The organism is Nitrosopumilaceae archaeon (genome assembly GCA_035631875.1).
GTDB lineage: Archaea > Thermoproteota > Nitrososphaeria > Nitrososphaerales > Nitrosopumilaceae > TA-20.
On record DASQHX010000011.1, the window covers coordinates 1 to 57,671 of the forward strand.

At 35.1% G+C, this 57,671-nt stretch carries 55 protein-coding genes and 1 tRNA gene; 39 read left to right on the top strand and 17 right to left on the bottom strand.

Features of this window, described 5'->3' with window-relative positions:
- Positions 1–2,622 (top strand): hypothetical protein (locus VEU72_06895; GenBank protein ID HYL66866.1); only part of this gene is annotated, 2,622 nt, incomplete at its 5' end.
- Between the two features lie 47 nt (positions 2,623–2,669).
- Here the strand turns inward: VEU72_06895 and VEU72_06900 are convergent.
- Both VEU72_06900 and VEU72_06905 read right to left on the bottom strand, forming a co-directional pair.
- On the bottom strand, positions 2,670–4,127 hold the full coding sequence (locus VEU72_06900; protein ID HYL66867.1) for a glycine--tRNA ligase: 1,458 nt from the start codon (positions 4,125–4,127) through the stop codon (positions 2,670–2,672).
- Positions 4,128–4,162: 35 nt separating this feature from the next.
- Positions 4,163–5,005: a deoxyribonuclease IV gene (locus tag VEU72_06905; protein HYL66868.1), complete on the bottom strand. Its 843-nt coding sequence runs from the start codon at positions 5,003–5,005 to the stop codon at positions 4,163–4,165.
- A gap of 121 nt (positions 5,006–5,126) precedes the next feature.
- Between VEU72_06905 and VEU72_06910 the strand changes: the two genes are divergently transcribed.
- The 10 genes from VEU72_06910 (at position 5,127) to VEU72_06955 (ending at position 15,241) form a co-directional block, all read left to right on the top strand.
- Positions 5,127–6,167, top strand: a complete 1,041-nt coding sequence (locus VEU72_06910) for a DNA primase (GenBank protein HYL66869.1) — start codon at positions 5,127–5,129, stop codon at positions 6,165–6,167.
- Complete coding sequence (locus VEU72_06915; GenBank protein HYL66870.1) at positions 6,160–7,284, top strand: DNA primase small subunit domain-containing protein; 1,125 nt, start codon at positions 6,160–6,162, stop codon at positions 7,282–7,284. Before VEU72_06910 ends, VEU72_06915 begins: the two co-directional genes overlap by 8 nt.
- Before the next feature lie 104 nt (positions 7,285–7,388).
- Positions 7,389–10,241, top strand: coding sequence for a UPF0182 family protein (locus tag VEU72_06920; protein ID HYL66871.1), 2,853 nt, complete (start codon positions 7,389–7,391; stop codon positions 10,239–10,241).
- Entirely contained in the window at positions 10,242–10,787 is a 546-nt protein-coding gene (locus VEU72_06925) for a gamma-glutamyl-gamma-aminobutyrate hydrolase family protein (protein HYL66872.1), read from the top strand. It begins immediately after the preceding gene.
- 31 nt (positions 10,788–10,818) lie between these two features.
- On the top strand, positions 10,819–11,760 hold the full coding sequence (locus VEU72_06930) for a tetratricopeptide repeat protein (GenBank protein HYL66873.1): 942 nt from the start codon (positions 10,819–10,821) through the stop codon (positions 11,758–11,760).
- Positions 11,761–11,801: 41 nt separating this feature from the next.
- On the top strand, positions 11,802–12,209 hold the full coding sequence (locus VEU72_06935) for an HIT family protein (protein ID HYL66874.1): 408 nt from the start codon (positions 11,802–11,804) through the stop codon (positions 12,207–12,209).
- Between the two features lie 167 nt (positions 12,210–12,376).
- Positions 12,377–12,940, top strand: coding sequence for a hypothetical protein (locus VEU72_06940; protein HYL66875.1), 564 nt, complete (start codon positions 12,377–12,379; stop codon positions 12,938–12,940).
- Between the two features lie 267 nt (positions 12,941–13,207).
- On the top strand, positions 13,208–13,561 hold the full coding sequence (locus VEU72_06945; protein ID HYL66876.1) for a hypothetical protein: 354 nt from the start codon (positions 13,208–13,210) through the stop codon (positions 13,559–13,561).
- Positions 13,562–13,577: 16 nt separating this feature from the next.
- On the top strand, positions 13,578–13,913 hold the full coding sequence (locus tag VEU72_06950; GenBank protein ID HYL66877.1) for a hypothetical protein: 336 nt from the start codon (positions 13,578–13,580) through the stop codon (positions 13,911–13,913).
- Positions 13,910–15,241, top strand: coding sequence for a UbiD family decarboxylase (locus tag VEU72_06955; GenBank protein HYL66878.1), 1,332 nt, complete (start codon positions 13,910–13,912; stop codon positions 15,239–15,241). The genes VEU72_06950 and VEU72_06955 overlap by 4 nt, the downstream gene beginning before the upstream one ends.
- 33 nt (positions 15,242–15,274) lie before the next feature.
- Here VEU72_06955 and VEU72_06960 read toward each other — a convergent pair whose 3' ends face one another.
- The 3 genes from VEU72_06960 to asd form a co-directional block, all read right to left on the bottom strand.
- Positions 15,275–16,201: a heme o synthase gene (locus VEU72_06960; GenBank protein HYL66879.1), complete on the bottom strand. Its 927-nt coding sequence runs from the start codon at positions 16,199–16,201 to the stop codon at positions 15,275–15,277.
- Between the two features lie 53 nt (positions 16,202–16,254).
- The gene (locus VEU72_06965; protein ID HYL66880.1) at positions 16,255–16,713 is read right to left on the bottom strand and encodes an Lrp/AsnC family transcriptional regulator; all 459 of its coding nucleotides are present in this window, start codon (positions 16,711–16,713) and stop codon (positions 16,255–16,257) included.
- Positions 16,714–16,790: 77 nt separating this feature from the next.
- A complete protein-coding gene (asd, locus tag VEU72_06970; GenBank protein ID HYL66881.1) occupies positions 16,791–17,867 on the bottom strand; it encodes an aspartate-semialdehyde dehydrogenase in 1,077 nt (358 codons plus the stop codon).
- 80 nt (positions 17,868–17,947) lie between these two features.
- On the opposite strand from asd, the gene cobD reads away from it, so the two are divergent.
- The 5 genes from cobD to VEU72_06995 are packed head-to-tail and all read left to right on the top strand — an operon-like array spanning position 17,948 to position 22,162.
- The gene (cobD, locus tag VEU72_06975; protein ID HYL66882.1) at positions 17,948–19,030 is read left to right on the top strand and encodes a threonine-phosphate decarboxylase CobD; all 1,083 of its coding nucleotides are present in this window, start codon (positions 17,948–17,950) and stop codon (positions 19,028–19,030) included.
- Position 19,031: 1 nt separating this feature from the next.
- The gene (locus VEU72_06980; GenBank protein ID HYL66883.1) at positions 19,032–19,874 is read left to right on the top strand and encodes a cobyric acid synthase; all 843 of its coding nucleotides are present in this window, start codon (positions 19,032–19,034) and stop codon (positions 19,872–19,874) included.
- Positions 19,871–20,863, top strand: a complete 993-nt coding sequence (locus tag VEU72_06985) for a cobalamin biosynthesis protein (GenBank protein ID HYL66884.1) — start codon at positions 19,871–19,873, stop codon at positions 20,861–20,863. The genes VEU72_06980 and VEU72_06985 overlap by 4 nt, the downstream gene beginning before the upstream one ends.
- Complete coding sequence (gene cobS / locus VEU72_06990) at positions 20,856–21,581, top strand: adenosylcobinamide-GDP ribazoletransferase (GenBank protein ID HYL66885.1); 726 nt, start codon at positions 20,856–20,858, stop codon at positions 21,579–21,581. Before VEU72_06985 ends, cobS begins: the two co-directional genes overlap by 8 nt.
- Entirely contained in the window at positions 21,578–22,162 is a 585-nt protein-coding gene (locus VEU72_06995; GenBank protein ID HYL66886.1) for an NTP transferase domain-containing protein, read from the top strand. The genes cobS and VEU72_06995 overlap by 4 nt, the downstream gene beginning before the upstream one ends.
- On the opposite strand, the gene VEU72_07000 is transcribed toward VEU72_06995, so the two are convergent.
- The gene (locus tag VEU72_07000) at positions 22,145–22,342 is read right to left on the bottom strand and encodes a 30S ribosomal protein S27e (GenBank protein ID HYL66887.1); all 198 of its coding nucleotides are present in this window, start codon (positions 22,340–22,342) and stop codon (positions 22,145–22,147) included. The two genes, VEU72_06995 and VEU72_07000, sit on opposite strands and share 18 nt — an antisense overlap.
- A complete protein-coding gene (locus VEU72_07005; GenBank protein HYL66888.1) occupies positions 22,342–22,620 on the bottom strand; it encodes a 50S ribosomal protein L44e in 279 nt (92 codons plus the stop codon). The genes VEU72_07000 and VEU72_07005 overlap by 1 nt, the downstream gene beginning before the upstream one ends.
- Positions 22,621–22,747: 127 nt before the next feature.
- On the opposite strand from VEU72_07005, the gene VEU72_07010 reads away from it, so the two are divergent.
- The 3 genes from VEU72_07010 (at position 22,748) to VEU72_07020 (ending at position 27,186) form a co-directional block, all read left to right on the top strand.
- Positions 22,748–24,478 carry an adenine deaminase C-terminal domain-containing protein gene (locus VEU72_07010; protein ID HYL66889.1) on the top strand — a complete coding sequence of 577 codons (1,731 nt, stop codon included), beginning with the start codon at positions 22,748–22,750 and terminating at the stop codon, positions 24,476–24,478.
- 62 nt (positions 24,479–24,540) lie between these two features.
- Complete coding sequence (gene thsB / locus VEU72_07015; protein HYL66890.1) at positions 24,541–26,166, top strand: thermosome subunit beta; 1,626 nt, start codon at positions 24,541–24,543, stop codon at positions 26,164–26,166.
- A gap of 9 nt (positions 26,167–26,175) precedes the next feature.
- Positions 26,176–27,186 carry a PfkB family carbohydrate kinase gene (locus VEU72_07020; protein HYL66891.1) on the top strand — a complete coding sequence of 337 codons (1,011 nt, stop codon included), beginning with the start codon at positions 26,176–26,178 and terminating at the stop codon, positions 27,184–27,186.
- Here VEU72_07020 and VEU72_07025 read toward each other — a convergent pair.
- The 5 genes from VEU72_07025 to VEU72_07045 all read right to left on the bottom strand — a co-directional run bounded on the left by VEU72_07025 (position 27,180) and on the right by VEU72_07045 (position 30,736).
- The gene (locus VEU72_07025) at positions 27,180–27,329 is read right to left on the bottom strand and encodes a hypothetical protein (GenBank protein HYL66892.1); all 150 of its coding nucleotides are present in this window, start codon (positions 27,327–27,329) and stop codon (positions 27,180–27,182) included. The genes VEU72_07020 and VEU72_07025 overlap by 7 nt on opposite strands.
- Before the next feature lie 100 nt (positions 27,330–27,429).
- Positions 27,430–27,750 (bottom strand): hypothetical protein, encoded by a 321-nt coding sequence (locus VEU72_07030; protein HYL66893.1) that lies wholly within the window; start codon positions 27,748–27,750, stop codon positions 27,430–27,432.
- 113 nt (positions 27,751–27,863) lie between these two features.
- Positions 27,864–29,387, bottom strand: a complete 1,524-nt coding sequence (guaA, locus tag VEU72_07035; protein HYL66894.1) for a glutamine-hydrolyzing GMP synthase — start codon at positions 29,385–29,387, stop codon at positions 27,864–27,866.
- A 4-nt stretch (positions 29,388–29,391) separates the two neighbouring features.
- Positions 29,392–29,952, bottom strand: a complete 561-nt coding sequence (locus VEU72_07040; GenBank protein HYL66895.1) for a hypothetical protein — start codon at positions 29,950–29,952, stop codon at positions 29,392–29,394.
- A 49-nt stretch (positions 29,953–30,001) separates the two neighbouring features.
- Positions 30,002–30,736 carry a 6-hydroxymethylpterin diphosphokinase MptE-like protein gene (locus VEU72_07045; protein HYL66896.1) on the bottom strand — a complete coding sequence of 245 codons (735 nt, stop codon included), beginning with the start codon at positions 30,734–30,736 and terminating at the stop codon, positions 30,002–30,004.
- A 37-nt stretch (positions 30,737–30,773) separates the two neighbouring features.
- On the opposite strand from VEU72_07045, the gene folP reads away from it, so the two are divergent.
- Genes folP through VEU72_07060 form a run of 3 tightly spaced genes read left to right on the top strand, consistent with a single transcriptional unit; the run spans position 30,774 to position 33,612 of the window.
- Complete coding sequence (gene folP, locus VEU72_07050; GenBank protein HYL66897.1) at positions 30,774–31,643, top strand: dihydropteroate synthase; 870 nt, start codon at positions 30,774–30,776, stop codon at positions 31,641–31,643.
- A gap of 30 nt (positions 31,644–31,673) precedes the next feature.
- The gene (gene guaB / locus VEU72_07055; protein ID HYL66898.1) at positions 31,674–33,113 is read left to right on the top strand and encodes an IMP dehydrogenase; all 1,440 of its coding nucleotides are present in this window, start codon (positions 31,674–31,676) and stop codon (positions 33,111–33,113) included.
- 34 nt (positions 33,114–33,147) lie between these two features.
- On the top strand, positions 33,148–33,612 hold the full coding sequence (locus tag VEU72_07060; protein ID HYL66899.1) for a hypothetical protein: 465 nt from the start codon (positions 33,148–33,150) through the stop codon (positions 33,610–33,612).
- Here VEU72_07060 and pheA read toward each other — a convergent pair.
- The gene (pheA, locus tag VEU72_07065) at positions 33,609–34,424 is read right to left on the bottom strand and encodes a prephenate dehydratase (protein HYL66900.1); all 816 of its coding nucleotides are present in this window, start codon (positions 34,422–34,424) and stop codon (positions 33,609–33,611) included. The genes VEU72_07060 and pheA overlap by 4 nt on opposite strands.
- A gap of 5 nt (positions 34,425–34,429) precedes the next feature.
- Entirely contained in the window at positions 34,430–34,984 is a 555-nt protein-coding gene (locus tag VEU72_07070; GenBank protein ID HYL66901.1) for an exosome complex RNA-binding protein Csl4, read from the bottom strand.
- Positions 34,985–35,173: 189 nt separating this feature from the next.
- On the opposite strand from VEU72_07070, the gene VEU72_07075 reads away from it, so the two are divergent.
- The gene (locus tag VEU72_07075; GenBank protein ID HYL66902.1) at positions 35,174–35,980 is read left to right on the top strand and encodes a hypothetical protein; all 807 of its coding nucleotides are present in this window, start codon (positions 35,174–35,176) and stop codon (positions 35,978–35,980) included.
- A 27-nt stretch (positions 35,981–36,007) separates the two neighbouring features.
- Here VEU72_07075 and dph2 read toward each other — a convergent pair whose 3' ends face one another.
- Positions 36,008–37,003 carry a diphthamide biosynthesis enzyme Dph2 gene (gene dph2, locus VEU72_07080; protein ID HYL66903.1) on the bottom strand — a complete coding sequence of 332 codons (996 nt, stop codon included), beginning with the start codon at positions 37,001–37,003 and terminating at the stop codon, positions 36,008–36,010.
- 81 nt (positions 37,004–37,084) lie between these two features.
- Between dph2 and VEU72_07085 the strand changes: the two genes are divergently transcribed.
- Together VEU72_07085 and VEU72_07090 are read left to right on the top strand one after the other, a co-directional pair.
- On the top strand, positions 37,085–37,321 hold the full coding sequence (locus VEU72_07085; GenBank protein ID HYL66904.1) for an Lrp/AsnC ligand binding domain-containing protein: 237 nt from the start codon (positions 37,085–37,087) through the stop codon (positions 37,319–37,321).
- Positions 37,311–38,693: a tRNA(Ile)(2)-agmatinylcytidine synthase gene (locus VEU72_07090; protein HYL66905.1), complete on the top strand. Its 1,383-nt coding sequence runs from the start codon at positions 37,311–37,313 to the stop codon at positions 38,691–38,693. Before VEU72_07085 ends, VEU72_07090 begins: the two co-directional genes overlap by 11 nt.
- Before the next feature lie 22 nt (positions 38,694–38,715).
- Here VEU72_07090 and VEU72_07095 read toward each other — a convergent pair.
- A tRNA-Met gene (locus VEU72_07095) sits at positions 38,716–38,821 on the bottom strand.
- A gap of 82 nt (positions 38,822–38,903) precedes the next feature.
- On the opposite strand from VEU72_07095, the gene VEU72_07100 reads away from it, so the two are divergent.
- Genes VEU72_07100 through hisI form a run of 11 tightly spaced genes read left to right on the top strand, consistent with a single transcriptional unit; the run spans position 38,904 to position 48,678 of the window.
- Positions 38,904–39,998 (top strand): PQQ-dependent sugar dehydrogenase, encoded by a 1,095-nt coding sequence (locus VEU72_07100; GenBank protein HYL66906.1) that lies wholly within the window; start codon positions 38,904–38,906, stop codon positions 39,996–39,998.
- A 1-nt stretch (position 39,999) separates the two neighbouring features.
- On the top strand, positions 40,000–41,253 hold the full coding sequence (locus VEU72_07105; protein ID HYL66907.1) for a hydroxymethylglutaryl-CoA reductase, degradative: 1,254 nt from the start codon (positions 40,000–40,002) through the stop codon (positions 41,251–41,253).
- A gap of 40 nt (positions 41,254–41,293) precedes the next feature.
- Positions 41,294–42,271 (top strand): ATP phosphoribosyltransferase, encoded by a 978-nt coding sequence (gene hisG / locus VEU72_07110; protein HYL66908.1) that lies wholly within the window; start codon positions 41,294–41,296, stop codon positions 42,269–42,271.
- A complete protein-coding gene (gene hisD, locus VEU72_07115; GenBank protein HYL66909.1) occupies positions 42,271–43,542 on the top strand; it encodes a histidinol dehydrogenase in 1,272 nt (423 codons plus the stop codon). Before hisG ends, hisD begins: the two co-directional genes overlap by 1 nt.
- Positions 43,539–44,609: a histidinol-phosphate transaminase gene (gene hisC / locus VEU72_07120; protein HYL66910.1), complete on the top strand. Its 1,071-nt coding sequence runs from the start codon at positions 43,539–43,541 to the stop codon at positions 44,607–44,609. The genes hisD and hisC overlap by 4 nt, the downstream gene beginning before the upstream one ends.
- Positions 44,606–45,592: a phosphatase gene (locus VEU72_07125; protein ID HYL66911.1), complete on the top strand. Its 987-nt coding sequence runs from the start codon at positions 44,606–44,608 to the stop codon at positions 45,590–45,592. Before hisC ends, VEU72_07125 begins: the two co-directional genes overlap by 4 nt.
- A gap of 23 nt (positions 45,593–45,615) precedes the next feature.
- Complete coding sequence (locus VEU72_07130) at positions 45,616–46,203, top strand: imidazoleglycerol-phosphate dehydratase (protein HYL66912.1); 588 nt, start codon at positions 45,616–45,618, stop codon at positions 46,201–46,203.
- Positions 46,203–46,808: an imidazole glycerol phosphate synthase subunit HisH gene (gene hisH, locus VEU72_07135; GenBank protein HYL66913.1), complete on the top strand. Its 606-nt coding sequence runs from the start codon at positions 46,203–46,205 to the stop codon at positions 46,806–46,808. The genes VEU72_07130 and hisH overlap by 1 nt, the downstream gene beginning before the upstream one ends.
- Positions 46,805–47,512 (top strand): 1-(5-phosphoribosyl)-5-[(5-phosphoribosylamino)methylideneamino] imidazole-4-carboxamide isomerase, encoded by a 708-nt coding sequence (locus tag VEU72_07140; GenBank protein HYL66914.1) that lies wholly within the window; start codon positions 46,805–46,807, stop codon positions 47,510–47,512. The genes hisH and VEU72_07140 overlap by 4 nt, the downstream gene beginning before the upstream one ends.
- Positions 47,509–48,312: an imidazole glycerol phosphate synthase subunit HisF gene (gene hisF, locus VEU72_07145; protein HYL66915.1), complete on the top strand. Its 804-nt coding sequence runs from the start codon at positions 47,509–47,511 to the stop codon at positions 48,310–48,312. Before VEU72_07140 ends, hisF begins: the two co-directional genes overlap by 4 nt.
- A gap of 36 nt (positions 48,313–48,348) precedes the next feature.
- The gene (gene hisI / locus VEU72_07150) at positions 48,349–48,678 is read left to right on the top strand and encodes a phosphoribosyl-AMP cyclohydrolase (GenBank protein ID HYL66916.1); all 330 of its coding nucleotides are present in this window, start codon (positions 48,349–48,351) and stop codon (positions 48,676–48,678) included.
- Between the two features lies 1 nt (position 48,679).
- Here the strand turns inward: hisI and VEU72_07155 are convergent, their stop codons facing one another.
- A complete protein-coding gene (locus VEU72_07155) occupies positions 48,680–49,177 on the bottom strand; it encodes a hypothetical protein (GenBank protein HYL66917.1) in 498 nt (165 codons plus the stop codon).
- Positions 49,178–49,406: 229 nt separating this feature from the next.
- Here VEU72_07155 and VEU72_07160 point away from each other — a divergent pair, with 229 nt between their 5' ends.
- The 3 genes from VEU72_07160 (at position 49,407) to VEU72_07170 (ending at position 57,479) form a co-directional block, all read left to right on the top strand.
- The gene (locus VEU72_07160) at positions 49,407–50,627 is read left to right on the top strand and encodes a threonine synthase (GenBank protein ID HYL66918.1); all 1,221 of its coding nucleotides are present in this window, start codon (positions 49,407–49,409) and stop codon (positions 50,625–50,627) included.
- Positions 50,628–51,944, top strand: a complete 1,317-nt coding sequence (locus VEU72_07165; protein ID HYL66919.1) for a ThiF family adenylyltransferase — start codon at positions 50,628–50,630, stop codon at positions 51,942–51,944.
- Positions 51,945–52,136: 192 nt separating this feature from the next.
- Positions 52,137–57,479, top strand: coding sequence for a hypothetical protein (locus tag VEU72_07170; protein ID HYL66920.1), 5,343 nt, complete (start codon positions 52,137–52,139; stop codon positions 57,477–57,479).
- The last annotated feature ends 192 nt before the right edge of the window (positions 57,480–57,671 follow it).

Consider the following 57,671-nt stretch of genomic DNA (forward strand, 5'->3'; position numbering starts at 1 on the left):
CACAACAAATCAGCATCAGTCTCCGAATCACCATCATTCACTGATTCAGTCTCTACTTCATCAAGAACTATGACTAAATCAATCTCAGAGTTACCGTCCTTCACTGACTCGGTCTCTACAAATAGAACAATAACTAAATCAATCTCAGAGTTACCATCTTTCACTGATTCAGTATCTCAAACCAAGACAAAGGTCGCATCCATCTCAGAATCACTATCCTTCACTGACTCAGCATCTACATCCGTAGTCCACAACAAATCAGCATCAGTCTCAGAATCACTATCCTTTACTGACTCAGTATCTACATCCGTAATACACAACAACTCAGTTTCAATCTCAGAGTCACTTTCCTTCACTGATTCAGCAACTTCCGCAAAGAATCTAGCATCTTCCACACAACTTGTTGAAAATACACAAAAAGAAATTACGGTTGATCCAAACAAACCAGATTTGTATGTAACAAGTAGCAATGCAGCCTTGTCAACAGTAAAAGTTGATTCTACAACAAGTGCAACATTAAACTATTCTAGTATAACTCAAACAAGTGGTGGAGCTAATACAGTACAAATTAACAATGCTCTTACAATCAATAAATACTCAAGTGGCGGTTCTCTAAATGTACAGGCTGTCATTCCTGCAAACATCACCTCTATATCAGGTCCTACTAACTGGCTAGGATCACTCACTTTACTAACTGTTAAACCTCTCAATTCAGTTACAGCACCAGTAGAACCACAGACAATTAATACTGTAAAACAAGTCGTAGAACTAGGCTTCGGTAGTACTTCACTAACTTTTGACAAGGCAGTACGCATCTTATTTGTTGGTCAAGCAGGATTGCATGTTGGTTATACACATACAGTTCCACTTACAGAGATTACTGCAACCTGTGCAGATGATACCCAAACTACAAACAATATCTTGCCAGCAGGAGGAAACTGCAAGATTAATGTAGGATCTGACTTGGTAATTTGGACAAAGCACCTTACAGGGTTTGGAACATGGAGTTCATCAAGCTCTGGCTCATCAGGATCATCTGGCTCATCTGCAGCTAGTACTGGAAGTGTAGGGGGTGGAGGAGGTTCAGTAGGGGCTGGCCCATCTGGCACATCAAGCTCATCTAGCAGCTCCACTGGATTTGGCGGTATCTTGACACCAAACTTGAAGATCTACCAAGTGTCATACGATGTTTGTAACCAAGATATAGTAAAGATAACAATAGGAACAGATCCTGGAGCAAACCCAACTGTTATTCTACGAACAATGTCAGGAATAGTTCAAGCACAACTATCCAATGATCAGCCATACACACAAGAAAACGTAAACGCAACAATTCAAAAGACAGTCTATGTGGCTCACATCAATCCAAAAGAGCAATCCTTTGAGGTTGTTCTACTAGAAGCAATAGGCAAGAATATCAATACTATAAGCAAGACAATTCAGATAAACGGATGCAGTGAAACAGTATCAATTGAAAATGAAACACCATTAACTCAACCAACACAAATTGATCTTTCTGCTCCGCAGATATTTGATGTCAAGTTCCAGATAGGAAATGGCACCAAGGTACTGTCCTCTGATGTGACAAACCAGTATATTGATTCACAACCAATGACGGTGTATTCTATAATAAGCAGCTCCACGCCACTTGACAGAGCAGAGCTCAGATTTGTAAAGCTAGGAGACGATATCACAAAGTATGCTGCAGTAAGCATGGATGTTGTACCATTGCAGATATCCAACACCACATACATCATATCTGGAGTAATTCCAAAAGAGATGGCACAAGCTCCAGCTATTACATACTGGATACATGTACAAAATCATGCAGGAAAATCATCAGACTCTGACCAATACTCAATTGGTGTCAAACCAAGCTATTCAACTCAAGGCAATCTAGAAATAGACATACTTCCAGCTAGAGCAGAAGGTACAACTGCAACACCAATTGCATATTTCACCAACACAGGCAAGCCAGTCTTTGGAACAATATCTCTTGTAGCCGATGGAAAGACCGTATACACATCACCATCACAACTATTTGGAGCTGGACAGACTGCAGTTGATCTAAAATGGAAGACATCCACACTTGAATATATAACAAGTCATCAAGTATTTGCAAAGTATAATGGTTATAATGATTCAATTAATACTAGTACAGTTACAGTAACCACATTCCCGTCTACAAAGACACTATCCATATCACAACCAGCTAACATTGGTATTATTGAACAGAATAACCGTACCATAGCAAATCCAATTGCATTACACTCTTCATTCAAGGACAATGATGGTAATCTAAGATATCGGGTAACGGCTCCAGATGGTACCTGTGTCATAGGACCATCTGACAACTGTCTTGTGACTCATTCCACAATAGGACAAGGCAACTTCAAGTCTGTAAAAATAGGTGACCAGATATACAGAGTAAGATATTCTGGCTCAGAAAGCACATTGGAACGATTTACAATCATGTCAGTAGACGCGATAGTCGGAGACTGGAAAGTAGAAATTGTTTCCCAGAATGAATTTGTACCGTCTGCACATGCCGCACAAGATGTGTTCATGCAGGTCAAGTATAGGGCAGTAGAAACATCATTTGTAACAGAATTTTCAAAATAAATTATTAAAATGATTCAAACATTATTTCAATTTAGTTTATGGTTTATCTATGGATAAGTAATAGCTTTTACAATATACGCATCAAGCTCTGAAATTTTTATTCTTTCTTGACTCATAGAATCACGTATTCTTACAGTAATAGTATCGTCTTGCAGAGTCTGATGATCTACTGTAACAGCAAGTGGTGCACCAACCTCATCTAATCTCCTATATCTTCTTCCTATGGCACCAGAGTGATCCAAAAATGTATCATATTTTGTTCTAATCTTGAAAAAAACTTCCTCAGCTTTTTCTGCAAGTCCATCTTTTTTAACAAGAGATAATATGCCAACATGAATCGGTGCAAGATATGGCTTTAAGGAAAGAACGACTCTATCATTTTCTTTATCATCACGAAAACTATGTTCTAGAATGGTATAGAGACTCCTGTCTATGCCCATGGATAACTCAAACACATGTGGAAGTACTTTGACCTCATCATCTAACACTTCAAATTTTTCCTTACTTTTATTTGCATGACTCATTAAATCATAATCAGATCTATAGTTACATGCAACAAGCTCTAACCACCCTGTAGCAGTTTCAACTTCAAAATCAAAAGCAACAGATGCATAAAATGCCTTTTCTTTATCTCCAAGTTTTCTAAACCTACTTTTTGTTACATCAATTCCTGTCTTTTGATAAAACTCTATCAATAATCCAAGATAATATGCTACAAGTTTGTTTGGTAAAATTCCAGCATCTAGAGCTTTTTTACAAGTCATAGTTTTGATCTCATTTTCAACCATAATTCTGATCTCAGTATTTTCAACCTCAGAAAATTTTTCAAGATTATCTAGTTTATTTGGATTGCAAAAGACTTCAATTTCTGCCTGATAAAATTCTCTTAGTCTTAGAAGACTTTGCCGTGGAGAAATTTCATTTCTAAAACTTTTACCTATCTGTGCTATTCCTATAGGCAATTTGCCACGCATTGTTTTAAAAAGCCTAGGAAAATCAACAAAAATAGATTGACATGTTTCTGGTCTAAGGTATGCTGATTCTGATTCAGGTCCTATACCAACCTTAAACATCATGTTGAATTTGTGAGCTTTCTCAAAACTACCTTTGCATTTTGGACAGACGATTTTTTTTTCTAAAATTACTTTATCAAACTCAGTAAGATCAGCGCTTTCAGGCACTACAATAGAAGTAATTTCGGTAATTAGTTTATCTGCTCTAAAAATTGATTTACATTTTTGGCATCCTATGATGGGATCTGCAAAACTAGAAAGATGACCAGATGCCACAAAAACAGCCTCTGACATTATTTGAGAGCCATCTATTTCCATCATTCTATCTCTCCTAACAAACTCTCGTCTCCACAATTCAATGAATTTATTTTTTAGACTAACACCAGATGGACCATATTCCCAAAAACCAGCTTGTGCATCTGCATAAATTTCACAACTTGGGAAATAAAATCCACGCTCTAATGCAAGCTGCATTATCTGATCATAATTCACAACAAATCAACTCCATCAATTGAATTCATATGTAATTATGCTAATTCCTTTACTTTTTCTATGTTTCCAAGATCGTCACGTCTTTCATCTATTGGTGTTTCTAAGATAATTGGAATATTTTTAGAGTTAGTAAATTTTATGACATGAGCAAGACCAACCTCACCAATTTGTCCTAGTCCAATATGTTCATGTCTATCAATATTGCAACCTATCTCGCCTTTTGAGTCGTTTAAATGAACTATTTTGAGTTGCTCAAAGCCTATTGCCTTTCCAAATTTTTCAAGAGTCAAGGTAGCAGCTTTTTTTGTCCTTAAATCATATCCTGCTGCAAAGGCATGACATGTGTCAAGACAAACTCCAAATCTTTTTTCTGGCTTGAGTTGAAATAGTATGGAAGCAAGCTGTTCAAAATCAGAACCAACACTATTTTTTTGTCCTGCAGTGTTTTCAAGAAGTATAGTAACATCATCTGTTGTTTCTTTAGCAGCTTTTGTAAATGCTTTAACTAGTTTTTCTATTCCTTTTTTATCTCCAGATCCTTTATGGCTGCCAAGATGTGCTACAAGGTATGGAATTCCAAGTTTACTACATCTTTTTATCTCATCTATTAACGAATTCAACGATTTTGCAAATGGGTCATCTTCTGGTGAAGAAAGATTTGGTAAATATGGCATATGAGCAACAGTTGCAAATCTATCAATCTTACTTGCTACAAGTTTTTCTTTAAAACTTGTGATATCGTTTTTGGCAAGTGGCTTTGCAGCCCAGCCTCTTGGATTTCTTGTAAAAATCTGAAATGCTGAACAACCCATTGCTTCTGCATTATCAACTGATTTGTCTATAGAACCAGCTATGGATACATGCAAGCCAACCTGCATGCTGGTAATCTAATTGAGGATAATTTAAACTCCTAGGAGTATTTGAGGCAAAATGATGGCAGACCAATTCTAATTTTGAAAACATAACCAAATTTTTAAGGTAAAAAGAAACAAAGAAAATATGTTACAACTTGGCATAAAGGAACTTGCAAAGTATCCCTTCCTAGCGGAAACGGGAGATTATCTAAAAGACAAAGGATTCAACCTAGAACAATTATCAGATCCAGATTGGAAACCAGTGGTTGAAAAGGCATATGGTAGAATTGTTGTTGCTACAACGGGGCAAATTTATGGTGGTGATATTGAAAACCCCGACTTGGAGATTCTCTCTTTTGTTATTAGTATAATATTATTAAAATCAGCAGGAATCTCTACTCTGAACAGAAGATTCTCTCTTGCAGAAGCAAGAAGAGCAGAAAGGTATCTAGAACAAGGTCTCAATGCTTTACAAAAGGACCGTACTATATTAGAAAATCTAAAACTAAAAGAGGAATCAATTAAATCTTCCCTGAAAATAATACAAGATCTTTTTTCAATACGGGTAGAAATGGAAGATGACAGATTAAAAATTCGTATTGCAGATTATCTTAAGCGTGCAATTCATTTTAATGAACGAGAGTGGAAGCTAGTAAATCGTCGAGTGGAAAGTGGTTATGTATATTTATCATCGCATGAGATAGTCAGACTTGTACGAAAAGAACTTGATGTATATATCAATTCAAAGATACAATCAGTTAGTGTATCATTTATTCCAGAAACATTTCGTGAACGTGTAGGAGATCTGGTATTGCTTGCAAAAAAATTTTCTACCACAGTAATTGTTTCCGGTGATTATCCACCATGTGTCAAACACGCAATCGAAGTACTTGATAGAGGAGAAAACTTGCCTCACTCGGGAAGGTTTATGCTTGCTACATATCTGCTAGCAAAAGGACAGACCGTTGAACAAATTGCTCCATTATTTAAAAATGCTCCAGATTACAATGAGCGTATTACAAAATATCAGCTTGAGCATATAGCAGGTTCATCTGGTAAAGCGACAAAATATTCTTGTCCATCATGTGAAAAACTAAAGAGTGAAAATCTTTGTTTTGCTATACCGGAATGTGACGGAATTATAAATCCAGTTCAGTTTGGTACAAGGAGAAAAACAAGTGCTTGAAAAAAATGTAAACTTTGTAGAAGCAGCTCTAAAAGAATATTATTTTAATAACTTTGAGCTGATCCACGTTCCATCTAGAACTTCAGAGCGAGAATTTGGCTATCAAAAATTTAACTCTGGTATGGCTAGACACCTTACAGTAAAAAATGATAAGGATTTGCATTTTTTACTTATGACGCAAGTGCCATCTGACATTTATTGCTCAAACGCTTGTTACTCCTTTCCAAATCTACCAATGTCAGAAAAGGACTGGAAAGAAGCAGATTTGATATTTGATATAGATGCAAAGGATCTGAAACTTGGTTGTAGAAAGGATCATACTTGTTTCAAGTGTAATACCTGTCAAAGCATTAATGAACAACCATCAAAATGTATTAAATGCAATTCTGACAAATTTGATGTAATATCAGTTACTTGTCAGAATTGTATATCTGAAACAAAGAAAGAAGTGAAAAAACTGGTTCGAATTTTGACAGAAGATCTTGTGATAAATGAAGAAAAAATTCAAGTTTATTTTTCTGGAAATGAGGGATTTCATGTACATGTAGAAAATTCAGAATATCAAACCTTGGATTCTAGAGAAAGAGCAGACTTGGCAGATTATATCATGTTTAATGGAGTGATACCAGAAACTTTTGGAATTAATAAACAAAATAGTTCAAAGACATCGCTTCCAGATATTGGAGAAAGAGGTTGGCGTGGGCGCACAGCAAGAGAAATTTTTGGTACAAAATCAAAACGACCCAAAATCATTCAAGAGATACTTTTAGGAGGATATTCAGCCTTTCAGTCAAGACTTGAGGAAATGAAGTATACAATAGGTGTAAGAATAGATCCAAAGGTAACAATGGATATTCATAGAATCTTCAGATTAGGCGGATCTATTAACAGCAAAAGCGGCCTTTCGAAAATTCTTTGTAAGGATTTGGAAAACTTTGATCCATTTTCTGATGCTTGTTTACTTGGTGATGAAAAAGTTGAAGTTTTAGCAAATTGTCCCATCTCGTTTAGACTAAAAAATAAGAAATATGGACCATATGCTGGTGAAACTATTTCTGTACCAAAACACGCTGCAGTTTACATGATTTGCAAAGGACTAGCTGATGTCACTCAATAATAGTGAAAATTAGGCTCAATTTGCAGAAATTTATGCATTTTACAAGATTCCATGTAACTATATCTTTCTAGGTAAGACATTAATTTGACACAAAGTAAGGAAGCGTGATTTTGTACAGCTCATCCACCCAAGACAATCCACCTCCGCGTGATGCGGGAAGATACATCAGAATAGGGATTGCCGCACTTATTGGTATAATAATTTTCGTGATGATAAGCAATCAAGCTGTAGTTTTATTTATGAATGTAAAAGAATTTGGTCATCTATTTACACAACCGCTTTACTATTCTCTTCTTTCCGCTGTAATACTTGCTTCTATAGTACTGATACGAGTAAATATAAAAAATCGTTCTTCTATTGCTTGGTATAGCATTCATACCGCAATAAATTTTTTAAAAAAAGGAAACAACTATTCTATAACTGAAAACATACCAAGCTTTAAAGATTACAAGCTTAGTATTCCTAATTTTATAATTTGGCAAATAACAAAAGTTCTACTCTTTGGTGCATTCTTTGCAAACCTCATGTTTGGTTTTGCAGTTTCATACATGATTCAAGGAAATGATCTTGGTGTGCAAAGCATATGGAATTTGTTTTCACTTCCATTTTCAACACCTCCAACAGATCCCTCGTATTCATTAGACAAAGTTACTCCAATGATTCCAACTCTTATAATTTTAGTTCCACCAATATTAGCTGCAATTGGTTTACGTCTTGTACTTTATGTTGGATTACATAACATCGTTAGGGTCATCATAAACTATGTCCAAGATACATCAAAAGGCAAGCCAAAATTCCTTGATTATATTGCAACTATAGAAGGCATAATTGGTATTGGAATAATTTGGGCCGGCATAAACATGTTTTTCACAGATCAAATAGACTACAACACAAAATATGCTATAGGTGGTACCCTTGCTGTAGGATTTGCTTTAATTGCGTTTTATTTTATTGATAAATTCAAATCAAAAGTAATCATACATCCTTCAAAACGAGATATCTATATCCGCATATTGACAATAATTACAATTGCAATAATTGCAAGTTCAATAATGGCTGTCAATAACAGCATTGCCGATGCAAAAAAAATAGAATATCTTGGTCCATACAAAGCTCAACAAATCGGTGTCAATAGATATCTGGGCCAGCTTGATCAAATCCAGATTACACCCCATGAAGTAAAGCAAAGTTCTTCCATTCAACCTACAGATATACCAAATTATGTGATGCAAAATAATGCTCTACTAAGCAAGATAAGAGTTTGGGACTCGGAAGGAGCAAATGCAAAAATTAAACCTGAAATTGGACTTATACCATATGTAGATTTTGAAAACAATGACATTTTGAGATTTAATGACACGCTATATTGGACAGCTTCGATGAAACCAATTCTTCCATCATCTGTAACTCCAGAAAATATATGGTATAACCAACATCTTGTTTATACCCACGTTGACAACGGATTTCTGGCATTAGATGCAAGCAATGGTACTATAGTAGATAGTAATAATCTCTTCAAACAAAGAGTGATCTATTATGGAGAAGGCGGACTTTTTACAGATACATGGGCTGCATATCCAGTTAATAGAGGTACAAACACTGCTGAACTAAATAATGCATCATATAATGGAAAAGGAGGCATAGACGTATATCCACCAATAAGCCAAATTTTTGAACCAAACTTCTTCCTTTCTTATCCGACAGAACCAATCCACATAATTCGATATAGGGATATTCATGATAGAATGCAATTGTTGTATCCGTATTTCCAATATACTCTATTTAATAATAATGTAGACGCTTTACCTGTTACTGATGGCCAAAAAACATACTGGCTTGTTCCACTAATAGTAGGTTTTGATACAAAGAATGTACCTTGGTCAGTAAGTAACCCATATCTTAGACTTGTTGGTTTTGCATTGTTGGATACCTATAACGGCAACATTACTTTGATTAAAACTGGAGATGATTTCTTTACAAAAATGTTTGTCAGTGAATATGGAAATAATTTTATCGATACACCCTCATGGCTTCAGAAACAACTTCGATATCCAGAGGCGTTATTTGATTGGAAGGTAGACATGTTTAACATGTATCATGTTACAGACACTTCTACATTCATACAAGCAAAAGATTTCTATGAAGTTCCAACTGGACTTCAAACTTATTATGTAGAGGCAAAACCTCCAGGATATGATAAAACATCATTTATAGGAATTCTTTCACTTGAATTACAAGGATCACAGGGAAGAAACCTTGCAGGTTTCATGACTGTTCAAAATGACATTCCTAACTTGGGTAAGATGCAATTTTATCAAGTTCCATTAGATTCTAAGACAAAGCTTCTTGGTCCATCAGCAGTAAGTGAAGCACTGTCTAGAGATCCTGATTTTGCTAAATTGCAAACATTACTTCGAAATCCAAGAATTGGAGATAATATTCTTTACAGAATAGGTAATGACGATGTTTACTTTATTCCAGTATATACTGCGGGTTCGGGTGGAGTTGTTACACAACTTGGAACAATTGCTGCAGTTGGTGCCGCATTTGATGGAGAATATCATGTGGGGCTTGGAGATACACCACAACAAGCCTTTACTGCATATCTTGCTAAACTCAGTGGTATTGCTCCGTCCAATATTACAAGTGCCTTACAGCTAGATCAAGCAAGTAGAATTGCTACTCTAAGAACTATACTAGAAGCAGATAACTTGAAAATTGTTAGTCCAACATCCATACAACTACCGCTTTCATTTGAAGAGGGCAAGACTTCCTTCTTACAGCAATCTGATCTAGATAACGTAAAGAAGCTAATCTCAGATTTCTTGAAGAATTTTGTACAGCCAAGAAGTGATAGGATAATTTTCTGGGAAGAAAATAGCACAGTAAAGCTAGGTACAATTGTGGTTGTAGATAACGTACCGGAATTACATTATATCTCAATTGGGGTAGGTTAGTTGCTTTTAGTCGTAGATAACGGCTCTGTCTACACTAAATCGCTTTTGGATTTTTTATTATACCAAAAAATAACCTTTAACACACTCTCTTTTGATAAAGTGATTCTTTCAGAACTTCACAAATATTCATCAGTAATTCTCTCTGGAAGAACAACAAACATTGCTATGATGAATGCCATTAACTCTAAAATAATAAGACATGCTGTTATAAAAAAAATTCCCCTACTTGGAATATGTTATGGTGCAGAAATCCTTGCACTTACACTTGGAGGTACAATTAAGAAAATGGGCAAATTAAACAATGGAATACAAGAAATTGAAGTCATAAAACCAAATCCCATATGCGAAAATAAAATTAGAGTTTTTGAGAGTCATTCTTACCTGGTTTCAAAACTTGATAGTTGTTTTGAGCACATTGCAAAATCTGACTATTGTAAATATGAAATATTCCAATATGCAAATCATAAAATCTTTGGAACCCAATTTCATCCAGAAATGAGTGATGATGGAAAACTTCTTCTAGAAAAATTCATCACTATTCAATAGTTTTAATATTGTAAATTTATTGTGATTTGTAATGGAATCTAACCACATTCTCTCACTACCAATTGTAAAAGAGGAAAACATTTGTTTACCTCTTGTAATTATTGCAGTATCCAAATATTGGGGAATAGATCTCCCTTTTTCTGAAGCTAAAGAGATTGCAAAAAAATATCCTAACATGAAAGGAAGCATAATGATGGAAGGAATTGAGCTTGCAGAACGACATGGACTTGCTAGTTTGATCTTAAATTCTACTATTAAAGAATTGAAAAAATTAATTGATATGGGAATTCCACCCATAGTTATCCTTCCAGGAATACGTGATACCGTACAGCACGCATCTCTTATTTTAGGATATGATGATATAGAGAAAACAATCTTACATTATTTTCCTGAACCTGATAAGGTTGGTGCAATACCAGAAAAAAAATTTGATGAACAATGGTCTGAGGATGATAAACTCTTACTTGTTTTAGTTCCAACAGATATACTTTCAGAAATAAATTTAGAAAATAAAAAAGAAAAATCAAATAGATTATGTTTTAATGCTGAAAAATTGCGCTTACAAGGAAAATTTACAGATGCTATAACTACATTACAAAAGGCATTTGAAATAAATCAATCCAACTCTACTGCATATTGTTTGCTTGGTGGAATACTAAATGATCAAAATTCTCCTGACGCTGTTCAATATTATCAAAAAAGTATTGCATTAAATCCTAGGTGTTATCTTGCATATCGAGGTCTTGGAAATTTTTATTTAAAATCAAAGGACTATTCAAATGCAGAAAAATACTATACAAAGGCAATTGAAATAAATCAAAATAGATTTGCTCCAATTTATAAAAATCGTGGTTTAGTAAGACTAGAACAGAATAAAAAAACTGAAGCTAAAGATGACTTTGAAAAATACTTGGAACAAATGCCAAATGCCTCTGACAGAACCGGGATCTTAGAGGTTTTAAAAGAATTATAGCATTTGGAAAGGTTTTACAATACTTTGAAGAGTAAAATAACATGGATTGCATTTTTTGTAAGATAGTGGAGGGGAAGATTCCATCAAGGAAAATAACTGAAACTGAGAAATCACTGGCATTTTTAGATGCATTTCCATTAACAATAGGACATACACTAGTTATTCCAAAGAAACACTATACCAAAATTGAGGAAATGACCAAAGAAGACAACTCGGATCTATTTGAGGTTGTAAGAATTTTAACAGGAAAAATAGAACGCTTAGCACCATCTTCTCTTATAGCCATTCATAATGGTAAAGAAAGTGGACAAGAGGTTCCTCATGTTCATGTGCATATTATTCCACGTAATACTGATGATTCTGTAGGACCAATTCATAGTATGTTTAGCAAAAAACCAAAACTTACAAATGACGAATTTGACAATATTACAGAAAAACTTGCTAAATAAAAATCTAATTTCTTAAATTTATTACCATTCCCATTATATATAAAAACTTTAAATTTCACTTTAAATATTATAAAAGCATAGCATATTCATCACAAAATAATATTGCTGTTGCAACAATTCAGGGACGTTACTATTTTAAATTTGTAAAGATGCTCAAATTTTTAAAAATGAATTATGATTCTATATTGCCTACTGAAATAGATCATACAGATAAAAGACTTATTCTTACTACCATGCAGGAAGCATCTAAAATTGCAAGTAATTTTGTTCTATGCGCAGAAGAATTTGATGCAGATCCAACTGTAATAAAAGGACTAATAACACAAAAACTTGAAGCTGGTTTTCATGAACGGACATTAGTTTTAGGAATAGATCCAGGTAATAGGATAGGATTTTCAGTTTTTTACTATCAAAATGAAATTGAAAGCTCAACCTATACATCACTTGATGAATTAATATCACATATCGTTAGAATCTTGGCAGGATTGAAAGCTGATAGAAAAATTGTTAAAATAGGAAATGGAAATATGAAAATAGCTCGTCACATAATTGATAGATTAAATCTTAGTTTTTGTTCACATTTTGAATTAGAATTTGTAGACGAGCGAAAGACATCACTAAAAATTAAAAATCATAACAAAAGAGGAGAACGTGATAAAATGTCTGCAAGGTATATTACCCAAAGGGATGGATATAGACACTTAATTTTACCACTTTCAAGAACTGGCTGAAACATTATGTAAAAATTAGTCATTGTATAAAAAATGCTTATATGATAGTTCCAAAAATATATGCAAAAAATTGAAATTTTTCATATTTTTAAAAACCATACATATTTATATCGCTTTTTCAGTTTTTTCCTGAAAAGTCTGGATAGCTCAAGAGAGACTTGTATAAATTTTACATAAAATTTCTTAATTTAATATAGAAAATTCTGATCCATGCTTAAATACTTAGTATTACTATAATAAATTACAAGGAATAGTGACTGAAGAAAAATGACATGTAAAGGAATATGCACAAGATACAAGGCTCAGAAGCCAGTAGGTACGGGTCGTTATGCGTCAGGACAGAAGAGATGCCAGATTTGTGAAATTTTCATAAAATGGGAAGGTCTTTGGTGTCCATGCTGCGGATACAGACTTAGAACAAAACCAAGAAATCTAAAATACAAAGCAAAATTGCGTGCTAGAGTTGAAGCGGACTCTCAACTAGAATCTGTTGCTGTAAAGGCTGCAGAAGTAGAAGAGATTGAGGTAGAGGCAATAGCAGTAAAAAAGGCCACAATAAAAGCTAAGACGGCAAAGGCTACGAAAAAGGTAGCAATAGTGCCGGTAGCAATAAAGGCATAGCTGACGTAGATTTTTGATGTCCCAAGTCGGTTATAAGAAAAAAACCGTAAAAGTGGACAATCGAGAATTTTTGGTTCAAGTAGTTCCCTTTGATAATGGTAATTTTATTTCAATAACTGAGGGAAAAGAAAAAATTGGTGCTATGATGGTGTCAGTTGGATCTGGAACTCGTATTAGTACAGCTACCGTGATTCCATCAAAATCCGATTCCTTTTTTTTGAAAATGGTTTCTGAGCGATTGGCATCTATTATAAACGGAATATGTGTTGCATCACTTAACATACAAAAAGAACTTGAGTTAGAACCCATGAAAGTACTTATGAATGAAATAATGGAGATTGTAAAACAATGACTGATTTACGGGCTTATCTTAACCAGATAAAAAAACTAAATGAACTGTCTGTTGTAAAAAAGAAAGTATCTACAAAATATGAGATCGCTGCTGTTACTTCGCAAATAGATGGTGGCAATGCAATTTTATTTGAAAATATAAAAGAAAGTAAATTTCGATTAGTAGCAAATCTAGTTGGTACTAGAGCAAGATTTGCCAAAGCAGTAAATGCAAAAGAATCTAACATTCATCAAAAGATAATCTTTGCAATTAAAGGTGCAAAAAAGCCAGAGATTGTTTCAGATGCAAAATTTATGGAAAATAGATCGAAAGACTTGTCTATCTTACCAATTGTACGACACTTTGAAAAAGAATCAGGATCTTTTATTACTTCATCTATAATTTATACACAAAATCAAGAAACTAGGACACAAAATTCATCATTTCATAGATTGATGCCTCTTGATAAAACTCACTTTTCTGTGAGAATGGTGGAAGGAAGACATCTACATCGTACATTTGTACGTTCCAAAGAGCATGGTGAAGATCTAAGAGTAGCAATAACTATTGGTGTACACCCTGCAATCTCCATAGCTGGTGCATATCAAGCAGACTGGGGAAAAGATGAATTAGAAATAGCAAATGCAATTTTGGGAAATAAATTAACCTTGACTAAGACACCATATTCTAATATCAAAGTACCATCTAGTGCTGAAATAGTTATGGAAGGAAAAATTCTACAAGATAAAACTCACAAGGAATGGATGGTTGAAATGCTCAGGACTTATGATTTTAAAAGAGAACAACCAGTTTTTGAACTAGAAAATCTATACTATCGAAACAATCCAATCTTTCATGATATTCTTTCTGGTTATTCAGAACATAGATTGTTAATGGGGATGCCAATTGAAGCTAAACTAAACCGTGATGTTAGACAAGAATTTCCTAGGACGAAAAAAGTTGTTATGAGTGATGGTGGTTGCAACTGGCTTCATGCAATCGTACAAATTTCAAAAAAGAAAGATTCTGATGCAAAAAAGGTGATTGAAAAAACTTTTGCAGCACATAGGTCGTTGAAAATGGTAACAGTAGTAGATGATGATATTGATCCAACTAATGCAATAAGTGTAGAATACGCAATGGCTACTAGATTCCAAGCAGACAAGGACTTGACAATTATAGAAAAAGTAAGAGGTTCTAGCTTGGATCCATCAAGTGATCAAAAAAAATTGCTTACTGCAAAACTTGGAATCGATGCAACAAGGCCACTTTTAAAAAGATCAGAAGGATTTGAAATAGCAAAAATTCCAGGAAAAGATAAAGTCTCATTGAAAGATTATCTAAACTAGATATCTCTCATAAAGCTGCCTAGTTTTGACTAGTTAATGGATAGAGCCAATCATTAATGCAATAAACAAGATTGCAAGATAGGGACTAGAAAATTTGAATAGTGTCCAAGATGTCTTTTCTGATGGTTTAGTTAAAACCCATATACTGAGAATTAACATTATTGCACCTGAAATTATTGCTGTATACAAATAAACATCATTTACTATTTTCTCTCCATTATTTGTAAGAAAGAATGGAATGATACTAAAGAGAACCATCATGAGTGTTGTTCCCGCTATTACTCTCACAGACGTCTTTTCTGATTGTACTGCAGTAAGCATTGGCACATTTACTTTGTTGTAATCCTCTTTGAAATGCAATGTAAGTGCCCATATGTGCATAGGAATCCAGACAAATACTAGTCCAGCCATTACTAATCCAAGATCCCACAAACCATGAGTAGTTACTGCCACATATCCAATCATTGCTGGTGCCCCTCCGGAAAATCCGCCTAAAACTATGTTAGTTCGACTTTTTCGTTTTAGTAAATGACTGTAAACTATAATGTTGTCTGCTAACCCAAACGCCATAAAAATTCCAGCCCATATGCCATTCCAAAAAGAGCTAGTGATAGAAATCGAAAATGAACATGCAAGAGAAATTACTGCAAGAATTAATCCAAAATTTCTTGCCTTTTCAGGAGGAAAAATCCTTCTACTTGGAATTGGTCTATTTTTTGTTCTTTCCATAATTGCATCAATATCTCTATCATGATAGTTGGTTAATGTATTAGCTGCAGCTGATCCTGCAGCAACACCGCCCAACATCAATGCCCATGTAGCAAGAGAAATTTCAATATGATAAATATTTGATGCAGTAACAGCTGCACCAAATGCAGTAAAAACTAAAAGATACCAAATTTTTGGTTTAGTTAATTCATAATATACCTTGATTCTTGAGCTTGCCTTTGTGGTTAACACTATTTCTCCTCTTTTTTTGATCTTTTTTAGTTATTTATAGGTTGAATAAATTCCTACTTTACTGGTTTATAGGGCATAGGCTTGGTTGTTCTTTTCATCTCGATAAAACTCTCAGAACGTTGTACACCTTGAATCCTACCTAATTTTTCTGAAATCAATCTATGCATCTCATCCAAATTCTTTGCATACATGGTAACCAAAATATCAAACCTACCAGTAACCTCGGAAATCTCTCTTACTTCAGGCACTTTGAATAATTCCTCAATCACGTGGTCGCGAAGCTTAGAATCCATGTTTATTCCAGTCAAAGCCTTTACCGTGTATCCAAGCTCTCTATCATTTACAACTATTGTGAATCTCTCGATAAGTTTTCTTTTTATTAATCTCTTAATTCTGCTATACACTACAGATGAGTTGACGTTGATCTTTTTTGATATGCGCGGTACTGAAATATTTGCATCCGCAGCAAGTTCAGATAGAATTGTCATATCTAAATCATCTACTTTTGCCATTTAAAATACCAATTATTCTGAATAAATGGATCTTAATAAAGGTATTATTACAATTTTTCTAAAAATTTTTCATCATTTTATATGAGACCCTTTTTGTAAAGCATCTCAGCTAAAAGCACTGCGCCTTTTGCAGAACCCATTTTTTCGTTATGGGAAAATAATACGTACTTTATACCATTTTCAAAAACTGTATCCTCACGTAATCTTCCTACAACAGTAGACATGCCTCCATCTACTTCTCTATCTAATCTTGGTTGAGGTCTAGTAGGATCATCATTTACTACAAGATAATTTTTTGGTGCAGATGGAAGTCCAGCTACGCTAACTTTACTTGAAAAGTCTTGCATTGCTTTTTTAACGGTGTCAGGATCTACATGTTTTGAAGTTTCAACAAAGACTGTTTCAGTATGACCATCTATTACAGGGACTCTAGTGCATGTACAACTAACTTTAAAGTTTGCAGGAGTTATTTTTCCATCTAAAAATTTACCGAGAATTTTTCCTGTTTCTATTCTTACCTTATCTTCTTCTTTTGGTATGTAAGGAATTATGTTATCTGTAATGTCTAAAGCAGAAACACCTGGTGATCTACCTGCCCCAGACATTGATTGCATGGAAGTCATGATTATTTTTTGGGCACCAAAACTATCGAATAACGGTCTCATAGTTATTGCAAGCCCAGTAGTAGTGCAATTTGGAAGGGGTGCGATAAAACCTTTCCAACCGCGATTCTTTTTTTGTACTTCCAATAATCCTACATGATCATCATTTATTCCAGGAATAAGAATGGGTACATCTGCTTCATATCTATAGGCAGCAGAGGTGCTGATCACGGGTATATCTTTTGCAAATCTACTTTCAATTTCACGTGCGGCTTCGCTTTCTATAGAGGTAAATATTAGGTCCAAATTCTCTGGTTTTATATCATCTACGGATTCAACAACCATATTCTTGACGTATTCCGGAATCTCTTCTTTGATATGCCATCTTAGGATGCCACTATTTGTATCCCTTATTGCATCCACAAACTTTTTGTTCGCAGAACGTTCAGAGGCAGCTATTTGTTTTACTTCGAACCAAGGATGTTTGTTTAATGCTATTACAAACTCTTGTCCTACTGCACCAGTAACGCCTATGATTGCTACACGTTTCATAACAAATCTTCCTTCATACAATTAATATTCCTTTAGCACTAAACCAAAACACACTAAATCCCTTTATGTTATTTCATGGTGTGAAATTTGCGCTAGAAAAAAATGTTTCTAACCACCATGTAATACAACATGGAGGATTTTACTCAAATGGACTGCAGTATGACTCTAGATTCATAGACTTTAGTTCAAATGTAAATCCGCTTGGCTTTCCATCTTCAATAACAAAAATTATCAACAAAAATAGATCACTTTTTTCTGTTTACCCCGATCCTAATTCATCAAAGCTACGAGATGATTTACAAAAATATACCGGTATTCAAAAAAACCAGATAATTGTTGGAAATGGTGCAACTGAAATAATTTATAATTTCTGTCAAGTTTTTCTTCATAAAAGTAATAATGTCTTAATACCTATTCCAACATTTGGTGAATACGAAGCAGCTTCTAGATTAAGTGGTTCTAGAATAACTTTTTTTAAAACAATGAATCTTAATAAAAATATTTCAGAATTTCAGGATTTGGTAACAAAAACAAATTGCATCTTTGCATGTAATCCAAATAACCCTACTGGCGTATTGATATCTAAAAATAATCTTTTGAAAATCATAGAGTCTGCTTACAATAAATCTGCATTTGTATTTTTAGACGAGTGTTTCATTGAACTTGTTCCAGATTCAAACGAATCACTTGTACACCATCTGAAAGAATTCGATAACCTTTTCATTCTTAGATCTTTGACCAAATCATTTGGCCTTGCAGGGTTAAGGATTGGTTATGGATTAGGAAATAAGAAGATTATCGATGTGCTTCAGAGAATAAAAATACCTTGGAACGTAAATGGTCTTGCACAGATGGCTGCAAGCGAAGCACTATCAAACATATCTCACCTTAAAAAAACAAGGAAATTGATAAAAAATGAACTCAAGTTTCTGAAACACTCTATTTCAAAGATTAATGGTTTTATTTGTTATGACTCATCAACCAATTTCATCCTAATCAAATCAAGAATGAATTCAAAGAAAATTCGAGAAAAACTAATAGAAGAAAAGATTCTGGTTAGGGATTGCAATAATTTTCGTGGTCTTGATAACAAATTCATACGAGTAGCCGTTCGTACTCATAAAGAAAATGTAAAACTAGTCAGAGCTTTGGGAAAAATTTGAAATGACCAAAACATTAATGATACAAGGAACTTCTTCTGGTGCTGGAAAGACTACATTGGTCACTGCATTGTGCAGAATATTTTCAAATTCAGGATACAAAGTAGCACCTTTCAAATCTCAAAACATGTCTTCTTATTCATACAAGGGAAATGAATTTGAGATTTCTAGGGCACAGGCCATACAAGCGATTGCAGCAAGAACAGAAATAAATCCAAATATGAATCCAATTCTTCTCAAGCCGCTTGGAAATTATAATAGTGAAGTTTTTGTAAAAGGCAAGTTTTACAAAAAGATGCACGCAAAAGAATATTACAAAAAATTTGTACTTCAAAAGGGATTAAAAACTGCTACAGAATCACTTGATTGGTTACAAAAAAACCATGATCTAATAATAATTGAAGGTGCAGGTTCACCAGCGGAATTCAACTTGGTAAAATACGATATAGCAAATATGAGAATGGCAGAACATTCCAAAGCTCCAGTGATTCTTATCTCTGATATTGATAAAGGCGGTAGTTTTGCTAGCATTGTAGGTACACTAGAATTATTAGAAAAAAAATATCAAAAATTCATCAAAGGTTTTGTTATTAACAAATTTAGAGGTGATATGGATATACTCAGCCCTAGCTTCTACAAATTGAGGCAAAAGACTGGCAAGCCAGTCCTAGGAACAATTCCTTTAATGGAATTTGATATTCCTGATGAAGATTCTCTTTCTGCAAATCCAAAACAGATAATCTGGAACAAAAAATTTGTGCAATGTTTAGATGAAGAAATAGAGAATTTAAGTCATATCGTAAAATCTAATCTAGACATGAAATCTATAGGTGCTTTGATTAAATGATCCTAATACCTGTTTTAGCTATACTATTTGCATTATCAATAGACTTTGCATTTGGTGACCCAAAAAATAAATTTCATCCTACTGTTTGGGTGGGAACACTGATTGGGAAACTCGTACCATTTGTTAAAAATAATAATCCAACTAGTGAGAAGATTGGAGGCTTGATTCTCACAATTTTAGTCACATCTCTAATTGCATCAATACTTTATTTTCTAAATGTTATACTATATTACCTAAACCAATCTAATTTTAATTTCATACTTGGAGTTGTTATTTTTATTTTTTCTATCATGGTTACTGGTTATTTACTTAAAACTACAATTGCCATTAAAGGAATGGAAAAACATGCAACACTAATCATGCAAGCGCTTTCACATAATGATATTGATGATGCAAGAGCAAAACTTTCCATGATAGTGAAGCGAGATACAAAGAATCTAGATAGACAACACATTATTTCTGGAACTTTAGAAAGCATTAGTGAAAACACTGTGGATGGAATTATTGGACCGCTTTTCTACTTTGCAATATTTGGTTTGCCAGGTGCATTTGTCTATAGAACCATAAACACCATTGACTCCATGATTGGTTACAAGACTAGCTTGTTTAGAGATCTAGGTTGGTTTGGTGCAAACTGTGATAAGATACTTAACTTTCTACCCTCCAGAATAACAAGTCTTGTAATGATATTTGCAGCCATGATTCTAAGAGAAAACTGGAGACATTCTCTTGAAATAATGAGGCGTGATGGTAAAAAAACCGAAAGCCCTAACGCAGGATATCCGATGGCAACTTTGGCAGGTGCGCTCTCTGTTAAGTTTGAAAAAATAGATCATTATGTCTTGGGAGATGGAAATTTAGAATTTACCGAGGATCATTTTAAATCTGCAATATCTATAATGAAATTAACTACAATTCTCTTCTGTGCTATATTTACAGTACCTATGATTATGGTATTATCATATCTTGGATGGTGGGTGCATGTTTAAGGGAATAAGTTCGGTCATTTCATTTTTGACAATTATTCCTTCTAAAAATATGGAACTTGAAGTTGTTGCAAAAAATATGTATCTTTTTCCAATAGTAGGTGCATTAATTGGATTAATCATTGGTGGAGCTGGTTATGGTCTATCTTTATTTTTACACCCCTTGATTGTAGGATTGTTACTTACAGCCTCATTAGTGATTATAACTGGAATACATCACACAGATGCACTTTGTGATTTTGCAGATGGAATGATGGCAAAGGGAACAAAAGAAAAAAAACTAAAAGCTATGCGCGATCCAGCAGTTGGATCTTCTGGAGTGATAACAGTTGTTCTATATGCAGGGGGCATGATAATGGCACTTTCTATGATGAAAGGATTTGCAATATTTCAAGCAATTTTGTTAAGTGAACTTCTTGCTAAATTTGTCATGGTATTGCAAGCAAATAGAGGATCGTCAGCATGGCAAGGTCTAAGTTCACCATTTACACAATCTATGAAAGATAAAAGGAAGCTTGGTGTGGCTGCCGCATTAACCATTATTCCTATTGTTCTAATTGGCGGAATGACTGGTGTGATTATAATAATTGTAGGTATAGGATTATCATTTTTACTTCTGGCTGTGGCAAACCGTAGTTTTGGAGGCATTTCTGGTGATGTATTTGGTGCAACAAATGAACTTGTAAGACTCTCATCACTTTTAATTTTTGTATCTTTATGATTGGACTAGTAATGTGTGGTGGTAAGGGCGCAAGAATGAATTTACCAGAAGAAAAACTTCTACTCAAATACAAAAATCCCATCATACAACATGTCACAAGTGCACTTCAAGAGTCTGGTTGTTTTTCAAAGATAATTGGAGCCACAAGCTATCATACTCCAAAAACCAGAGAATTTCTTGCAAGTCTAGGAATCTCCGTCATTCAAACGGATGGAAATGGTTATGTTAATGACCTCAATCAGATTTTACATACTTTTGACGAGCCTGTATTTGTAATTTCAGGAGACATGCCTCTTTTAGATGCAAAAATAATCAGAGAAATTGTACAACTTGTAGATATTAAAAATACATGGACTACAGTTCTTTTGAGCAAAAATTTTCTTGATTCACTACATATCAAAACAGAATATCATGTTCATTATAATAAAAAAGAATATTCCTATTCTGGTATTTCAATAGTGAATCCAAGTGGTTTATCTGGAATGAAACATGTTGAAGAGTCATATGTAATACTTGATGACAAAAGAATTGCATTAAATCTAAATACAAAACAAGATTACGATTTACTCGGCACTACCTAATATCTTGCCGTTTATCTTTGCAATGGAACCGGTTGATTCTGCAAGCAGGTTTCCACAAGATTTGCAAGTAACATTAGTTGCTACATGTGAATATACAACACTCTCTTCACTGCATTCCTTACATTGAACTCTCTGAAACTTGCTACTTGGTTTTGGAATTAAAATTTGTCCTTTTTTCATTATGCTACCAACTCGAACTTTCTTAATCTGATACCTGGCTTATTAAATTTCTTTTTACATTCTGGGCACGTGAGAATCGGTGTAAATTTTTTAGTTGTCTTTGCTGGTTTAGCAAGTTTTGGGAATTTTTGACCACCATAACCTTTCTTATCTTCTGCGTGCCTTCTTTCACCTATAGCTGAACCTCTTCTTTTTCCAGCCTTGTATATGGAGATTTTTTGTAAAGTATGTTTTTTACATTTTGGACAGTATCTTCTGATCTCCTTTGGTACGTTCATAAAATAAAACCGCTCTTGACCGTAATTTAAACATCGCTTTGAATCTATAATAGTAACAAAAGTACACATTTCATCTGTGCAATCTAGCTCACGTGCTGCCATGATTTCCTCATTAAATTCAGTGGCAATGGGAGAAAAAAAAGCAGATGTGGTTTTGAAGAATTGTAAACTTGTTAATGTTTATTCTAGAGAAATAATATCTGGTAGCAATATATCCATTCTAAAAGATAGGATTGCTTACGTTGGAGCTAATGCTTCTCATACAATTGGAGAAAATACAGCAGTAATTGATTTAGAGGAAAGATTTGTCACACCGGGATTTGCAGATCCGCACATACACATAGATCAGTTTGTTTTACCATCGGAATTCGCAAAAAAGGCTCTCTTGTGTGGTACCACATCATTATTTTCAGATCCAATAGATATGGTAAGTGTATGTGGCTACAAAGGATTCAAGGAGTTTATTAAAATTTGTGAAAACTTGCCGATCCGACTTTTTCATGTAATTCCAGGAGGTCTGCCAGTTGACAGAAAATTTAGCCATGCCAAGACTTTGAGTTTGAGTGAAGAAAAATCAGCATTAAATTTAAAAAATGTACTTGGCCTTGGAGAAGTTTTTTCCTGGACAAAAGTAACAATGAAAGATCCAAAAACCATGCAAACTCTGAAGACCATGATAGAAAATGACTATATCATAAATGGTCACACCGCTGGAGCAAGTGATAAAAAATTAAATGCGTATATTTCATCAGGGATTCTTTCTTGCCATGAACCCATTGATTATGATCAAGTTGTAGAGAGATTGAGACTTGGCATGTGGATAATGATGAGGGAAGGTTCCATAAGAAGAGATTTGGACAAAATCATCCCTAGTGTCTTGTCACATGAAACATATCTTGATAGACTGATGTTTTGTTCAGATGGAGTAAATCCAAAAGATCTGTTAGAATTTGGTCTCATTGATCACTGTGTAAGAAAATCAATTGCACTTGGAATGGATAAAATTGACGCAATTTCTATTGCATCCAAAAACTGTTTTGACTATTATAATATGGGACGAGACTACGGTGGTATTGCGCCAGGTAAAATGGCAGATATTCTGGTTTTTGATGACCTTGATAAACTTAAACCAAAAAAGGTCTTTGTTGGTGGCAAACTTGTGGTATCTCACGGAGAGATTGTTATAAAGTTTAATGCAACTAAAATCCCAAAATGGATTACAAGAACTGTAAAGACTAGACGAAAGTTCATAGAAAAAGACTTTGTCATAAAAAGTTTAGCAAAATCCGTGAGGTCCATGGTAATAAAACTAGACACAGAAATAATAACAAAAATGGATTATGAGGAACTCCAAACAAGGGATGGAAATATCACATCATCTTTTGACAGGGATGTATGGAAAGTTGCAGCAATTGATAGAACACATGGAACTGGTAAATTCACTGTAGGTTTCTTGAAAAACTTTGGTGCAGATATTGGGGCTTTTGCTTCCACACAAAGCTTTCATGAAAATGACATGATTGTAATTGGTTCTAATGAAAAAGACATGGCTTTTGCGGCAAACAAATTATCTGACATACAGGGGGGGATAATAGCAGTAAAAAATCAAAAAATATTGGCAATTTTCTCTCTTCCTGTTGCTGGTCTGATATCTAAACTACCATTTGAAAATGCACTTTTAGAATTTTCAAATCTTAATGCAAAAATTATTGATGCTGGATGCAAGTTCAAAAATCCTCATCTGATCCCACTTTTTTTGCCATTTCTTGCCTTACCAGAAGTAAGAATTCTGTACAGCGGAATTGTAGATATTAAAAATAGAACATACATTGACATTTTGAATCACCCTAAGACGTAACAGAACCTAATTCAATAAGGTATTAAAAGGGGCAATTAATTATCGACAATAAGGGAATAATTTTGGCTTCAATTCAACAAACTCCACAAGGTCCTGTTTTAGTGTTAAAAGAAAGTGCACTTCAACAAAAAGGCAGGGATGCACAAAAAAATAACATAGCTGCAGCAAAATTGGTAGCAGAACTTGTACGTACAAGCCTTGGTCCACGAGGAATGGATAAGATGCTTGTAGATTCCCTAGGTGATGTCACAATAACAAATGATGGTGCTACAATTCTCAAAGAAATCGATGTTCAACACCCAGCTGCAAAAATGATGGTAGAAATTGCAAAAGCAGTAGATAATGAAGTTGGAGATGGAACAACCTCCTCAGTTGTATTTGGCGGTGCTCTCTTATCAAAGGCCGAGGAACTTTTGGATAAAGATGTTCATGCCACTGTAATAATAGAAGGCTATCAAGCTGCAGCAGAAAAAGCACTTTTACTTCTTTCAGAACTTGCAAAGGCTGTAGATCCACGTGAAAAGGAAACTCTTCTCAAAATAGCAAAAACAAGCATGAATTCAAAATTAATCTCAGATGATAGTGATATGCTCTCAAAACTTGTGGTAGATTCTATTTTGCAGGTAGTAGATAAACAGGGCGAATCCTATAAGGTAGATTTGGATAATATTAAAGTGGAAAAGAAAGCTGGCGGATCAATAAGAAATACCTCACTTATCAAAGGAATTGTTTTGGATAAAGAAGTGGTACACAGTGGCATGCCAACTAAAATTGAAAAAGCAAAAATTGCACTAGTAAATTCTGCACTTGAAATTGAAAAAACAGAAATGAGCGCAGAAATTCGAATTACCGATCCAACACAAATGCAGATGTTTCTTGAAGAAGAAAACAGAATGCTCAAAACAATGGTAGACAAAATACGTGAGATCGGAGCAAACGTACTGATATGTCAAAAAGGTATTGATGATATAGCACAGCATTATCTTGCAAAACAAGGTATTCTTGCTGTTAGACGAGTAAAAGAAAGTGATATGACAAAACTTGTAAAAGCAACAGGTGGAAGAATTATCACAAACCTTGATGATATCACATCAAAAGATCTTGGCTCTGCAGAACATGTAGAACAAAGAAAGGTTGAAACTGACAAATGGGTGTTCATTGAGGGATGCAAAAACCCACGTGCAATAACACTTCTTCTAAGAGGTGGCTCGCAAAGAGTAGTAGATGAAGTAGATAGATCAATGCATGATGCCTTGATGGTAGTTAAAGATGTAATAGAAAAACCAGCAATTGTCGCAGGTGGAGGCGCCCCTGAAGAATTTCTTGCTTCAAGTCTTAAGGACTGGGCTGATCGATTTGAGGGAAGAGAACAACTCGCTATTAAAAAATATGCAGAAGCTCTTGAAATAATTCCTCTTACAATTGCAGAAAATGCCGGTATGGATCCAATAAACACAATGATCACACTTAGAGCAAAACAGTCGCAGGGAAGAAAGTGGACTGGAATAGATGCAAGAAATACTCGCATAGCAGATATGTTTGCACTTGATATCATAGAGCCAGTAGCAGTAAAAGAGCAGATAATAAAATCTGCTACTGAAGCAGCCTGTATGATTTTAAGAATTGATGATGTAATAGCCTCTTCTGGTGGCAAAGGTGGCGGCGGACATGGTCCTCCAATGGGCTAAAATCCTCTCATGTTAGAGAAGCTGCAAAATCTTAACTTTGTTGGCTCAATTGTTGTTTTAAATGATTTTTTTCTAGACAGAATAATAAAGATAGATGACGCTGCAAAATTATTTGATCTTGTTTTACAAAAAAAAACTCTTGGGGGAAGTATAAGGGATATTCCTCAGGTTGATTTGAAGGGGGGTAATGCAACAAATGTTGCATTTGCACTTGCAAGACTTGATGCTCCAGTTTCATTGATTACTGTCGCAAATAAGACAAGCTCACAAATTCTTCACGATGCATTTTCAGAGTTTCCAAAATCATCTTTGTATATTATTGACGGAAAACCAGGCATGACTACCTCATTTGAATTTAACAACAATGGAAGCGTTGTAAATGTAATGTTGTCTGATTTAGGAGACAATGAAAATTTTGGACCTGAAAAACTTGGTTCAAATGAACAAAATGCAGTGAAAAATGCAGACGCAATAATAATAACAAATTGGGCAAGCAATAAGAAAGGTACAGAACTTTCAAAATTTGTATTTGAAAAATCACTAAAATCTTTACATTTTTTGGATCCAGCGGATATACAAACAAGACAAGGTGAATTCAAAATGGCAATATCTGAACTTGCACCAAATCTTCATTCTTTATCTCTAAATGAAAACGAATGCAATCTGCTTTTAAAACAATTTGGACTAGGAAATATAACTAAAGAAAATGAAACTAAAAGACTCGTTTCTGAACTTTCAGAAAAAACATCAATACCAATTGATTTACATACTACTTTTGGAGCTTTTTGGTCAAACGGTAAAGAGACAGCATTTGCAAAATCCTTTCCTACTGTAGTAAAGTTTGTTACTGGTGCAGGAGATGTGTGGGACGCCGCAAATATTTTGGGTTATCTTGCTAAACTTGAACCAAAAGAAAGATTACTTTTTGCAAATGCCACAGCATCGTTGTATGTTGGCAATTCAAATGGGATGCCACCAACAATGCAAGAAGTATTATCGTTGATTGCTGAGGTTCAATAATAGCTGTATAATTTACCATGTTTATCGAGCATTATCATGTTGATGTTTGACTCTGCAAGACGCTCAAGAGATTCGGTAGATACATATCCCTTGCCTTGAATCACTATCTTGTCGAACAGACAAGCACTAGCTGGTAGTTGCAAAACTTCTTTCGTGTTAGAAAACGGATCTATTCCTTGTGAGAATACTAGTCTAGTGTTTTTACTTTGATTGATAGACCATAACCGTGTAAGAATAATGATTTCATGAGATTAGTGTTGTGCCACTGCCTGATGATGTATCGGAACCACTCGATAATTTAGCTCCACTAGATGAAGGTTGAGTAGAATCTATTCTTTTATTCCAATCAATAGACCATCTTATGCCTAAATATACCAATCCAGCGTAAGAAGTTAAAATTATGACAGATCCGATAAATTCGTGGGGCAAATAAAAATCTAGAACGGATGCCACAGACCACGTCAATATAAGTAGTAATCCTCTACCTAATTTTTTAATCAGATAAAACGCTACTAATTGTGTTATAACGGTTGGTGCTAATAGTCCTATAATCTGCCATTTCATATTTACCTTCTTTGATTTATTTTCCCTTGACATCAATAATTTGTTGATCTTTACCGAACCTTAATCTTTACGACAACAGCATATCTTTGTGTGTGAAAGGGGGCAGACTATTTTTACTGAGGTTCAATAGTTGCCGGTGGTTTGCTTGAAATTACATAGCTTACCCAGGCAGCATCCTCAATCTCATTAGTGATTCTATTGCTTATTTTCTCTAGAATATTAATAGGAAGTCTTGTCCAATCTGCGGTCATTCCATCTATGGAATCCACTACTCTGACAGTAACAATATAACCATATTTTCGTTCATCTCCTACCACTCCTACTGCTTTATCATCTCCTACTGCTGCATAAGCTTGCCAAACTTTATCATGCAAATTTGCTGTGACAAGTTCATCTTCAACAATCTTGCTTGCAAGCTTACAAATTTGCAGTTTCTTTTCCGTTACTTCACCAATTATTCTAACTGCAAGACCAGGTCCTGGAAATGGGTGACGATTTAACAATTTATCAGGTACTCCAAGAGCCTTTGCAACCTTTCTTACCTCGTCTTTATAGAGAAAACGTAATGGCTCTAATACTTGCATGTTAAGCCATGAAGGCAAACCGCCAACATTGTGGTGTGTTTTTATCACTGAAGCAGGTCCTTTTGATACACCACTCTCAATTACATCTGGATAGAGTGTTCCCTGAGCCAACCATTTGAAGGGACCATTTTTTTCAGCAAACTCTGTAAATATCTGAACAAATTCTTCTCCGACAATTTTTCTTTTTTGTTCAGGATCTGTTATTCCTTTTAATCTTTTAAGAAACCTTTCTTTTGCATTTATGTGTGTAAAATTTACTGCAAAATTATTTTTGAACATGTTTTCCACTTCTTGTTCCTCATTTAATCTTAAAAGACCATTATCCACAAATACGCATTTGAGTCTGTTTCCTATTGATTTTTGAATCAAAAGTGCTGCTACTGTAGAATCCACTCCGCCACTTATACCACAAAGGACATTACCATCTATCTTTGAAATTTCAGCTACAGTTGTTTCAATAAAGTTTTCAATTGTCCAATCTTGTTTTGCTCTACATATATTTATTACAAAATTTCTAAGAATTTCTGTTCCTTTCTCGGTGTGAACTACTTCTGGATGAAACTGTATTCCATAAATTAGCTTTTGTTTATTTGCAATAGCAGCTGCATGAGAACTTTCAGTATGACCTATTATGTCAAAACCATCTGGAATTTTTTCTGCGGCATCTCCATGACTCATCCATGCTCTTATTGATTTGCCCATGCCAGATAGCAAATCAGAATCATTATCTACAGTAAGAGAAGAGGAACCATATTCCTTATTTGCACGCTTAACCTTACCTCCAAAATTATTAACTATCAATTGATGGCCATAACATATTCCTAAAACAGGAAGACCAATATCAAATATGCCTGTTTTTGGTTTTGGCGAGTCATTATTATAAACACTGGCAGGGCCTCCAGAGAATATGATTCCTTTTGGATTTAATTTTTTTAGCTCTTCAAGTGATATGTCAAAAGGTACGAGTTCTGCATATACAGAAAACTCTCTAATTCTTCTACAAATTAGATGACTATACTGTGATCCAAAATCTAGAACAACTATCTTGTCCATAACTTCACTTTTCTGAATTCTCAATCATACGGGAAAATGACCATGATGCTGTGTTTATGATTTCATTCACTCTTTCTCTTTCACGATAATTTTTGATCAAAATTTCTCTGATTTTATTTCCATCTTTATTTATTATGCAATTAATTACTGCATCTTCTGATATCTTTCCATTTTGTACCTCCAAATTGTCTTTGTTTTCCATTCCGCCAATTATTCTACCTAGGAAAAATGACTTGAATGGATGAGTTTCTGTATCTAGTATAACATCTTCCGATGGAATGATTACAACCTCATCTGGTGTGACATGTGCGTTTGCAATAATCTTATTATCTGCACTTCTTTTGATTGGTATCAAGGTAACTTTGTCTGGTAATGTGACACTTTTTTGTTCACTCTTAGATATCAAAGAAGATGCCTTGTTGAAGCTAGATTGTTTTATAACCGAATCTAAAATAGCAAGATTTTTTTCTAATTTCTCTATGTCTTTTTGACGTTGTTCGATCTCCGCAAAAATCCATTCTTTTAACTCTAAAATGTCACGAATCTGTTCTTCAGAGTAATCCATGTTTTTTTTAATAGTTCATGGATAATAAATATTAAAATGTATTATATCTTTAGAGCATTTTTCCAAGATCGGCATATCTTATCTTGCTAAAACCCTTGATTTGCTTTGATGTAGTGTATAATTCTGAATGACTCTGTAAAGCAAGCCATTCCAAAAGCTTCTTACCACGTCTGAGTTTTCTAATCTTTGTAGTTCTGTTGATAACTTTATTCTTGGAATACTTTCCTATCTTGGCTCCAAAATCCATTCCAAATAAAATAATTTTCTTTGCACCAAAGTGTTTAGCTAAAAACACACATCTGTCCCCATCCGTAAATCCGCCAAAATTATGTATATTTCCAAATGGTTTTCCTTCCGTAGTTCCTAGACAATATTTGAAGTCTGATGCCATGTATAATTTATCTATGTTATCTCCATGGGCATGTACTATCATAATTGCATTTTCATTACTTGCTTTTTTTAAAAATTTTTGATCGCCGTCAAGATCCGTAACTACAATATCAAATTTGATCCTATTTTCAATCAGTGCTTTTGTTGCACCATCAGCAACTATCTTTGTTATGTTTTTATATTTTTTCAATAAAGGTATTGATTGAGTAAGAGAAGAACCAGCTCCAATGACAAAAATAGTTTGATTTTTTATCATTTTTTCTAATTTTCTTAAAGGAAATTTGGTTCTCAAAATTGAATTTAAAACTCTAGCAGATTGCGTATCTTTTCTTCTACTATACTGGAACTCTCTCAAAATTTCAGTATATTTTTTCTCCCATCCTTTTAGTCTCATGTAAATCTAAATGTATGAGGGGTAAATCATAAACCATGTGAATAGATTAGGACCAGTTTCTGTGGGAGGATTTAATCCAGTACGAATAATGGGAATAATTAACTCCAGTCCAGAATCATTTTTTAAGGAATCTGTAACAACTGATTCAAAAAAGCTATCTCAAATGATAAAAAAGATGGAAGATGAAGGAGCAAATTTTGTGGATGTTGGAGGTATGTCTACTGCACCATATCTGAATACTTTAATTTCTGAAAAAATAGAAATTGCAAGAATAACTAGAGCAGTTAAAACAATTCAAAAAGTTTCTAACATCCCAATTTCGGTTGATACTTGCAGAGCTCAAGTTGCAAAATCTGCACTAGAACTTGGTGTAGACATTGTTAATGATATTTCTGGGCTCAAATACGACAAAGATATGAGAAAAATTGTAGAAAAATTTGAACCTTCTCTTATTTTATGTGCTTATAGTAAAAATGTGATAAGAGGAAATCAACTCAGACAAACAAGAAATCTTATACGTGAAAGTATTATAATTGCAAAATCTGTAAATATTTCATCTAACAAAATTGTTGTTGACCCTGCAATTGGATTTTTCAGAAAATCAGGAAAGAACAATTTTTTCACAAAAATAAATTCAGATTGGCTAAAAAGAGATCTATTGATTTTAAATAATTTGAAATTAATCAAACAGAAAAATCCAATGCTTGTTTCCGTTTCACGTAAATCTTTTATTGGAAGCTTGTTAAAAATAAAAAATCCTAATGAACGACTCTATGGTTCTATTGCTGCCGAAGTAATAGCAGTTCTTAATGGTGCAGATATTATACGAACACATAACGTGAGGGCAACTAGAGAGGCGATTCAAATTGCACAAAAATTATCTTCTCATTTCAGGAAAGGCTTATAACACAAATTCATTTTACACTAGAAGGTTTAGTTGGAAATACGAGAAGGACTAACGTTTGATGATGTACTCCTCGTTCCTAAACGATCGAGTATAGTTACTAGATCACAGACTAACCTACAAACTAAACTTTCCCGAAATCTCTCTCTTAACATTCCTATAATCAGCGCAAACATGGATACAGTAACCGAATCTGCCATGGCAGTTGCAATGGCACGTGAAGGTGGAATAGGAATAATACATAGATTTCTTACAATCACTGAACAAGTAAATGAGGTACTCAAAGTAAAGCGCTCCGGAAGCATAATTATTGAAAATCCATATTTTATCAGACCAGATCAAACTGTAAAGGAAGCTGTAGAGTATATGCGAGAAAAAGGCGTGTCAGGTCTTTTAGTTACTGATGCTGATATGAAACTAGAGGGAATATTGACAAGACGTGATATAGTTATGCTTGAATCAGATGATCAGAAAAAACTTGTAAAAGATGTTATGACAAGTGATGTGATTACTGCAAATTTTGGAGTAGGTATCTCTGAAGCAAAAGAAATTTTGCGTAAAAATTGTATTGAAAAATTGCCGCTCTTAAATGAAAGGGGACATGTAAAAGGACTGATAACAAGTAAGGACATCATCAACGCAGGTAATTATCCAGCTGCTTCAAAGGACAAAAAAGGTAGACCGCTTGTTGGAGCAGCAGTAGGGGTAAAAGGAGACTTTATGGAAAGAACAGAGGCTCTGCTTGATGCTGGTGCAGATGTGATTGTAGTTGATATTGCACACGGACATAGTGATAATGCCCTAAACACAGTACGTCTGATCAAAAAGGCATTTCCAAATAGTGAGTTAATAGCAGGAAATGTTGCAACAGCTCAAGGAGCAGAGGATCTAATCAAAGCAGGTGTAGATGCAGTCAAAGTTGGAGTAGGTTCTGGTTCAATTTGTATAACAAGGGTGATAACAGGTTCTGGTGTGCCACAACTGACAGCAGTGTTTGACTGTGCAGAAATTGGTAAAAAATATGGCATTCCTATAATCTCTGACGGTGGAGTGAGAACTTCGGGTGATGCAACAAAAGCACTTGCAGCAGGTGCATCTACAGTTATGGTTGGTAGTATTCTTGGCGGCACAGATGAAAGTCCTGGTTCACCTGTGATGAGAAATGGAAAGAGATTCAAAATTTACAGAGGTATGGCTTCATTTTATGCATCACTTGGAAGAAAGTCAAAGGAAACAGGTACTGTCTCTATTGGTGATGATCTTAATGATTATGTTGCAGAAGGTGTAGAGGCGATGGTTCCGTATAAGGGAAGTGTAACTGATATCATTAAACAATTGACTGGTGGAATACGTTCAGGATTAAGCTACTGCGGTGCAAACACCATTCCACAAATGCAAGAAAATGCAGAATTTATGAAAATGTCAAGAGCAGGATTTGTAGAAAGTCAACCACATGATGTAGATTTGATGTAACCCACTTTAAATATAATAAAAATATAAAATCGACATGCTCACTAAAAAGACAGCCATTGGAATAGGAATTGGTAGTCTTGCTATTGTATTAGGATCATATTTTCTAATCATAGCAATCTCATCTAATACTCACCAAGTAAATGATATAGTTGGAGTTGGCCAAAATGATGTATTCAAATTTAATGCAGAGAAACATTTCCAAGAACTACTTAATGTTACTGGAAACTCTTTTCACGTAAAATTAAAATCACCCTCTGATGGGTTGCAGATAGACAATGATTTTAAAAAAGAGATAAGCTTTGATTGGGTTAGCCTTGAAAACGGTGAGCATTTTATTAATATAACAAATACTGGAGATTCAGTTCTTCATGTATCAGGTAAACTAAATGCAACAATAAATCCATTGATAATCACGTCGCACCTAATAGTGATATCATCTGGTGTACTAATCATTGGAATTAGTGCTGCGTTTTCAATAAGAAAGCCGCGAGGTTTTTAGCTCAATTCTGCGCGTGCATATGAACCAAGTACCTTGAGAAATAATGTGTGCTGTTTTATCCTTTCAAGCATTTCTTGAACATGGGGATCTTCTAGATTCCCTTCAAAATCAACGTAGAAATTGTATTCCCATGGTGTGGATTTTGTAGGTCTAGATTCTATTTTTGTCAAATTTATTTTATTTGCATTAAATTTTTCAAGGATGCTATAAAGTGCTCCAGGAACATGCTTTATAGAAAATATTATTGAGGTCTTGTCTTTAGCTGTTTTTTCTTGTTTTTTAGTTGCAAGAATTAAAAATCGGGTATAATTATTTATGTTGTCTTCTATTCCTTCTTTTATTACAGGAACCTTGTAGATCTCAGCAGCTTTTTTACTTGCAATACATGCCAAATTGTCCTTTTTTAATTCAAGAAGGATCTTGACACTTCCAGCTGTATCATAAGTGGGTATTGGCTTTAGCTTGTGTTCTTGGATGAATTTTCTACACTGTCCAAGAGCTTGTGGATGTGAATAAACAGTATCGATTTTTTCTAAACCATCAAACCCTATGAGACAATGTTTTATTCTATGATAAATCTCACCTACTACATTTAACTTGGTTGTTAAAAGAAGATCATAACTTTCACCTACGCTGCCTTCAAGTGAATTTTCAACTGGTAATATCGCATAGTCTGATTTACTTTGCTCTGTTGATTCTAAAACTTCGTAAAAGGTTGGATATGGTATTGTCTGCACACCCTCTTTGAAAAAATGAATTGCTGCTGCTTCACTATAGGCACCTCTCTCTCCTTGAAATGCAGTTCGAAGCATTGTCTTTACTTGGAACCGAGTTTTATAAAATCGCTGTTTCCAAACTTAGTTGAAAGTTTCCTTTCTTCAATATAGCCACAATCAACACACTTTACATTTCCACCAATTGTGACTACCTTTCCTGCACATTGGTTACATTGTGTAAATAATACTCCAAGTTCTGGTTCGCTGATTGTAGCATGGATTGCTCCATTTAGATGACTAATGACCTTTACCATAATTATGTCGCTAACTCTTGCTATGATTCTTTTCTTTGCACCCTTTGCTTGACAAATACATTCAAGACCAGAATGAGTTGGTTTTCCATTAATGTAAAGTATGGCTACTGCAAACATGTTATTCATAAGTGCAGACACATTTCCAATTACTAGGTCGTTTATCTGTGGGACTGCTGGTGACTTTACCTGATTAATTTTTGCAATTCGATTTGTTTTATCAAAATTACTCGTGCCAATGACAACTGATCTTATAGTATGACCATCATCAAATGTGTTAACACCAGTTTCAAACTCTTCAATAATTGCAATCTTATCGCCTGGTAAGCTTGGTTTTTGAGACAATGTCTAAAATTTGAAATTTGGTAATTATAATTGTTTATGGATATAAATAGGCAGAAAATCGAACTAATGAGACATAATTTGATCTAATCATCTAATAATTTAGAACTCCTGTAATTAAAATAATAAAATCTATCTAAAATCATATGGTTTCCTACATTTGGCATCGGTCACAGGATGTGAGGGTAACAATTGTCCTATAATTTAAGAAAATTTGTTCAGGAAGAGATAGATTCAGGTATAGGTGATATTGGAAGGTTACAATTTATTTTAAATTCACTCGATGAAGACAAAACTCTTTATCAAAGTGATCAAAAATACCTTGAAGCTCGAATTTCAAAACATACTAAAAAAATGACTGCCTTAAAAAATGAGACAGAAAATGTATTCAAAAATAGTGAAAATCAAAATATTATAATGATGAAAAATCTTCCACATCATTATATAAAATCAGGACAAGATCAACAAACTACAATATTTTTAAATAAATCAGAAATGATTGCTCAATCAGACATGCAAAAAACTCTAATGGAAGCAAAAGAAAAACTGGAGAATGTACTAGAACGGATCGAAAAATTTGAGAGAAACTTAGGGGGATCAGAATTTGAACTAATAGCACCTGAAGTTGAACAAAATTACTTGTCAAATGAATTACGTGATTTTACAGAGACGCGGAAATTGAATAATACTAAGATCAAATTAGAAAAAAATAAAAATAAACAAAAAATGGATAAGAATCTTCTTACTATTGCTAAAGTACTAGTAGCGATGACAATTGTGACAATTACTCCTACACTTGCGGGTCTATGGTTTTTTGGAATATTAGAAGGAAAGTTGACATGGCAAAATCATGAAATAACCTACAGCGATGTTAGTGCAATACTACATTTGCTTTTATTTGCACTTATTTTTATTTTAATGGCTTGGGCAGTATTTGTAATTCTCTCTGTGATATCAAATAAGAAAACCAAAAATCAATCACAGGTTATGAAATTATGACCAGTATTTAGTCTGGATTGTAATTGTTTATAGCCAATGCGGAATTTGCAAAAATCCATCTATGCTTTCATTTTTTAAGAGTTTTAAAAGAGCATTTGCTTGTGGTGTCGAAAGCACTGGTTTTTGGAAATGATTATCTATTGATATTCTAGGGCATGCAACTTGGATGAATGCATCAATTCCCTTCAGATTACCTAGCTTGTCGTCAGTAATATCAGTAAGGGCAAAGAGTTGTACTTTCTTTCCAGCTTTTTCAAGCTCTTTTTTGAATTTTAAAGCAGTTACTTTTGAAAATTGTCCTTCCTTTAGACCAATAACAATTCCAAAGGTTTCTGCTCCCATTGCTTTGTATACGGAAAGAATTGCTTTCTTTTGCAATTTTTCAGAAAATTCTGTCACTTCTCTTATCTCTTCAAAATATGGATCAAGAATGAAAGTTGGCTTGCCAGAAGAAAGGGCTATTCCAGCAGCATGAAAAGAGCTTTGACCCAAAAATACATTTGCATCTACACTGTTTTTTGTTTGCGATGTTGGATAAAACTCACATCCAAAAACCTGACCATCGTTTAGTTGTCCTTTTCCATCTCCAATTTTAACTATGATTCCTCCTTCCTCAAGGATTTTTTTTACTTTCTCAATCTCTAAAAGATGTTGACTATCTGTAACAAGTGAAACTGTTTTTCCTGCAAGCTCAACAGCACATTTTCTTGCAACCTTTTCAAAAGAAATGTTATCATAGGCATCTATGATAACAACATTTTCCCCAAAATTAGTTGAATTTACTGTGTGACCTATGTGAAATAGTATTTCTGCTCCAAGAACTTTGGCTCCATTAGTGTTCATATCACATGTTCCAAAACAGGTGTCAGCAAGGACATATGCTGGTACATCAAACTTTTCCATTATTTTCGATGCAGTCTCTTGAATTTTTGGTAATAATCCATCTGGACCATTCAAAGCTACTGAAACAGGTCTTCGTTTTTCTATCTCATCAAAAATTCTTTTTTCATCAATTACTATCATTTACTTCAAATCTCCTGATTTTTAATTTAAATCAACCGACCTACACAATATTTAATATCACAGGTACTACACTCCAAAGACATGGCGATTGCATTTGTTCTGATAAATGCAGAACTTGGAGCAGAAAATGAGCTTGTGAATCAATTAAAAGCCATTGAAAATGTAAAGTATGTTTATGTTCTTTACGGTGCATATGATCTTGTGGTAAAGATTGAAGCCCCAAACAGTGAGGTACTAAAAAAAACCATTTCAAATAACATAAGGCAACTCAAAAATGTACGTTCCACACTTACAATGACGGTCATTGATGAAAACTGATTCTATACTTCACATAGGTTTTGATGATACTGATTCAAGAAAAGGTATGTGTACTACATTTCTTGCATACAAGATTGTTGAATATCTCAAAAAAGAGCAAGTCAAGTTTTTAGATTATCCGTATTTGATTAGATTTAATCCAAACATACCTTGGAAGACACGTGGAAATGGAGCTGTAGCATTAAAGATTAAAACTGACAAACCAGAATATATTAAAAAAAACATTATTGAATTTATTAAAAAATATTCTGCAATAAAAGATGGTGCAAACCCAGGTCTTGTTTTTTATCAAAGTGAAAAAATTCCCTCACATTTTTCTGAATTTGGAGATAGGGCACTATGTAGTTTAATTAAAAGAAATAATGCAAAAGAATTTGTTTTAAAAAATGGATTAGAATCATTTTATCTTGGTAATGGTCAAGGATTGATTGGTGCTATAGGTGCAGTCGGATATGCTTTTGATGATTGTACTTTTGAATTAATTAGTTATAGAAATAAATCAAATTTTGGAAAGAAAAGAGAAATTTTCAAACAAAGCGTAAAGAAAATGCAGGACTTGACATATCCAAATACATTTAACAGTTTTGATGAAGAAAAGAATAGAATTCTAATTGCTCCACATGGACCAGATCCAGTTTTTTTTGGTATTAGAGGTGAGGACATTAACTCTGTAATTCATGGTAAATCACTTGTTCACTCTCCTGAAAAGCTTGATGGCTATATGATATTTAGAACAAACCAAGGCACTGGGGCCCATTTAAAAAATGAACTTGATGTGCATAATTTAAAACCATTTTCATCTGGTTATATTACTGGAAGAATTTCCGATGTACCTAAGGTAAAGATCGGTGGACATGTGATTTTTTCCATAATAAAAGATGACCAAAAAATCAACTGTGCAGTTTACAAGCCAACGAGACTAACTAAAATTGTTTCAAAGCTAATCAAAGGAGATTTAATAAAAGTTGGTGGTGGAGTACGAAAAGCAACCAAAAACCATCAAAGAATTCTAAATGTAGAGTTTCTTCAAGTCTTGAGGTTGGAAAAAAACATGAAAACGGTTAATCCTCTCTGTCATATCTGTAATAAAAGGACAAAATCAAAGGGCAAAAATCAAGGCTTTGAATGTGTAAAATGTAAAAAAGCATTCTCAAATAAAATATTTGAAGAAATTCCAAGAGAAATTAAATGTAGACTTTATGTGCCTACCCTTTCTGCACACCGACATTTGACTAGACCAATTCAAAGAATTGGAAAGTTAAACAATAAAATTGAATTTGACGACTCAAGAAAATGGTTTCATATCTCAAAATCTGGACTAGTAAATCAAAAACTTGAAATTAAAATCAATACTAGAAAACTAAAACATTGATCAAATCAATCTGTGAAGAAGATAGCGGGGAGTAGATTTGAACTACTGATTTGCGGGTTTCTCATCGGTTTTGATTATGAGCCCGCCGGGATGACTTTGCCCAAGTAGTCTGGCTTCCCCACCCCGCTAACTAAAAAGATGTCTGAGGGTGATATATACGCTTTATCTAATTTTAGAAATAATTAATAGGATTTGTAAAGTGTCACACTTGTGGATAAAAAAATTAGGATAATAGGAATTCTTGCAGCAATTGCAGCTTCTATTATAATTTTAACATCGCCATCTAATTCTGTTGTAATACCAAAACCAACTGCTAGTTCAATTGGAACAGACGCTGTACAAATTGTTGCGACAAACTTGCAAAAACCTTGGTCTTTAGATTTTACAAATGACAAAATTTTCTTTACTGAAAAAATAGGTCAAATAAGAGTCATAGATAAAGGTGTTTTAGTAACAGAACCAGTTGCAGACTTGAAAGTTGCAGATGTTACTGATGGCGGCCTACTTGGACTTGCACTAGATCCAAATTTTGTACAAAATCACTATCTTTATGTATTTTACACCTATCAAGATGGGGATAAGCTTTGGAACAAGGTTCTTAGAATAACTGAACTAAACAATAGACTTTCTGGCGCTCAGGTCATTTTAGATAAAATTCCTGGTGCTGAATTTGATGATGGAGGAGTCATAAAATTTGGTCCTGATAAAAAATTGTATGTAGGTACAGGTGATGCAACAAATGATACTTCCTCTCAAGATTTAAAATCACTTGCTGGGAAAATTTTAAGATTAAATAATGACGGTTCTATACCGTCAGATAATCCAATATCTGGATCTCCTGTTTTTTCATATGGACATAGGGATCCCCAAGGTCTGACATGGGATAATTATGATAACCTATACGAATCAGAACAGGGACCTACTAAAAATGATGAAATTAATCTCATAAAACCTGGACAAAACTATGGATGGCCGGCACAGGAATGTTCAGGTTCTACAAAATATGTGGATGCCTTGATTTGTTATAATCCAAGCTTAGAACCAGGAGGAATTACGTATTATTCATCTAACAAGCTTGATCTTGGAAATAATCTAGTAATGGCTACATTAAGGGGAACAAACCTATACCAATTGACACTAGGAAATGGAGCAATTACATCACAAAAAATCATATTGGATGGATTGGGACGAATTCGTGACGTCAACATGGGCCCTGATGGTTATCTTTACATTCTTACAGGAAACACAGATGGAAGAGGATTTCCGGACAAGACAGATGATAAACTATTGAGGATAGTAAAATAAATTGGCAGATTCATCCATCCCTAAATTTCATGAAAAAAACAAGGAAGAGCGGATAAAAAAAGTGGCGTCATTTTCTGGTCTATCAAAGAAAGACATTAAGATCTTAAAAAATGAAGGTGGAATATCCTTTAATGATGCAAACAACATGGTTGAAAATGCTATAGGTACAGTATCATTCCCGCTTGGAATAGCAACTAACTTTCGGATAAATGACAAAGACTATCTCATTCCAATGGTAATAGAAGAGTCATCTGTTATAGCAGCTGCCTCAAAAGCTGCCAAGATAGCAAAAAAACAAGGGGGATTTACTATGAAGGCAGATGATTCCTACAGTATTGGACAAATCCAAGTGGTGGATGTTAAAGTAAAATCCGCAATGTCTAGTGTCATGAGTTCTAAAAAAGAGATCATAAAACTTGCTAATTCAAAAAGCAAAACACTTTCCAAAATGGGAAAGGGTGCAAAACAAGTTACATGTAAGAAAATAAACAGCGATTCTGGACCAATGTTAATTGTTGAGCTTCTAATAGATGTTGGAGATGCAATGGGAGCTAATGTTACAAACACAATGTGTGAAGGTGTAGCTCCTTTGATTGAAAAATTAACTGGAGGACAAGTAATTCTTAAAATACTTTCAAATTATTCTACAAAAAGGCTGGTACAGGGGACAGCTATATTTGATAAAGAAGAACTTGGAGGTCAAGAAACTGTTGATAAAATAATATTAGCATATCATTTTGCAGCAAATGATCCATATCGTGCTGTCACTCACAATAAAGGAGTAATGAATGGAATAATTGCAGTTGCCAATGCTACAGGTCAAGACACAAGAGCTATAGAGGCAGCAGCGCATGCATATGCATCAAAAACAGGAAAATACGGTTCACTTACAGAATGGAAAAAAGGCAAAGATGGAAACTTGATTGGTAAAATAGAATTGCCAATGTCTGTTGGTATAGTAGGAGGAATTGTAAATGTTCATCCTATGATTAAGGTATGTGCAAAAATTCTTAGAGTAAAATCTGCAAAAGAACTTGCATGTATCATTGGAGCAGTTGGACTTGCCCAGAACTTGAGTGCACTACGTGCACTTGCGTCTGAAGGAATTCAGAAAGGACACATGAGACTACATGCAAGAAATATTGCGACAAGTGCAGGCGTTACTTTAGATAAGATGAACAAGGTTACCAGACAAATGATACAAGAAGGAAACGTCTCAGTACACAGAGCTAAAGAAATACTCAAAGAACTTTAGCGACCAAGATATATATCTAAAATCCCTTGCAAGGACTACGTTGAACTCTGTTAAATTTGCAATTCCTAAAGGTAGTATTGAGGAAGCTACTTTCAAGATTCTAGAACAGTCATGGACTAAGGTAAGACGCAGAGACCGTACATACAGAGTGGTATTAGATGATCCTCAAATTACAGTAAAGATGTTAAGACCGCAAGAGATTCCAAATCTTGTCTTTGACGGGTTATACGATGTAGGGATAACAGGAAAAGATTGGGTAAAGGAAACAAACGCCGATGTACAAACTCTTTTGGATCTAGAATATGGTAAAATAAAATTAGTAATTGCAATTCCAGACTCTTATAATTTCAAATCACTTGACGAAATGATATTATCATATGCAAAAAAGAAAAAAATTCTTAGGATTTCTTCTGAATATCTTACGACTGCGGCAAAATTCATAAAACAATCTAAAAACTACAAAAAACTCTACGGTTCAAAAGAACCACTAATCATAACTCCTTGGATGAGAATTGGTTCAAACAAAAATGTTCAGATCTTTCTTTCTTTTGGTGCTACAGAGGCCAAGCCTCCTGAGGATGTAGATGCAATTATGGATGTAACTGAAACTGGTACTACTTTAACTCAAAACCAACTAAAAATAATTGATACTGTAATGGAATCTACAGCCATCTTAATTGCAAACAAGTCATCATTAAAAGATAGAGCAAAAAGAGAAAAAATCTATGACATTGTAACCTTGCTGAGGGGCGCAGTAGAGGGAAGAAAACACCTACATCTATTCCTAAACGTACGTACACAAAACCTTGCTAGATTGTTAAAAGAACTTCCTTCACTAAAACGCCCTACAATTAGTCCACTAAGTGAAAAAGGCTGGTATGGAATAAACACAGTAATTCCAAAATCTGAATTACACAAACTTGTTCCAAAACTTAGAAAAATTGCGCAGGGATTAGTAGTTCACGAACCAAAACAAATACTTGCCCTTGAGGAGATAAAACGTGATGAGGAAAATTGATGAGAATCATTTCAGTTCGAAATATCAACACTACGGTAGAATCTGTACGACCAAAAATTAATCAACAAAACAGGAACAAAGTCAAATTCATCATCTTAGATGTAAAAAAAAGAAAGGATAAGGCAATAAAAGAATATGAAAAAAAATTTACAGGTGCTAATCTTAAATCAATAAGGGTTTCATCAACTGAAATTAAAAATGCATATTCTAAAGTAACAAAACAACAGATTGCTGCAATTAAACTAGCAAAGAAAAGACTAGAGAAATCAGAACTTACTGTAAAGAATCAACTCAAAAAAATCGTATTACAAATTGATGGAATAAAAATAAATCGAGACTTTGTTCCTCTTCAAAGTATAGGATGTTACATTCCTGGTGGTGCTGCCAGATATCCTAGTACTGTAGTAATGTCTGTAACCCCTGCCAAAGTAGCTGGAGTTAAAAAAATTATTTGTGTAACACCACCAAACAAAAATGGTATGATTGATCCATTGACTCTTGTTGCTGGCAATATTTGCGGCGTAGACGAATTTTACAAGACTGGTGGTGCACAAGCAATTGCCGCACTAGCATATGGTACAGAATCAATATCAAAAGTAGACAAGATAGTTGGACCTGGGGGTTCCTTTGTAACTCTAGCAAAATCACTTGTAAGCGAGATTGTTTCAATCGATATGATTGCAGGTCCAACAGAACTGGCAATTATAGCTGATTTAACAGCAAACCCTGATCTGGTTGCTTCGGATTTGATATCGCAAGCAGAACACAGTCCAGACACAACATGTTGTTTGATAACAACCTCCACAAAACTAAAAGATTGTGTAATAGAATCTTTAAAACAAAAAATTCCTGCAATAAAACGATCAAAAATAGTAAGTGAAAGTTTAAAGAAAAATGGATTTGTTGCAATTTGTAGGAATGTAGATGACACTATAGAATTTGCTAACAAACTTGCTCCAGAGCACTTGGAAATAATTACAAAAAACCCTGAAAATATAGCAAAGAAAATTACCGCAGCAGGTCTTGTTCTTATTGGAGAAAATACCCCTTCGTCTGCAAGTGATTACCTATTTGGCTCAAATCACATACTTCCTACTAATGGATTTGGAAAATCTAGAGGTTCACTTGGAGTATTAGACTATATGAAAATACAAAATAAAATAAAATCCACAAAGGCTGCACTAGAAAAAATATCTGATTCTATGAAGGCATTTACATATGCGGAAGGATTACCAAATCACTACGAAGCAGTAAGGAGCAGATTAAGTTGAAGACAGGTTGGTTCAAGAAAAAAGTAGATGAGCTTTCAAAACTAAAAGGATACAAAAAGCCTGACAAGTATTCAAACGTAATCAAGCTTGATTCAAACGAAAACTATGCAGTGAAAAGAGAATTTACTTTAGATTTGATTAGCCAAACACAGGAAAGTCTGGATATCAGGGAATATCCGTTAGGAGGCACAGAAAGACTCGTAGAAGCGCTTTCTGTTTATACCAAAATTCCGCCAGAAATGATAGGGGTGGGAAATGGTTCTGATCAGATAATTGATTTAATACTTACAAACTTTGCGTCAAAAGAAACAAAGATCCTGACATCAGAACCCACATTTGGTTTTTTTGAAGAGAGATGTAAACTATATTCTATTCCAACTATAAGAATTCCTTTTACAAATCGCATGACACTAGATATTGAAAAATTCATCTTAAATGCTAAGAAAGCAAAAATATTGTATCTTGATTCGCCAAATAACCCAACAGGATTTCAATTTACAAAAAATGAACTTGAACAACTAATTCGAGAATTTGAGGGTCTAGTCATAATTGATGAAGCATATGTTGAATTTGCTGATTATTCAGTACTTGATTTGACCAAAAAAGTAGATAATCTGATTGTTCTTAGAACATTATCAAAATCATTTGGACTTGCGGGCTTGCGTATTGGGTATTTTATTGCAAACAAAAAGGTGGCAGATGTTTTTAATAAAATCATTCAATACCCCTACCCATTAAACACAATTGCAATAGAATCTGGAATTTTGGCACTACAAAAATCAAAATATTTCTTAGATGTTGCAAATCAAATTAAAAAAGAAAGATTACGAATAATAGAAAAACTTCGTACTATGAAGGTGTTTGAAGTTTATGATTCAAAAGCAAATTTTGTTCTTTTTGTTGCACGTGGTTCTAGTCAACGCATCTACAAAGCTCTAATTGAACAGGGAATTTTAGTAAAAAACTTGGGAAAAATAGGTAACCACGAGGGATGCTTGAGAGTTACTGTAGGTTCTGAAGAGATGAATTCAAAATTTCTTTTGGCTATTCGTGATTTATTGACATGACACTTGAAAAATTAGATAACGGCATCTTTGTAGATACTTCAAAAACTGACAAAATAAAACGTCTTGATGGAATAATATTTGATTGCGATGGTGTACTAATTGATGTCTCAAACTCATATGATCTTGCCATAAAAAAAACAACTGACTTTGTTGTCAAGGAATTTGCAAAAATAGATCAATCTAACTTTGTAAATACCCAGATGATAAATGGTTTTAAAGACACAGGAGGTTTCAACGATGAAGTTGATGTTACTTATGCCATGATATTATCTATTGTTGCTGCAAAAAAACTAAAAAAACCATTTTCAGAATTCATTTTTGATGTTATAAAGAATTCAGATCAAAGCGGAATACGATCGGTTGAAAAATATCTTGGAATTCTAAAAGTTGATCTTTCTGAAATAAGAAAAAAACTTGCATATCCTGGACCTCGTTTCACAAGTGCACTGTCTTCTATTTTTGATGAAATATTTTATGGTACTAAATTATATTATGATCTCTATAAAAAAAAGCCAAACTTTTTTGATGGAAAAGGGCTTATAGAAAATGACACAGTACTTGTAAAAAAACAACTAATAGATTCACTGAAAAAAAAACTTGGCAAAAAACCTGCTATTGTTTCTGGAAGAGGAATTATTTCTGCAGGATATTCGTTAAGGGAATTATTTGAAGAATTTGATCTAAAAAATTCAAAGTTTTTAGAAGATGAACCTCGTGAGCTTGCTAAGCCCAACCCTGCCTCGCTCATATCATCAATCAAAGGATCAGGTTTCACATGTACTTTGTATGTTGGCGATTCCATGGAAGACTATATCATGGCAAAAAAATCAGATGAAATAGGTAACAAGACAATTTTTTGTGGTATTTATGGTACCAGTAAAGAGCCTGAGACAAAACGAAAACTCTTTGAGAAAAATAATGTAGAAATTATATTAGAAACCATAGATTTGATTCCGAAGACATTAAATCTAGTTGGGGCATAAACTCATTCTCTGCAGGAATTTATATGAAATCAAGAATAGGTAATATCAATAGGAAAACCAAAGAAACTCAAGTTTCTGTAACTGTAAATCTTGATGGAAATGGCAAAATTTCTGTCATGACAGGAATTAATTTTCTTGATCACCTAATAACAAGCCTTGGGAAACATTCCATGCTTGATCTTAAACTGAACGCAGTTTCAAAAGATGGAATAGCACATCATTTGATTGAAGATGCTGCCATAGCACTTGCAAGTGCGATGGATTCTGCTCTTGGTAATAGATCTGGCATAGTAAGATTCGGACATGCCTCAGTACCAATGGATGAATCACTAGCTGAAGCATCACTTGATCTAGTTAAACGTCAATATCACAAAATTGATCTTGCAATTGAACAAAATCAATTAGAAGGAATATCCAAGGAAGATCTGGAACATTTCTTTCGTTCTTTTGCTCAGAATCTTAACATCTGTATGCATATCACTGTAAAGTATGGAGAAAATGATCACCACAAAATTGAGGCAGCAATAAAGGCATTTGCAGTTGCATGGAGGACGGCTGTAGGGTCAGATAAAAAACAAAAAGGAATACCAAGTACTAAAGGTGCCATGTGATGGTCAAAGTTGCAATATTTGATTATGGTGCAGGAAATATATTCAGTCTAAAGACATCCTTAGAAAAAAACGATGCAACTGTAGATGTAATAAATAGTCTTAACAATACAGATGAATACTCAGGACTCTTATTGCCTGGAGTTGGAAACTTTGATCCAGCAATCCATAGTTTAGCACTATCAAAAAAATCATTTAGAGATTTGGTAAAAAACCAAATTCCAGTTCTTGGAATTTGCCTTGGAATGGAAATGTTTTTTGAAAAAAGTGAAGAGGGAAAAGCAAGCGGACTTGGAGTTTTAGATGGAGAAGTAATTCTACTTCCAAACAAGCTCAAGATCCCACATATGGGTTGGAATGACTTGCAAATTAAAAAATCAAGTAAACTTTTGGAAGGAATTCAAAATGGTTCATGGGTTTATTTTGTACACTCGTATAGGGCAAAACCACAAAACTCAGAAATAATAAAAGCAGATTCTGATTATGGAATAAGTGTTCCTGCAGTTATAGAGAGTGGTTCACTTTTTGGCACGCAATTTCATCCTGAAAAATCTGGCAAGGTGGGTTCAATAATGATTAAAAACTTTTTACGAGAGTGCAAAAAGTGAAAGTTATTCCAGCAATTGACCTTATGGATGGTAAGGTAGTGCGCCTTGTTAAAGGAGATCCAAAAAATAAAACAATTTACAGTGATGATCCGGTAGAAACTGCAAAAAAGTGGCAAAATGCGGGTGCAGACACATTACACATAGTTGATCTTGACGCAACTCTTGGAACCGGTTCTAATTTGAAAATAATTAAAAAAATTGGACAAAACATTTCTATTCCAATTCAAGTTGCAGGTGGTTTACGTAATGAAGACATCATACATGACGTACTTTCTTTTGCATCAAAAGCTGTAATTGGCACACTTGCATTTAAAAAAAAAGAAATTTTGCCAAAAATTTTGGCAAAGTATGGTGAGAATAAAATCATCATATCTACAGATCAACTAAATGGAAAAATTGTTATAGATGGATGGAAACAAAGCACAGACATTGAATTGATATCTGGAATTGAAAGCTTTGTCAAACTGGGATTTTCTGAATTTCTCTTGACAAGTGTTGATCGAGATGGAACTATGCAGGGACCAGATCTAATATCTCTTCAGATGGCATGTGCCATAAAAAATACTAGAATCATTGCAAGCGGCGGAATATCAAGTCTAAAAGATACTATCGACGTGAAAAATTGTGGAGCACATGGAGTTATTCTTGGAAAAGCACTATATGATAGAAAAATTTCAATTGAACAGGTTCGGGAAATAATATGACTTTAACCAAGAGAGTAATTCCTTGTTTGGATGTAGACAAGGGAAGAGTTGTAAAAGGCATGCACTTTGCTTCCATAAAAGATGCAGGTGATCCTGTTCTATTGGCTGAAAAATACAGCAATGAAGGGGCTGATGAGCTTGTCTTTCTTGATATCACTGCATCAGAACAACAAAGGGAAACAATCAAAACACTTGTCACTAAAGTTGCTCAAGTTATAGATATCCCATTTACAGTTGGCGGTGGTGTAAAAACGTTACAACATGCTAGAGACATTTTGTTAAGTGGCGCAGATAAAGTTGCAATAAACACTGGTGCTGTAAAAAATCCCGAAATTTTGACAAAACTTATGGAAATTTTTGGTAAACAGTGTGTTGTTGTTGCAATGGATGTAAAACGTAATTATGATTTTAAAAAGGGAAAAAATATTTTTTCCAATAACTCTGAAAAATTTTGGTTTGAAGTGTATATCTATGGTGGAAAGACTCCGACAGGCCTTGATGCAATAGAATGGGCAAAGGAAGTTGAAAGACGTGGTGCTGGTGAGATACTTCTTACAAGTATAGATATGGATGGCACAAAAGAAGGCTATGATGTTCAGTTAACAAAGGAAATTGTAAACGCTGTTAACATACCTGTAATTGCCTCTGGAGGATGTGGAAAACCAAAACACATGCTAGATGTTTTTCTTCAAACTAATGTTGATGCAGCTTTAGCAGCATCAATATTTCATTATAAGACACATTCTGTAGACAGGGTTAAAGAATATCTAAAAGAAAATGGTGTTCCTGTTAGAATATAGAAAAAGATTAAGAAAGGAAAGAAGGTAAGAATATTTATGAAAAAAACAATTGAAGAGATTGATTTTGCAAAAGGAGATGGCCTCATTCCAGTTATAGTACAAGATGTAAATTCAAAGGAGGTTCTCACATTAGCATACACAAATAAAGAATCACTTGCACTAACACAAAAAACAGGAAACTCGTGGTTTTGGAGTAGATCTAGAAACAAGTTATGGATGAAAGGAGAAGAATCTGGAAATACACAAAAAGTAAGAGAGATTCTAGTTGACTGTGACTCTGATGCGATAATTTATCTTGTAGAACCAGCGGGACCTGCATGTCATACTGGTAAAAGAGTCTGTTTTCACAACTCCCTTGAAAAATAAATTATTTACACAAATCAGGTGATATTGCTTTTACTTCAGATTGACCGCCTGGAATCCAATCATTTGTGACATTAAATGATAAGGGATGATAAGGTACACCTTGAAAGATTATTCCCCAACGTCCTACCAATTCTGCTGGAGTACATATCTTCACTCCAACATCTATGGTATTAGGTTTAAAGAATTGATGGAAACTTGATTTGAGTGTACCGTTAAATGGAATGGTATAATAAATATCTCCTTTAGGATCGACTACAACAATTTTACCAGCTTCATTTGGCTTTAAATTGCTTACAACCATAAAGACATATTCATCAAGCTTGTATTGGAATTTGTTTATTGCAAATGGGCCAGAAATATTCTGCCACTGAGCAGGGGCTACGGAAATTTGTTGTTGATTATAATAATAAATTCCACCAGCTATTATGGCAGCTATTATAAATACGGAAATTATTGGACCGGTTTTTTTCTTTTTTTGACCAGCTGTTTTCTTTTTCAATTAGGTGTCTTCCTTTTTATCTCCATTAATATTTTGTTGAAATGTAAAAAATTTAAAATTACCATGAATCTTGGTAATTTTTCAATATTTGATGTTGTTTTTTTGTTGTCTTTTTTGTATTAATGGCAAAAAATCTATTAAATTTTACTGAATAAAGAATGCCTGAAAGTTAAGTAATACTTAACTTCATATTAGGACGTTTTATGTAGTATTTTATAAAGTCAGAATTATCTTGACTACGATAAAATCATTGCAGTGCAGAGAATGCAAAAAAGAGTATGCCCCTACATTCAAGTACATTTGTGATGAATGCTTTGGACCACTGGATGTGCATTATGATTTTCCATCTGTAAACAAAAATACATTTACAAATCGTGAACACACATACTGGAGATATTTTGAACTACTCCCAATAGCAAAGAAATCAAACATAGTTAGCATTGGAGCTGGCATGACTCCTCTGATAAAGGCAGAAAAACTTGGTGAAGCTCTTGGCTTGAATAATTTATATATCAAAAATGATTCTGTAAATCCAACATTTTCATTCAAAGACAGACCTGCAGGAATCGCGGTATCAAAGGCAAAAGAATTTGGTCTTTCTGCTGTGGGATGTGCATCAACAGGAAACCTAGCATCAGCAACTGCGGCTCATGCTGCAAAAGGTGGTTTTCCATGTTATGTGTTTGCACCAAGTGACATAGAACATGCAAAAATCACGCAAGCTCTTGCGTATGGTGCCAATTTTATTGCAGTTGACGGAACATATGATGATGCAAATAGAATTGCGGCGCAGATAGGTGACAGCAAAGGAATTGGAATTGTAAACATAAACATGCGTTCATACTATGTAGAAGGATCAAAGACTTTGGCATTTGAAGTTGCTGAACAACTCAACTGGCAAGTGCCAGACAATCTAGTAATACCTGTTGGGAGCGGAGCAATGTTAAATGCAATATGTAAAGGATTTGAAGAACTAGAAAGTCTCTCTTTGCTAGGTAAAGTTTCTAACATGCACATGATTGCAGCTCAGCCACGTGGATGTGCACCTATTGTTGACGCATTTAAGAAAAATAGTTCTGATGTTATACCTGTAGAAAGTCCAGATACAATAGCAAAAAGTTTGGCAATTGGAGATCCTGGTGACGGAAGATACGTACTAAAAAGACTAAAACAGTACAATGGTTATGCTGAAGAATCATCTAACCGAGAAATTCTTGAGGCCATATTGTTACTTGCAAAAACAGAAGGAATCTTCACAGAACCTGCAGGGGGAGTGGCTGTTGCCGTTTTGAAAAAGATGATAGAAGAAAGAAAGATTGACAAAAATGAATCTACAGTTTGTTATGTGACAGGAAATGGACTAAAGGCAACTGAGGTTTTGATGGAAATTCTGTCAAAGCCTGAAACAATGCAAGCAGATATAGCAAAAATTTCTGCAATGGTGAGATAATTGGCAAGCATAAAGTTCACAATTCCATCTGTTTTAAACAAAGGTGGAGGAGAAAAAAAAGTAGATGTTTTGGCAGTAACACTTTCGGAAGCATTTGCTAAAATTTCACAAACCATGGGAGATGAGTTTCAAAGACGTGTTTTAAACCCAGATGGCACTCCACGCTCTCTTATCAATATCTACATCAATGGAAAAAACATGCGATTTTCTGGGGGAATGCAAACAATACTAAAAGACGGTGATGAAGTTTACATACTTCCTGCAGTAGCAGGAGGATCTGAGCTTTCAAGTAGAGATCTTGATAGATACTCAAGACAAGTCATGCTAGAAGAGATTGGTTATGAAGGGCAGCTTAGACTAAAAAACGCCAAAGTTTGTGTTGTAGGAATAGGTGGATTAGGAAACCCGATTGTTTCAAGACTTGTTGCAATGGGTATTGGAAAAATAAGAATAGTAGATAGAGATGTAGTTGAATTATCTAACTTGCACAGACAGACAATGTTTGATGAATCAGATGTTGGCCAGATTAAAGTTGAAGCTGCAGCAAAGAAACTAAAAAAAATGAATTCAGATGTTTCAATAGAAGCGTTACCTGTGTCTGTAAATGATTACACAGCTTTGGATATAGTAGAAGGATGTGATGTTGTTGTTGATGCATTAGACAGTGTTAATGCAAGATACTCTCTTAACAAGGCATGTGTTGCAAAAAAAATTCCATTTGTTACTGGAGCTGCAGTTGGAATTTCTGGACAGGCATTTACAATTTTACCAAATCAAACTGCATGCTATCATTGTTTATTTCCCGCATTAGATGAAGATTCCATGCCAACATGCAGTACAGAAGGAGTTCATCCGTCAATTCTTTCTATCATAGGAGGAATCGAAGTTGCAGAAGCAGTCAAAATTGTTATTGGAAAAAAACCAAGTCTTGCAAACAAATTGCTTTATGTTGATTTGGATAACATGGAGTTTAGTTCAACCATTTTTTCAAAAGTAGATGAATGTCCCGTTTGTGGAACTGGCAAAAAAGAAGAACTACCAAAAGAAGAACTAATAATAGAAGAGCTTTGTGGCCGTAATAGGGGAAAACGTACATTTTCTATAACTCCAACTCAAATGTTTAATCTTGATGTAACCAAAGTAACAAACAATGCAGAAAAAAAGGGATTCAAAATACAAAATCAGGGAGAGATGGGTTTTTCCATTTCATCAAATGATATCTTTGTAAGTTTCCTTAAACGTGGGTCTGCTGTTATAGTAGGGGAAAAGGACGAAGGATCTGCAATTACGCTATACAAGACACTAATTAGCATATGAAAACAGATTATAATAGATAGTTTTTATAGCTAAATAATAAAATTAAGCGAAATTGTAAAACCTATAACGTAAATATGTGAATTATTCATAAAATTATTGACTGCAATCAAAATTACATGAGAAGATCACAGATAATGAACAAATTGTCCATTATACTTATATATCTAGTTTCAAGCAAAAATTACAATAACTATGTACAACGAAACATTACGTAAAATAACTAGTCTATCACTATTAACAATACTTCTTACAAGCACCGCTGCTTTTGCAATGCCAAACGCATTGCCACAAGCACATGCTTCAACAAATGCAAACTTGTTTGTCTCTGCCGAAAATTCACAGTTCAACAATTACTTTGCAGGTCCACAGGTAATCCAAGTAGTCATATCTGATCCTGATATTCAGAGATTAGATCAGGCTTATGGTGAACCTACTGTAACTGTCAACGGTAAGAAACTGAGAATGGCACAGGCAACAGATGGTAACTGGTATGCTTACTTTGCAGATAGCAAAGAAGCTCAAATTGCTGACTCTACTTCTGGCGCAAAAGGTAAAGGCTTAGACTTTGGTGGCTTTTGTTCATTAGGATCTGCTGTAACCGCAACTGGCGTGGACTATTCGGAAACGAAAGGTATCGCAATTGCAAGAACAACAGGTTCTGGTGCATCAAACGGAACACAAAGTCCAGGTGCTACTGTAGGTACAGTATGTACTGCTGTCACAGGCGGTCAGCTGTCTAACCATGTAATAAGAGAAAACAAAACTCTTAACACACAAGCTCCAGGTAACAAAGCTGGTCAAATTTCTTCTGCATCAACTGCATTCGAATCAGCTTGGCCAGTAATTCAACTCTATGACTTTTCTGGTTTCCCAGCAACTGTAACAGTTGATTATCAAAAAGCAGGTGGAGATCAAATCTCTACATTGACATTTGATAGAATTCCACAAAGTCTAGTAACAAGCTCAATAGACAGAACAGCATATCCAGCAAACTCACAAGTCTTTATTACATTAAATGATCCACAACTTAACGTCGACCCAACAGAAGAAGACTCTTGGACATGGGGTGCAAATGCCACAAACAGTACATTGTACTATATGGCATTCAACAGGAACGGTGCAGCTGACGCTGATGGTACAAAAGGTATGCAGAACTTAATCGGCAACCTTACGAACTTCATGTTCGACCACAACGGCAAATTTACACTAAACCCAGCAGCTCAAGGCGTCAACGTAGTTGACTTCCAAGGAAACGGTAAAGAAAAACTAATCGGAACTCAAAGAGGTCAAACCAATGCAGTTAGAACTAGTTCAATTGGACTAAACTCTGCACCAGTTACCTTTATCGAGTCAGGTGGTGTCAATACCGGTTCCTTTGTAACTTGGGACGGTGGTAAAAAATCAGATCTAGTAACATCAAACACTCTGGCAATCAGAGGCCAATCTGCTACTATAAGATACAATGATCAATCTACAAGTATAGTGGGTGGCTTTGGATTTGCAACATTAACAGAAACAGCAACCAATGGAACATGGGCATCTGGACAAAAGATCCCAATCACACTGGTTGATTCTGATGCAAACCTAAACTCAAAGATTACAGAGCATAGAGACTTGTTCAGACCAACAAACTATCAATCCACAACAGGTGGTTTACCAACAATGACAATTGGAACTCCATTCTCAATTGCAAACGGTGCAACAAATGATATTGTAACCTTTATCAGAAATGCAACCGGCTTTGCACAGAGTGCAATACATGGCCAATCTGTACTTGTAGGAACATTAGCAACTGGTCATACCTCAAACACAACAACTACTACAACTAATGCCGATACAGTAAATATCGAGCATATTGCACTGGTAGGACCAACAACTGGTTCAACTAATAGCACTTTCACAATATCCAGAACTGGTGGTATTATCATAGATTCAGGCAAGACAGTCACTCAACTGTTAAGCACAGTTAATGACGACCTTGCAAATGATACCCAAAAGTTCAGAGGATTCAACTTTATCAACTACGACCTACGATCCCTTGGCACAAATGCCACAGGAGGAGTCGGTAACATCGGCATCTACTTGATTACAAATCCAGCAGGTGGCGGAATTCTGACTTCAACAGGTCACGTAGTTGGAAGTGGTGTAGGATTCAAGTTAACATCAATTGCAAACTCGACTAACCTTCAAGACTTCATAAACTTGAACGGTACAGCCGCGCTAGCAGGAGATGTACATGGATCTAAATTCACACCAGGAAAAGTAGCTAACGGTACACAAATCACTCTTAACCTCTTCCACAACATCGCGAAATCTGCATCAGTTGGTCTGTTCTTCAACTTTACCGGTCCGGTAACACTTGATACAACAGTAAAACCAATTGCAGCAGACTTCTTCTCAATTGGAATCACAGGTGACGGCACTACTGCCCAACAAAGGATCAACAATGCCATCTACAGATGGGAGCTTCAAGAGACAGGCGACAACACTTCTACCTTTACAGGTACGACAGAGTTTGTCATGCTCAACCAGCTAAACATCTTTGATCCAAACACCTACTCTGCATTGAGAGTAATCAACCATGAGGTTTACTTTGCAGCAATTCAAGATATGCTCGGTTCGGAATCTCGCGCACCACAGGCCACATATGAGGACCTGGGAGCTGATGGTCAATTCACGATCCTCTCAGCACAGCAAGATATTCCAACACATACCGGTGTTGTATCATTTGATAGCAAGACATACAAGATTGCAGACACAGTCACTATAACACTAAACGATGCAGATTTGAACGTCAACAATGATCTTGTTGATATCTATACCACAGTAGCTTCGCCATTTACAACAGTAGGTGCAAAATCAATTGCAGCTGCTGGTGTTGATCCAGCAGCCGACACAGTCGGTAAAGCAGGTCTTGGCTTCTACTCTGATGGTAAGACAGCATTTGGACGTCTATTAGATATCCAATTTGGTCAACAAGATGCTAGATGGTCAAACACTGGGTGCTTTGGCGCCAACTTGGCAACTCCACAGGGATTCAACCTTGGATTAGCTGACACTGGCTTTACACTAGTTGAGACTGGTCCATCAACAGGTATCTTCACTGGTACCTTTGAGATTCCAGATCAACTTTGTGACAACTCCAACCCAACAGCAACATCAGTTTCAACCGCAATCTCATCAGTAGGTCTGAACCTTAAGGTCAACTATGTTGACTTTAGAGATGCATCAGGCAAGAAAGTTGAGGTAAGCGACAACGCTGGTGTTAGAGGAAACACAGGTTCTATCACATTAGATAAATCTGTATATCCAGTACCATTTGGTTCTATTGCGACGTCAGCATCTGTATTGAATGACTTTAACATCCCTGCTAGTTCTGTAACCAGTATGAACGGCGTATTCCCATTACATCGTGATACTACCGGCGGCGGTTTGACATCGTCTAACACATTGAACAATGGTGACACAATTGTGCACATCAGAGTCAATGATCAAGACTTTAACATATCAGCAGCAGGTACTGATCACATTGCAACTGGTATCGCAAGAGGTACTGATACAGTGCACGGTCCAGTATGGGCTGTGATTAGCAGACAAAGTTCATCATCATTATTAGCATTTGCTGGAGGCCCGAACGTGATTACCGCTCATGCTGTTATCAAGACAGCACCAGCTAGTCCAACGGCCCCAACAGGTGCTGATGCAGCTAATGCAAGAGATCTTGGTCCAATGACCGAGATTGATCCAGCTTCTGGAATATTCCAAGCAGACTTGCCAATTAGATTCACAGATGGTCCAGCCGCAAACGACTGTCCATCTCCATCTAACTTCCAAGGAGCTAACGGAACATATGCTACAGGCTCTGTCGTAACAGACAGGTTTGATCTAGCACCAGCAGCTGGTACGCACTATTGTGTCAGACAAGGAGACGTACTAACCGTCTACTATAACGACACAAACGATGCATCAGGCCATCAGCAAATAGTAACTGACTCAGCAACATTTGATCTTAGAAACGGTGTATTACAATCCGACAAGTCTGTCTACATCATTGGTTCGGACATGATCCTAACCTTGGTTGAACCAGACTTGAACTTGGACTCACAACAATCCGAGTCTGCACCACTGGATCTCGTAGAATGGGATTCACATGCATTCAAGGGTACAATGGGTCCACTCGGAGCTAATCAGGCTAACTTTGACGCTAAACCTTCAACCTTTGTAGAAACAGGTAAGGACACTGGAATCTTCCAATCAGTAATCAAGATACCAAAACAGTTAGGAACTGGTACAGGTACATTACTTGAGAGAGGAGAACAGATCCACCTAGAATATACTGACTGGGGTCCAGCAGGTTCCAAGACGGTAGGCAAGAATAATCAGGATATTCAACTGACTATTTACACTTCCAACTTTGGAGCAACTGTTGAACTTGACCAGAAGGTATACACATGGACTGACAGAGTTTACATCACAGTAGTCGCACCAGATCACAACTTTGATCCAAACTTAATTGACACCATTGGTAACAATGACTTGAACAAAGTCACTGTATCAACAAGAGGAAACTCCATCTCACCATACAAATTGGTAGAGTCTGGAGTTGACACAGGTATATTCACAGGTTATGTTATCTTAACTGGTAGCGCAACCTTGAAATCTCCTGGAGGTGTCGATGGTGCTGGTACCGAGCCAACAGGCGCCGGTCCATCCGGTGTTGGTCCAACAGACGGCTTCTTGCCATCTGAGGACAGCGACGGTGTATCAGTATCGTTTGAGTTCACAAGAGATCAAACAGTAACTGGCTCAGCCCTAATCCGATGGAACATTGGTGAAATAAAGTGGCTTGAAGCAAGCTATCCAGCTAACGGTCAAGGAGTATTACAAATAGTAGATCCAGACATGAACCTTAATCCAAAGGCAGTAGACAAATTCGACACTAACGTATGGTCTGACTCTGACTCTGGTGGTATCAAACTTACCATGACAGAGACAGGAGAAGCAACTGGAATCTTCCAAGGTACAGTGTACTTTACAACGAACTTCCAGTCTTCAGGTAACAGATTACACGTAGCAGAAGGTGACACAGTCACTGGCGAATACAAGGACAGAACACTGCCCGCTCCATACACACCAGCTGATCAGTTAAGATTGACATCGACAACATTCATTGGAACAGTAGTGCCACCACTCGAAAGAGCACCGGCATCTAACCCAAGAATCGTTGACTCGTTTGGCAATGCATTGACATCAGTCAAGGTCAACCAGCAAATCCAGGTAACTGCAGATTTGACTAACGGCCAAGACAGAGATCAGCCATTTGCATATCTAGTGCAAATACAGGATGCTAACGGAGTTACAGTCTCACTATCTTGGATCACAGGCACGTTAACTGGCGGTCAATCTTTGAACCCAGCACAGTCGTGGACACCAACTGCATCTGGCACATACACAGCTCAAATCTTTGTATGGCAGAGCATTGATAATCCAAACGCACTGTCGCCACCACTATCAACTACAATAACTGTAGCATAGACAAGAAACTTCTAACTTTCCCTTTTTTCCTTTTTTTGAAAACTCCTAACGAAAGTTATAGATAAATAAGAAACTGGTTTTTACGCATGGAAAATTGCTGTCAAAAATTCAATTTTACTGATACTTTGATTTGTAATAAAATAAAATCATCACCTTAAATTATATAGAAACTTGCTAGATCTCTGAAAATCT

What these genes read in the sequence shown, in the direction of transcription:
- VEU72_06905 (HYL66868.1), bottom strand. Translation starts at nt 5,005, where the DNA reads ATGCAGGTTGGCTTGCATGTATCCATAGCTGGTTCTATAGACAAATCA.
- VEU72_06910 (HYL66869.1), top strand. Translation starts at nt 5,127, where the DNA reads ATGTTACAACTTGGCATAAAGGAACTTGCAAAGTATCCCTTCCTAGCG.
- VEU72_06930 (HYL66873.1), top strand. Translation starts at nt 10,819, where the DNA reads ATGGAATCTAACCACATTCTCTCACTACCAATTGTAAAAGAGGAAAAC.
- VEU72_06935 (HYL66874.1), top strand. Translation starts at nt 11,802, where the DNA reads ATGGATTGCATTTTTTGTAAGATAGTGGAGGGGAAGATTCCATCAAGG.
- VEU72_06940 (HYL66875.1), top strand. Translation starts at nt 12,377, where the DNA reads ATGAATTATGATTCTATATTGCCTACTGAAATAGATCATACAGATAAA.
- VEU72_06945 (HYL66876.1), top strand. Translation starts at nt 13,208, where the DNA reads ATGACATGTAAAGGAATATGCACAAGATACAAGGCTCAGAAGCCAGTA.
- VEU72_06950 (HYL66877.1), top strand. Translation starts at nt 13,578, where the DNA reads ATGTCCCAAGTCGGTTATAAGAAAAAAACCGTAAAAGTGGACAATCGA.
- VEU72_06955 (HYL66878.1), top strand. Translation starts at nt 13,910, where the DNA reads ATGACTGATTTACGGGCTTATCTTAACCAGATAAAAAAACTAAATGAA.
- VEU72_06965 (HYL66880.1), bottom strand. Translation starts at nt 16,713, where the DNA reads ATGGCAAAAGTAGATGATTTAGATATGACAATTCTATCTGAACTTGCT.
- asd (HYL66881.1), bottom strand. Translation starts at nt 17,867, where the DNA reads ATGAAACGTGTAGCAATCATAGGCGTTACTGGTGCAGTAGGACAAGAG.
- VEU72_06980 (HYL66883.1), top strand. Translation starts at nt 19,032, where the DNA reads ATGACCAAAACATTAATGATACAAGGAACTTCTTCTGGTGCTGGAAAG.
- VEU72_06985 (HYL66884.1), top strand. Translation starts at nt 19,871, where the DNA reads ATGATCCTAATACCTGTTTTAGCTATACTATTTGCATTATCAATAGAC.
- cobS (HYL66885.1), top strand. Translation starts at nt 20,856, where the DNA reads ATGTTTAAGGGAATAAGTTCGGTCATTTCATTTTTGACAATTATTCCT.
- VEU72_06995 (HYL66886.1), top strand. Translation starts at nt 21,578, where the DNA reads ATGATTGGACTAGTAATGTGTGGTGGTAAGGGCGCAAGAATGAATTTA.
- VEU72_07000 (HYL66887.1), bottom strand. Translation starts at nt 22,342, where the DNA reads ATGAAAAAAGGACAAATTTTAATTCCAAAACCAAGTAGCAAGTTTCAG.
- VEU72_07005 (HYL66888.1), bottom strand. Translation starts at nt 22,620, where the DNA reads ATGAACGTACCAAAGGAGATCAGAAGATACTGTCCAAAATGTAAAAAA.
- VEU72_07010 (HYL66889.1), top strand. Translation starts at nt 22,748, where the DNA reads ATGGGAGAAAAAAAAGCAGATGTGGTTTTGAAGAATTGTAAACTTGTT.
- VEU72_07020 (HYL66891.1), top strand. Translation starts at nt 26,176, where the DNA reads ATGTTAGAGAAGCTGCAAAATCTTAACTTTGTTGGCTCAATTGTTGTT.
- VEU72_07030 (HYL66893.1), bottom strand. Translation starts at nt 27,750, where the DNA reads ATGAAATGGCAGATTATAGGACTATTAGCACCAACCGTTATAACACAA.
- guaA (HYL66894.1), bottom strand. Translation starts at nt 29,387, where the DNA reads ATGGACAAGATAGTTGTTCTAGATTTTGGATCACAGTATAGTCATCTA.
- VEU72_07040 (HYL66895.1), bottom strand. Translation starts at nt 29,952, where the DNA reads ATGGATTACTCTGAAGAACAGATTCGTGACATTTTAGAGTTAAAAGAA.
- VEU72_07045 (HYL66896.1), bottom strand. Translation starts at nt 30,736, where the DNA reads ATGAGACTAAAAGGATGGGAGAAAAAATATACTGAAATTTTGAGAGAG.
- VEU72_07060 (HYL66899.1), top strand. Translation starts at nt 33,148, where the DNA reads ATGCTCACTAAAAAGACAGCCATTGGAATAGGAATTGGTAGTCTTGCT.
- pheA (HYL66900.1), bottom strand. Translation starts at nt 34,424, where the DNA reads ATGCTTCGAACTGCATTTCAAGGAGAGAGAGGTGCCTATAGTGAAGCA.
- dph2 (HYL66903.1), bottom strand. Translation starts at nt 37,003, where the DNA reads ATGATAGTAATTGATGAAAAAAGAATTTTTGATGAGATAGAAAAACGA.
- VEU72_07085 (HYL66904.1), top strand. Translation starts at nt 37,085, where the DNA reads ATGGCGATTGCATTTGTTCTGATAAATGCAGAACTTGGAGCAGAAAAT.
- VEU72_07090 (HYL66905.1), top strand. Translation starts at nt 37,311, where the DNA reads ATGAAAACTGATTCTATACTTCACATAGGTTTTGATGATACTGATTCA.
- hisD (HYL66909.1), top strand. Translation starts at nt 42,271, where the DNA reads ATGAGAATCATTTCAGTTCGAAATATCAACACTACGGTAGAATCTGTA.
- VEU72_07125 (HYL66911.1), top strand. Translation starts at nt 44,606, where the DNA reads ATGACACTTGAAAAATTAGATAACGGCATCTTTGTAGATACTTCAAAA.
- VEU72_07130 (HYL66912.1), top strand. Translation starts at nt 45,616, where the DNA reads ATGAAATCAAGAATAGGTAATATCAATAGGAAAACCAAAGAAACTCAA.
- hisH (HYL66913.1), top strand. Translation starts at nt 46,203, where the DNA reads ATGGTCAAAGTTGCAATATTTGATTATGGTGCAGGAAATATATTCAGT.
- hisF (HYL66915.1), top strand. Translation starts at nt 47,509, where the DNA reads ATGACTTTAACCAAGAGAGTAATTCCTTGTTTGGATGTAGACAAGGGA.
- hisI (HYL66916.1), top strand. Translation starts at nt 48,349, where the DNA reads ATGAAAAAAACAATTGAAGAGATTGATTTTGCAAAAGGAGATGGCCTC.
- VEU72_07170 (HYL66920.1), top strand. Translation starts at nt 52,137, where the DNA reads ATGTACAACGAAACATTACGTAAAATAACTAGTCTATCACTATTAACA.